General features: G+C 58.9%; 58 protein-coding genes and 2 pseudogenes (1 of these 60 only partly in view). 41 read left to right on the top strand and 19 right to left on the bottom strand.

The annotated features are described in order from the left end of the window. The first annotated feature begins 16 nt into the window (after positions 1–16). The 3 genes from IE038_RS12715 to IE038_RS12705 all read left to right on the top strand — a co-directional run bounded on the left by IE038_RS12715 (position 17) and on the right by IE038_RS12705 (position 3,069). Entirely contained in the window at positions 17–616 is a 600-nt protein-coding gene (locus IE038_RS12715; RefSeq protein WP_163936634.1) for a short chain dehydrogenase, read from the top strand. 70 nt (positions 617–686) lie between these two features. Then, positions 687–1,352 carry a COG3650 family protein gene (locus IE038_RS12710; protein WP_163936631.1) on the top strand — a complete coding sequence of 222 codons (666 nt, stop codon included), beginning with the start codon at positions 687–689 and terminating at the stop codon, positions 1,350–1,352. A gap of 103 nt (positions 1,353–1,455) precedes the next feature. After that, positions 1,456–3,069 carry an NAD(P)/FAD-dependent oxidoreductase gene (locus IE038_RS12705; RefSeq protein WP_163936628.1) on the top strand — a complete coding sequence of 538 codons (1,614 nt, stop codon included), beginning with the start codon at positions 1,456–1,458 and terminating at the stop codon, positions 3,067–3,069. Positions 3,070–3,167: 98 nt separating this feature from the next. Here the strand turns inward: IE038_RS12705 and IE038_RS12700 are convergent, their stop codons facing one another. Next, positions 3,168–4,262 carry a PLP-dependent cysteine synthase family protein gene (locus IE038_RS12700; RefSeq protein ID WP_189395722.1) on the bottom strand — a complete coding sequence of 365 codons (1,095 nt, stop codon included), beginning with the start codon at positions 4,260–4,262 and terminating at the stop codon, positions 3,168–3,170. Between the two features lie 225 nt (positions 4,263–4,487). Between IE038_RS12700 and nhaA the strand changes: the two genes are divergently transcribed. After that, positions 4,488–5,669, top strand: coding sequence for a Na+/H+ antiporter NhaA (gene nhaA, locus IE038_RS12695; RefSeq protein WP_163936625.1), 1,182 nt, complete (start codon positions 4,488–4,490; stop codon positions 5,667–5,669). Positions 5,670–5,739: 70 nt separating this feature from the next. Here nhaA and IE038_RS12690 read toward each other — a convergent pair whose 3' ends face one another. After that, positions 5,740–6,204, bottom strand: a complete 465-nt coding sequence (locus tag IE038_RS12690) for an outer membrane lipoprotein (RefSeq protein WP_163936622.1) — start codon at positions 6,202–6,204, stop codon at positions 5,740–5,742. 152 nt (positions 6,205–6,356) lie between these two features. Here IE038_RS12690 and IE038_RS12685 point away from each other — a divergent pair, with 152 nt between their 5' ends. Then, a complete protein-coding gene (locus IE038_RS12685; protein ID WP_163936619.1) occupies positions 6,357–6,593 on the top strand; it encodes a hypothetical protein in 237 nt (78 codons plus the stop codon). Here IE038_RS12685 and pdxH read toward each other — a convergent pair. The 5 genes from pdxH to dinG all read right to left on the bottom strand — a co-directional run bounded on the left by pdxH (position 6,590) and on the right by dinG (position 14,059). Next, the gene (gene pdxH / locus IE038_RS12680) at positions 6,590–7,237 is read right to left on the bottom strand and encodes a pyridoxamine 5'-phosphate oxidase (protein WP_163936616.1); all 648 of its coding nucleotides are present in this window, start codon (positions 7,235–7,237) and stop codon (positions 6,590–6,592) included. The genes IE038_RS12685 and pdxH overlap by 4 nt on opposite strands. 18 nt (positions 7,238–7,255) lie before the next feature. Then, the gene (locus IE038_RS12675; RefSeq protein ID WP_189395721.1) at positions 7,256–8,239 is read right to left on the bottom strand and encodes an OmpA family protein; all 984 of its coding nucleotides are present in this window, start codon (positions 8,237–8,239) and stop codon (positions 7,256–7,258) included. Positions 8,240–8,338: 99 nt separating this feature from the next. Next, the gene (locus IE038_RS12670) at positions 8,339–9,484 is read right to left on the bottom strand and encodes a serine hydrolase domain-containing protein (protein ID WP_189395720.1); all 1,146 of its coding nucleotides are present in this window, start codon (positions 9,482–9,484) and stop codon (positions 8,339–8,341) included. Positions 9,485–9,634: 150 nt separating this feature from the next. Next, the gene (locus IE038_RS12665; protein ID WP_189395719.1) at positions 9,635–11,833 is read right to left on the bottom strand and encodes a beta-galactosidase; all 2,199 of its coding nucleotides are present in this window, start codon (positions 11,831–11,833) and stop codon (positions 9,635–9,637) included. An 81-nt stretch (positions 11,834–11,914) separates the two neighbouring features. Then, a complete protein-coding gene (gene dinG / locus IE038_RS12660; RefSeq protein ID WP_163936613.1) occupies positions 11,915–14,059 on the bottom strand; it encodes an ATP-dependent DNA helicase DinG in 2,145 nt (714 codons plus the stop codon). Between the two features lie 97 nt (positions 14,060–14,156). Between dinG and IE038_RS12655 the strand changes: the two genes are divergently transcribed. Continuing rightward, positions 14,157–14,621: a CopD family protein gene (locus IE038_RS12655; RefSeq protein ID WP_163936610.1), complete on the top strand. Its 465-nt coding sequence runs from the start codon at positions 14,157–14,159 to the stop codon at positions 14,619–14,621. Between the two features lie 77 nt (positions 14,622–14,698). Here IE038_RS12655 and IE038_RS12650 read toward each other — a convergent pair whose 3' ends face one another. The 3 genes from IE038_RS12650 to IE038_RS12640 all read right to left on the bottom strand — a co-directional run bounded on the left by IE038_RS12650 (position 14,699) and on the right by IE038_RS12640 (position 16,608). After that, positions 14,699–15,457: a collagen-like protein gene (locus IE038_RS12650; RefSeq protein WP_189395718.1), complete on the bottom strand. Its 759-nt coding sequence runs from the start codon at positions 15,455–15,457 to the stop codon at positions 14,699–14,701. Continuing rightward, positions 15,450–15,725, bottom strand: coding sequence for a DUF1145 domain-containing protein (locus IE038_RS12645; protein WP_163936607.1), 276 nt, complete (start codon positions 15,723–15,725; stop codon positions 15,450–15,452). Before IE038_RS12645 ends, IE038_RS12650 begins: the two co-directional genes overlap by 8 nt. Before the next feature lie 196 nt (positions 15,726–15,921). Further along, on the bottom strand, positions 15,922–16,608 hold the full coding sequence (locus tag IE038_RS12640; RefSeq protein ID WP_163936604.1) for a PA1041 family peptidoglycan-binding anchor lipoprotein: 687 nt from the start codon (positions 16,606–16,608) through the stop codon (positions 15,922–15,924). Positions 16,609–16,734: 126 nt separating this feature from the next. Here IE038_RS12640 and IE038_RS12635 point away from each other — a divergent pair, with 126 nt between their 5' ends. The 11 genes from IE038_RS12635 (at position 16,735) to IE038_RS12585 (ending at position 26,318) form a co-directional block, all read left to right on the top strand. Continuing rightward, positions 16,735–17,229, top strand: a complete 495-nt coding sequence (locus IE038_RS12635) for a DUF6231 family protein (RefSeq protein ID WP_163936602.1) — start codon at positions 16,735–16,737, stop codon at positions 17,227–17,229. A 4-nt stretch (positions 17,230–17,233) separates the two neighbouring features. Further along, the gene (locus IE038_RS12630) at positions 17,234–17,710 is read left to right on the top strand and encodes a YchJ family protein (RefSeq protein ID WP_163936599.1); all 477 of its coding nucleotides are present in this window, start codon (positions 17,234–17,236) and stop codon (positions 17,708–17,710) included. Between the two features lie 4 nt (positions 17,711–17,714). Continuing rightward, complete coding sequence (locus IE038_RS12625; protein ID WP_163936596.1) at positions 17,715–18,188, top strand: LEA/WHy family protein; 474 nt, start codon at positions 17,715–17,717, stop codon at positions 18,186–18,188. A gap of 5 nt (positions 18,189–18,193) precedes the next feature. Beyond that, on the top strand, positions 18,194–18,397 hold the full coding sequence (locus IE038_RS12620; RefSeq protein ID WP_083199829.1) for an SEC-C metal-binding domain-containing protein: 204 nt from the start codon (positions 18,194–18,196) through the stop codon (positions 18,395–18,397). Between the two features lie 126 nt (positions 18,398–18,523). Then, a complete protein-coding gene (locus IE038_RS12615) occupies positions 18,524–19,168 on the top strand; it encodes a glutathione binding-like protein (RefSeq protein ID WP_163936593.1) in 645 nt (214 codons plus the stop codon). Positions 19,169–19,281: 113 nt separating this feature from the next. Next, positions 19,282–21,723 carry a penicillin acylase family protein gene (locus tag IE038_RS12610; RefSeq protein WP_163936590.1) on the top strand — a complete coding sequence of 814 codons (2,442 nt, stop codon included), beginning with the start codon at positions 19,282–19,284 and terminating at the stop codon, positions 21,721–21,723. Between the two features lie 386 nt (positions 21,724–22,109). Further along, complete coding sequence (locus tag IE038_RS12605) at positions 22,110–22,892, top strand: transporter substrate-binding domain-containing protein (protein ID WP_163936587.1); 783 nt, start codon at positions 22,110–22,112, stop codon at positions 22,890–22,892. Between the two features lie 92 nt (positions 22,893–22,984). Then, positions 22,985–23,713: an ABC transporter permease gene (locus tag IE038_RS12600; protein ID WP_189395717.1), complete on the top strand. Its 729-nt coding sequence runs from the start codon at positions 22,985–22,987 to the stop codon at positions 23,711–23,713. Next, the gene (locus IE038_RS12595; RefSeq protein WP_163936583.1) at positions 23,710–24,420 is read left to right on the top strand and encodes an ABC transporter permease; all 711 of its coding nucleotides are present in this window, start codon (positions 23,710–23,712) and stop codon (positions 24,418–24,420) included. The genes IE038_RS12600 and IE038_RS12595 overlap by 4 nt, the downstream gene beginning before the upstream one ends. An 8-nt stretch (positions 24,421–24,428) precedes the next feature. Continuing rightward, positions 24,429–25,544: a succinylglutamate desuccinylase/aspartoacylase family protein gene (locus tag IE038_RS12590; RefSeq protein ID WP_163936581.1), complete on the top strand. Its 1,116-nt coding sequence runs from the start codon at positions 24,429–24,431 to the stop codon at positions 25,542–25,544. A 9-nt stretch (positions 25,545–25,553) separates the two neighbouring features. Continuing rightward, positions 25,554–26,318: an ABC transporter ATP-binding protein gene (locus IE038_RS12585; protein WP_163936578.1), complete on the top strand. Its 765-nt coding sequence runs from the start codon at positions 25,554–25,556 to the stop codon at positions 26,316–26,318. 20 nt (positions 26,319–26,338) lie between these two features. On the opposite strand, the gene IE038_RS12580 is transcribed toward IE038_RS12585, so the two are convergent. Then, positions 26,339–26,566: a hypothetical protein gene (locus tag IE038_RS12580; protein WP_163936575.1), complete on the bottom strand. Its 228-nt coding sequence runs from the start codon at positions 26,564–26,566 to the stop codon at positions 26,339–26,341. Positions 26,567–26,659: 93 nt separating this feature from the next. After that, complete coding sequence (gene dcd / locus IE038_RS12575) at positions 26,660–27,226, bottom strand: dCTP deaminase (RefSeq protein ID WP_065760448.1); 567 nt, start codon at positions 27,224–27,226, stop codon at positions 26,660–26,662. 351 nt (positions 27,227–27,577) lie between these two features. Here dcd and IE038_RS12570 point away from each other — a divergent pair, with 351 nt between their 5' ends. Continuing rightward, positions 27,578–27,787 (top strand): cold-shock protein, encoded by a 210-nt coding sequence (locus IE038_RS12570; protein WP_009396490.1) that lies wholly within the window; start codon positions 27,578–27,580, stop codon positions 27,785–27,787. A gap of 122 nt (positions 27,788–27,909) precedes the next feature. On the opposite strand, the gene apbC is transcribed toward IE038_RS12570, so the two are convergent. Next, positions 27,910–29,004 (bottom strand): iron-sulfur cluster carrier protein ApbC, encoded by a 1,095-nt coding sequence (gene apbC / locus IE038_RS12565; RefSeq protein ID WP_163936572.1) that lies wholly within the window; start codon positions 29,002–29,004, stop codon positions 27,910–27,912. Positions 29,005–29,156: 152 nt separating this feature from the next. Here apbC and metG point away from each other — a divergent pair, with 152 nt between their 5' ends. The 8 genes and pseudogenes from metG to IE038_RS12525 all read left to right on the top strand — a co-directional run bounded on the left by metG (position 29,157) and on the right by IE038_RS12525 (position 35,747). Next, entirely contained in the window at positions 29,157–31,196 is a 2,040-nt protein-coding gene (gene metG, locus IE038_RS12560) for a methionine--tRNA ligase (protein ID WP_163936569.1), read from the top strand. Between the two features lie 93 nt (positions 31,197–31,289). Beyond that, the gene (locus tag IE038_RS12555) at positions 31,290–31,874 is read left to right on the top strand and encodes an Rnf-Nqr domain containing protein (RefSeq protein ID WP_163936566.1); all 585 of its coding nucleotides are present in this window, start codon (positions 31,290–31,292) and stop codon (positions 31,872–31,874) included. After that, positions 31,871–32,695 (top strand): annotated as a pseudogene (rsxB, locus tag IE038_RS12550) (electron transport complex subunit RsxB); the annotation flags it as partial. The gene IE038_RS12555 and the pseudogene rsxB, both read left to right, overlap by 4 nt. A 10-nt stretch (positions 32,696–32,705) precedes the next feature. Next, a complete protein-coding gene (locus tag IE038_RS12545; RefSeq protein ID WP_163936559.1) occupies positions 32,706–33,692 on the top strand; it encodes an RnfABCDGE type electron transport complex subunit D in 987 nt (328 codons plus the stop codon). Then, positions 33,689–34,306 (top strand): RnfABCDGE type electron transport complex subunit G, encoded by a 618-nt coding sequence (locus tag IE038_RS12540; protein WP_163936556.1) that lies wholly within the window; start codon positions 33,689–33,691, stop codon positions 34,304–34,306. The genes IE038_RS12545 and IE038_RS12540 overlap by 4 nt, the downstream gene beginning before the upstream one ends. Continuing rightward, positions 34,299–34,817 carry an Rnf-Nqr domain containing protein gene (locus IE038_RS12535; protein WP_163936553.1) on the top strand — a complete coding sequence of 173 codons (519 nt, stop codon included), beginning with the start codon at positions 34,299–34,301 and terminating at the stop codon, positions 34,815–34,817. Before IE038_RS12540 ends, IE038_RS12535 begins: the two co-directional genes overlap by 8 nt. A gap of 3 nt (positions 34,818–34,820) precedes the next feature. Then, entirely contained in the window at positions 34,821–35,459 is a 639-nt protein-coding gene (gene nth / locus IE038_RS12530) for an endonuclease III (protein WP_189395716.1), read from the top strand. A 105-nt stretch (positions 35,460–35,564) separates the two neighbouring features. After that, positions 35,565–35,747 carry a PA3496 family putative envelope integrity protein gene (locus IE038_RS12525; RefSeq protein WP_189395715.1) on the top strand — a complete coding sequence of 61 codons (183 nt, stop codon included), beginning with the start codon at positions 35,565–35,567 and terminating at the stop codon, positions 35,745–35,747. Between the two features lie 81 nt (positions 35,748–35,828). Here the strand turns inward: IE038_RS12525 and IE038_RS12520 are convergent, their stop codons facing one another. Next, on the bottom strand, positions 35,829–36,455 hold the full coding sequence (locus tag IE038_RS12520) for a response regulator transcription factor (RefSeq protein WP_189395714.1): 627 nt from the start codon (positions 36,453–36,455) through the stop codon (positions 35,829–35,831). Positions 36,456–36,906: 451 nt separating this feature from the next. Between IE038_RS12520 and IE038_RS12515 the strand changes: the two are divergent. Then, positions 36,907–37,182: pseudogene (locus tag IE038_RS12515) on the top strand (hypothetical protein); the annotation flags it as partial. Between the two features lie 471 nt (positions 37,183–37,653). Here the strand turns inward: IE038_RS12515 and IE038_RS12510 are convergent. Next, positions 37,654–38,871: an argininosuccinate synthase gene (locus IE038_RS12510; RefSeq protein WP_163939766.1), complete on the bottom strand. Its 1,218-nt coding sequence runs from the start codon at positions 38,869–38,871 to the stop codon at positions 37,654–37,656. A gap of 129 nt (positions 38,872–39,000) precedes the next feature. Beyond that, entirely contained in the window at positions 39,001–39,987 is a 987-nt protein-coding gene (locus IE038_RS12505) for a flagellar protein MotY (RefSeq protein ID WP_189395713.1), read from the bottom strand. A gap of 131 nt (positions 39,988–40,118) precedes the next feature. Between IE038_RS12505 and pyrC the strand changes: the two genes are divergently transcribed. Then, entirely contained in the window at positions 40,119–41,165 is a 1,047-nt protein-coding gene (gene pyrC / locus IE038_RS12500) for a dihydroorotase (RefSeq protein ID WP_189395712.1), read from the top strand. After that, on the top strand, positions 41,162–41,833 hold the full coding sequence (rnt, locus tag IE038_RS12495) for a ribonuclease T (protein WP_189395711.1): 672 nt from the start codon (positions 41,162–41,164) through the stop codon (positions 41,831–41,833). Before pyrC ends, rnt begins: the two co-directional genes overlap by 4 nt. A 59-nt stretch (positions 41,834–41,892) precedes the next feature. Here rnt and IE038_RS12490 read toward each other — a convergent pair whose 3' ends face one another. After that, positions 41,893–42,495: a peroxiredoxin gene (locus IE038_RS12490; protein ID WP_189395710.1), complete on the bottom strand. Its 603-nt coding sequence runs from the start codon at positions 42,493–42,495 to the stop codon at positions 41,893–41,895. Positions 42,496–42,730: 235 nt separating this feature from the next. On the opposite strand from IE038_RS12490, the gene IE038_RS12485 reads away from it, so the two are divergent. After that, on the top strand, positions 42,731–42,949 hold the full coding sequence (locus IE038_RS12485; RefSeq protein ID WP_163939892.1) for a bacterioferritin-associated ferredoxin: 219 nt from the start codon (positions 42,731–42,733) through the stop codon (positions 42,947–42,949). 206 nt (positions 42,950–43,155) lie between these two features. After that, complete coding sequence (gene bfr, locus IE038_RS12480) at positions 43,156–43,626, top strand: bacterioferritin (protein WP_163939891.1); 471 nt, start codon at positions 43,156–43,158, stop codon at positions 43,624–43,626. Positions 43,627–43,690: 64 nt separating this feature from the next. Here bfr and grxD read toward each other — a convergent pair whose 3' ends face one another. Beyond that, positions 43,691–44,026: a Grx4 family monothiol glutaredoxin gene (grxD, locus tag IE038_RS12475; RefSeq protein ID WP_189395709.1), complete on the bottom strand. Its 336-nt coding sequence runs from the start codon at positions 44,024–44,026 to the stop codon at positions 43,691–43,693. A 487-nt stretch (positions 44,027–44,513) separates the two neighbouring features. Between grxD and argF the strand changes: the two genes are divergently transcribed. Together argF and IE038_RS12465 are read left to right on the top strand one after the other, a co-directional pair. Beyond that, positions 44,514–45,434: an ornithine carbamoyltransferase gene (gene argF / locus IE038_RS12470; protein ID WP_163934849.1), complete on the top strand. Its 921-nt coding sequence runs from the start codon at positions 44,514–44,516 to the stop codon at positions 45,432–45,434. Next, positions 45,431–46,540, top strand: coding sequence for an ABC transporter ATP-binding protein (locus IE038_RS12465; RefSeq protein ID WP_163934847.1), 1,110 nt, complete (start codon positions 45,431–45,433; stop codon positions 46,538–46,540). Before argF ends, IE038_RS12465 begins: the two co-directional genes overlap by 4 nt. A 94-nt stretch (positions 46,541–46,634) precedes the next feature. Here the strand turns inward: IE038_RS12465 and ybaK are convergent, their stop codons facing one another. Next, positions 46,635–47,105: a Cys-tRNA(Pro) deacylase gene (gene ybaK / locus IE038_RS12460; RefSeq protein ID WP_163934843.1), complete on the bottom strand. Its 471-nt coding sequence runs from the start codon at positions 47,103–47,105 to the stop codon at positions 46,635–46,637. Positions 47,106–47,419: 314 nt separating this feature from the next. Between ybaK and IE038_RS12455 the strand changes: the two genes are divergently transcribed. The 8 genes from IE038_RS12455 to IE038_RS12420 form a co-directional block, all read left to right on the top strand. Further along, positions 47,420–48,271, top strand: coding sequence for an MIP/aquaporin family protein (locus tag IE038_RS12455; RefSeq protein WP_163934841.1), 852 nt, complete (start codon positions 47,420–47,422; stop codon positions 48,269–48,271). A gap of 66 nt (positions 48,272–48,337) precedes the next feature. Then, positions 48,338–49,840, top strand: a complete 1,503-nt coding sequence (glpK, locus tag IE038_RS12450; RefSeq protein ID WP_163934838.1) for a glycerol kinase GlpK — start codon at positions 48,338–48,340, stop codon at positions 49,838–49,840. Between the two features lie 168 nt (positions 49,841–50,008). Beyond that, on the top strand, positions 50,009–50,764 hold the full coding sequence (locus IE038_RS12445; RefSeq protein ID WP_163934836.1) for a DeoR/GlpR family transcriptional regulator: 756 nt from the start codon (positions 50,009–50,011) through the stop codon (positions 50,762–50,764). A gap of 170 nt (positions 50,765–50,934) precedes the next feature. After that, positions 50,935–52,473: a glycerol-3-phosphate dehydrogenase gene (gene glpD / locus IE038_RS12440; RefSeq protein WP_229775658.1), complete on the top strand. Its 1,539-nt coding sequence runs from the start codon at positions 50,935–50,937 to the stop codon at positions 52,471–52,473. Between the two features lie 687 nt (positions 52,474–53,160). Continuing rightward, on the top strand, positions 53,161–54,075 hold the full coding sequence (locus IE038_RS12435; RefSeq protein ID WP_189395707.1) for a glutamate/aspartate ABC transporter substrate-binding protein: 915 nt from the start codon (positions 53,161–53,163) through the stop codon (positions 54,073–54,075). A gap of 96 nt (positions 54,076–54,171) precedes the next feature. After that, positions 54,172–54,918 carry an amino acid ABC transporter permease gene (locus IE038_RS12430; RefSeq protein ID WP_163934833.1) on the top strand — a complete coding sequence of 249 codons (747 nt, stop codon included), beginning with the start codon at positions 54,172–54,174 and terminating at the stop codon, positions 54,916–54,918. After that, positions 54,915–55,583 (top strand): amino acid ABC transporter permease, encoded by a 669-nt coding sequence (locus IE038_RS12425; RefSeq protein WP_163934830.1) that lies wholly within the window; start codon positions 54,915–54,917, stop codon positions 55,581–55,583. Before IE038_RS12430 ends, IE038_RS12425 begins: the two co-directional genes overlap by 4 nt. Further along, a protein-coding gene (locus IE038_RS12420) for an amino acid ABC transporter ATP-binding protein (protein WP_189395706.1) crosses the window boundary here: on the top strand, positions 55,580–55,985 show its 5' portion. It continues 329 nt past the right edge of the window; 406 of the gene's 735 nt are visible here — the first part of the coding sequence; the start codon lies at positions 55,580–55,582; the stop codon falls past the right edge of the window. The genes IE038_RS12425 and IE038_RS12420 overlap by 4 nt, the downstream gene beginning before the upstream one ends.

Raw genomic sequence — 55,985 nt, 5'->3', positions numbered from 1 at the left:
CCCCAAGGAGCGTCCGATGAAAATTCTATTGATCGGTGCCAACGGCACCATTGGTTCGGCAGTAGCAAAAGAACTGGAGCAACGCCATGAGGTACTGCGGATTGGCCGCAGCAGTGGTGACTATCAGGTGGATATCAGCAGCAGTGCGTCTATTCGGTCATTGTTCGAGCAGACCGGTCGTTTCGATGCCCTGGTCTGCGCGGCCGGCAACGTGACCTTCGCCGCACTGGAAGATATGACCGAGGCGCACTTCAGCCTGGGCCTGAACGACAAGCTCATGGGCCAGGTCAATCTGCTGTTGATCGGCCGCGAGTTCATCAATGATGGCGGCTCATTCACCTTCACCACCGGCATCACCAGTCACGACCCAATCCGCACCGGCAGCTCGGCAAGCCTGGTCAACGGTGCCATAGACGCCTTCGTCAAGGCCGCGGCTATCGAGCTGCCACGCGGCCTTCGGGTCAACTCGGTCAGCCCGAACGTACTGGTCGAGGCGATGCCTGCGTACGCCCCCTACTTCCGCGGGTTTAAACCGGTGCCCGGTGCAGAAGTGGCCCTGGCTTATGCCAAGAGCGTAGAAGGCCTGCAAACCGGTCAGACCTACCACGTTGGCTAAACCCTTGAGATTGAGCGCCAGCCTGAGTAACGTGGCGACACTTTTCCGGTAGAGACCTGGAGCTCTTTCGATGCGTGTCGCCCCTTCCCTGTTGTTAGCCGCCCTGCTGCCGTTGTTCGCCGGTTGCCAGATGTTTGCCGAGAAGACCTCGGTCTCTACGGCGGGGATGACCCGTCTGCAGGGTGAGCTCAAGGCCGAGGGCGGCAAACTGCTGTTCCAACCCTGTGAGGAACACCGCCGCTTTGTGATTCAGGACAGCGGCAACACCAGCCTGTTGCAGGAGGCCGCTACCCTGGCCAGCAAGCCCGGCGTACTGTTCGCCGACGTGCGCGGTACGCTCAGTACCAGCAACGGCAACGATGGCCAGTTCAACGTACACCAGCTGTACCGGGTCGAGCGCTCCAACAGCGCCTGCAGTGATCCCAACTTCAAGCGCCTGACCTTGCGTGCCAGCGGCCATGAACCGGACTGGAGCGTAAAGGTCAGTGGCAAAGGCATGGTGCTTGATCGCCCTCAGGAAGCATCCCTGGCGCTGCCTTACCTGGAAGAGCAACTGCCCGATGGTCGCTTCAACCTGAGTAGCGAAGCCAATGGTCAACGCGTTGAGCTGTGGGTTGCACCACAACGTTGCGTCGATAGCGCGACAGGCGCTGTACAGCACCTGAGCGCAGAACTGCGTATCAACGGCAAGACGTTGCGTGGCTGTGGTTACTACGGCGGTTCACGCAACGACTGACCATCGGCGCGTTTATCCTGCCTGAAGCACTGATGAAAGGCTTATACTTGGCGGTTTGTGCAAAGCTGCCGGCCCTTCCATGGCCGGGATACTGGACCCTGTCATGCTACGAATCACTGAACTGAAGTTGCCGCTGGACCATACTGACGAAGCCCTGCGCGAAGCCATTGTGCAACGCCTGGGCATCAGCGATGACCAGTTGCTGGACTTCACCCTGTTCAAGCGCAGCTACGATGCGCGCAAGAAGAACACCGAGCTGTTGTTCATCTACACCATCGACCTGAACGTGCGTGACGAAGCCGCGCTGCTGCACACGTTCGCCGATGACCGCAATATCGGCCCCGCCCCGGATGTCAGCTACAAGCCGGTAGGCCAAGCCCCTGAAGGCCTGACCGAACGCCCGATCGTAGTGGGCTTCGGCCCCTGCGGGATTTTTGCTGGCCTGCTGCTGGCCCAGATGGGCTTCAAGCCGATTATCCTCGAACGCGGCAAGGAAGTACGCCAGCGCACCAAGGATACCTGGGGCCTGTGGCGTAAAAGCGTGCTCAACCCTGAGTCCAACGTGCAGTTTGGCGAGGGCGGTGCCGGGACCTTCTCCGACGGCAAGCTCTACAGCCAGATCAAGGACCCGCATCACCACGGCCGCAAAGTGCTGAACGAGTTCATCAAGGCCGGCGCACCAGAAGAGATCCTTTACGTCAGCAAGCCGCACATCGGTACGTTCCGCCTGACCGGCATGGTCGAAAACATGCGTCATGAAATTCAGGCGCTCGGTGGCGAGGTTCGTTTCGAGCAGAAGGTCACCGACCTGCTGATCGAAAACGATCAACTGCAGGGTGTGGTACTGGAAAACGGCGAACAGTTGCATTCCCGGCATGTGGTTCTGGCCCTCGGCCACAGTGCCCGCGACACCTTCCGTATGCTGCACGCCCGTGGTGTGTTCATGGAGGCCAAGCCGTTTTCGATCGGCTTCCGTATCGAGCACCCACAATCGCTGATCGACAAGGCTCGATTGGGCAAATACGCCGGTCACCCGAAGCTCGGGGCAGCCGATTACAAACTGGTTCACCACGCCAAGAATGGCCGTTCGGTCTACAGCTTCTGCATGTGCCCAGGTGGCACCGTCGTGGCAGCGACCAGCGAGCCGGGCCGCGTGGTCACCAACGGCATGAGCCAGTACTCGCGCAATGAGCGCAATGCCAACTCCGGCATTGTCGTGGGTATCACCCCCGAACAGGACTACCCAGGTGGCCCGCTGGCCGGTATTGAGCTGCAGGAACGCCTGGAAGCGCACGCCTATGTACTGGGTGGCAGCAACTACCAGGCACCCGCACAACTGGTCGGTGACTTTGTCGCCGGTCGCCCTTCTACCGCGCTGGGCAGCGTCGAGCCGTCCTACAAGCCAGGTGTAAGCCTGGGCGACCTGGCGCCAAGCCTGCCGGACTTCGCCATCGAGGCGATCCGCGAAGCCCTGCCTGCCTTCGACCGTCAAATCAAAGGCTACAACCTGCACGATGCCGTGCTCACCGGGATCGAGACGCGTACGTCCTCGCCGCTGCGGATCACCCGTGGTGCGGACCTGCAGAGCCTGAACATCAAAGGCCTGTACCCGGCCGGTGAAGGCGCCGGTTATGCGGGCGGGATTCTCTCTGCCGGCGTCGACGGTATTCGTATCGCCGAAGCCGTAGCGCGGCAGATGCTGGGCCTCAACGACTGATCCGATCTGTCGGCGCCTGCACGCAGCGTGTAGGTGCCGATATTGCCTGGGTGCCGTCAGCGCTGTACGCGGCACCCAGGTTTCCAGCCGTTCGGGCTCTACAGACCCGCATGCAACACGCTTTCCGGTAGTGCCTCTGCACGCTCTGCGCAGGCAGCCACGGCCGCAATCAAACTGTCAAGCTGATACCCCTGCCCGCTCAACCAGTCCTGATCGTAATACGTGGTGGCATAGCGCTCACCGCTGTCACACAGAATGGCAACGATCGATCCAGACTCCCCGGCAGCCTTCATATGCTGCGCCGCCGCCAACGCACCGATCAGGTTGGTCCCGCTGGAACCGCCGACATGTCGGCCAAGACGTTGCGCCAGGTAATGCATGGCCGCCAGCGACAGGGCATCCGGCACCTTGACCATGGCGTCAATCACCTGCGGCAGAAACGATGCTTCAACCCGTGGCCGACCTATGCCTTCGATGCGCGAACCGCACTCCAATCGCAACGCGCGATCACCGCTGCAGTAACTATCAAAGAACACCGAACGCTCGGCATCGGCACACAGCACCCGGGTGGCATGCTGGCGGTAGCGCACATACCGCCCTAGCGTCGCGGTGGTACCGCCGGTTCCCGGGCTGGAAATCAGCCAGGCAGGCTCTGCATACCGCTCAAAACGCATCTGGGTAAAGATCGACTCGGCAATGTTGTTGTTCGCCCGCCAGTCAGTGGCACGCTCCGCATAGGTGAACTGGTCCATGAAATGTCCGCCGCTTTCCCTGGCCAGGCGCTCAGACTCCGCATAGATCTGCGTGGGGTCCTGCACCAGATGGCTCTTGCCACCGTAAAAGGCGATCTGGGCGATCTTTTCCTGGGAGGTACTGGCAGGCATTACAGCAATGAACGGCAGCCCCAGGAGCCGGGCAAAATAGGCTTCAGAAATCGCCGTGGACCCACTGGATGCCTCGATAACCGGCGCATCGGGGCGTAGCCAGCCATTGCACAGGGCATACAAGAACAACGAGCGGGCCAATCGGTGCTTGAGGCTGCCGGTCGGATGGCTGGATTCGTCCTTGAAATACAGCTCAACGCCTGGAAATCCCGGCAGTGGCAAAGGAATCAAATGAGTATCAGCACTACGCTGAAAGTCTGCTTCAATGACTCGAATGGCTTCACGCGCCCACTGACGTTGGTTGCTCATACTGGATTCTCATGGGTTGTGGTCAATGACCCCAATGGGTCATAAGGAAAATTCCTACAGGACAGACAGATACGGCTGCACTCAAATTTCCGACCCGACTGCTAGGCTGGCCGTCCTAATGCTGAGCAACAGCTTATAACAAAAAAGAATATAATTTTTGTTCTAATGCCTAAGCTCACAGGTTAGGGTGACCCCCTTTTTCGAATTTCAGGATGGAGAGCGACCTTGCCTCTGCGTAGCACTTTCACTCGTTTCTTTCAGTTGGAAGCTGCCAGCGGTCTATTGCTGATTGCTGCAGCCGCCCTGGCACTTATCGTCAACAACTCACCCCTGTCCTTTCTCTACAATGGACTGCTGGAGGTTCCTGTCGTTGTCCAGATCGGCGCGCTGAAAATCGCCAAGCCGCTGCTATTGTGGATCAACGATGGGCTGATGGCGCTGTTCTTCCTGCTCATTGGCCTTGAGGTCAAGCGCGAGCTGGTTGATGGACACCTGTCCAAACCTTCGCAGGTGGTACTGCCCGGCGCAGCTGCGATTGGCGGCATGGTTGTACCCGCGTTGATCTACTGGTTCCTGAACAAGGATAACCCGGCTGCCGTGGCAGGCTGGGCTATCCCTACCGCGACCGACATCGCCTTCGCCCTGGGTGTGCTCGCGCTGCTCGGCAAACGGGTACCGGTATCGCTCAAGCTGTTCCTGATGACCCTCGCGATCATCGATGACCTCGGCGCGATCATCGTTATCGCCCTGTTCTACTCCGGTGAATTGTCGAGCCTGTCGCTGATGCTGGCGGGCGCCTGCCTGCTGACGCTGATCGCGATGAACCGGCTGGGTGTCATCAAGCTTGGGCCCTACATGATCGTTGGCCTGATCCTCTGGGTCTGCGTACTCAAGAGTGGTGTACATGCCACGCTGGCAGGCGTAACGCTGGCACTGTGTATCCCACTGCGTACGAAGAATGCCGAACCGTCTCCCCTGCTGAACCTGGAACATGCCCTGCATCCATGGGTCGCATTCGGTATCCTGCCGCTGTTTGCCTTCGCCAACGCAGGCGTTTCGCTAGCTGGCGTCACAGTAGAAAGCTTCACCCATCACGTGCCTATGGGCATCGCCATCGGCTTGCTGCTGGGCAAGACCGTTGGTGTATTCGGCCTGACCTGGATCGCAGTGAAAACCGGCCTGGCGGCCTTGCCGACTGGCGCCAACTGGGGGCAGGTTCTGGGCGTGGCGATTCTGTGCGGGATAGGCTTCACCATGAGCCTGTTCGTCGGCTCACTGGCGTTTGAACCCGGTAGCAGCGAATTTGCGGGGATGGACCGGATGGGTATCCTGACCGGCTCGATACTCGCTGCACTGATCGGCTATGCGATCACTGCAATGGCCAGCCGCAAGACCATCACTGCCTGAAGCGCGCAGGTAACAAAAAACCCCGATCGGCCAAGCCGCGTCGGGGTTTTATTTTGTAAACGCCAAGGTATCAGCGGGTCACTCGACTCGTGCCGTTGACGGTCATGATACGTACACGATCACCCACACGGAAAATCTCGTTTTCCTGAACCTGTTGCACATAGGCGCGCATGCTGCCGTCATCCTCACGCACGGTGATTTCCACACCCTGCGTACGCGTAATACCCTCTTCAGCTGCAGAACCGAGCAGGCCGCCGGCAACTGCGCCAATCACAGCGGCAACCACGCTACCACGGCCACCTCCAACACCACTGCCAGCTACGCCACCAACGATGGCACCAGCGCCGCCACCGATAGGGGTCTTGGTGCCTTCGATTTTCACCGGACGCAGGGACTCAATGGTACCCATGCGCACGGTCTGCACACGCCGAGCCTCATCACGGGAGTAGGAGTCACCGGTCAGGCTGGACGCACAACCACCCAGAAGCATCGACAGGGCGGTCACGGACGCTACCAGCAGAACAGATTTACGCATAGGATCATCTCCAAAAGACAGGTTTCCATTAAACTCCGCGCGTTGACAGCTGTCACGACAGCGGCAGTATAAAATTGCTTTCATACAGCTTCCGTGCAGGCGGTACATCGACGCGGCCTGTGAAAAACTGTTTTTACTGCGCAAGGATAGACATGGATTACTTCATCATCGCGGCCACTACCGTCGCGGGCTTGTACTTCCACTGGTGGCTCTACGTCCGCATCAAGCGCTGGTCGGACCGCGACCTGGCCCTCTCCTTGGCAGGCAGCGATCCATTGAAGCGTGAATACATGCTACAGCGGTTGGACAGTGCCAAAGCCCAGAAGGTCAAACGCCGGGACCTGGCAGCCTGGCTGGAACGCGAAGCTGCCGGATATCAGGCGGGTTAAGGCGCCAGACGCTCACGCACCCAGTTGCCATTCACCAAACGGTAGTTGAGGCGATCATGCAAACGGCTTGGACGTCCCTGCCAAAACTCAATGCGATCAGGCAGCAAACGGTAGCCCCCCCAATGCTCAGGGCAATGCGGCTGGCTGTCGCTGAAACGCTGCTCGGTATCCTTGAGCAGCGCTTCGAGCTCTGCACGGTCTGCAATCACCTGGCTCTGCGGTGAGGCCCAGGCCCCCAGGCGACTGCCCAGAGGGCGAACCTGGTAGTACGCATCAGACTCCTGTGGCGACACCTTGACCACCTTGCCTTCAATCCGTACCTGACGTTCCAGGGCAGGCCAAAAGAAGGTCATGGCACCATAGGGGTTGTACAGCAACTGCATGCCCTTGGCGCTGTCATAGTTGGTGAAGAAGGTGAAGCCCTGCTCATCCAGCCCCTTGAGCAACAACACACGGCAATGTGGACGGCCATCTGCATCGACCGTCGCCAAGGTCATGGCGTTGGCCTCTACAGGAGGCTGTTCGGTTTTAACCGCTTCAGCGAACCATTGGTGGAACAGAACGAAAGGCTCGCTCGGTGCCTGAGCTTCGGCCAATCCATCACGGGTGTAGTCGCGGCGCATATCCGCCAGGGTCTGGGTCATAGCAGCGTTCCTTGACGATCAGTTGGACTTCGCAGTGCCGGCGGCAGCAACATCCTTCGCCGCCGGTGCTTTCTTGGTCACAGGCTTGGTTGCGGCCTTGGTGACTGCAGCTTTCTTCTTCGCTGCGGTGTTCTTCGCCGCGACGGTTTTCTTCGCCGCAACAGCTTTCTTGGCCGGGGTCTTGCTGGATGGCTTGGCGGCGGCCTTGGCCGGTGCCTTGGCATCTTGTACCGCAACCAGCTCAGCCGGGCTTGGCGCTGGTTGATTGTACTTGCTGAGCAATGCCAGCATGGTGTCTTGTGGGGTCAACAGCATTTCCACCCGGCGATTCAGTGAACGGCCTTTCTGGTTGTCATTGGCCGCACGCGGCATCACCGAACCCATGCCACGCAGCATCAACCGATCACGTTGCAGGCCGCTGAGACGGAAAATCGCCGCCACCGCCTGTGCACGCTCCTGGCTCAGTTTCTGGTTAGCCACCGTGGCACCGCCAGTATCACCATGCCCCACTACCAAAACAGCTGTTTTCGGATCGGCCTCAATGACCTTGGCCACCTTGGTAATCGGTCCTAGCGTGACCGGCAGCAGCATTGCCGGACGGTCGGGGTTGAACGAACTATCAACCGGCGCGGTGATGACCAACGCATTGTCGCGACGTTCCAGCTCGAATTTGCTGTCCTTGATCGCCTCACGCAAGCGCGGCTCATAGTTGTCGAGCCATGCTTGAGCCACCTTCGGGTCAGGCATCTTCGACACTTTAGGTGCATCTACCTTCTTGCTATCGCCAAATGGCCACCACCAGTGGCTCTCACTTTCAGACTTGGCGTCGGCCTTGGCCACTTTCTCATCGATCGCTTTTTTCACATCTTGATCAGCAGCCTTTTCGCTACCACCAAATGACCACCACGCAGGATCGTTTTTCGCCGAAGCGTTCTGCGGGTGCTGAGCGCAACCGGTTACGGCAAGGCATAGGGCAAGCGCGAGCGTTTTATGAGAGTACATCAACGATACACCGTAAAAAGGATTAAGAATCGGCCGATACAACGGGCCGTTGGAAAGCAGAATAAGCAATGGGTTCCAGCAGTTGGTCGACATCACCAGTCATAGGCAGGTCGCGAGCACCTGTACAAGTTTCTGGGCACGCGGGTCCATCAACACATAGGGGCCCAGGGTGTTGGTGACGAAGCCAAAGGCAACATCGTATTCAGGGTCGGCAAAGCCAACCGAACCACCCGCGCCCGGGTGTCCGAACGCCCTGCGTCCGAGGCCAAAGGTAGCATTGGGTACGTCTGGTTGATCCAGCATCACACCCAGGCCGAACCGGGTCTGCGTCAGCAAGGTCAGGTCCTGGCCGATGCTGTGCTCACGGATCAACTCATCCAGCAGCTCAGCCTCAAGCAGACTGCCCTCCAGCAAACCGGTATAGAAACCGGCCAGGCTTCTGGCATTGCCATGACCATTGGCCGCTGGCTGCTGCATACGGCGCCACTCTGGCTTGTTGGTGCTGGTGAGCACCGAAGGCGGGTTGGTAAATGCTCGCGTCGATAATGCCTGGGGCTCGCGCATGGTCACGTGCAGCAGGCGCTGGGCCGCTTCATCCCCCATCACGCCTTTGCCACGGGCGACGTGAGCAACGCGGTAAAATTCTTCATCGGCCAAGCCGATGTGAAAATCCAGACCCAGTGGCCGTGCGGTACGTGCAATGATCGAGGTACCCGGCTCCCGACCATCAACGCGGCGAATCAACTCGCCAACCAACCAGCCGAACGTAATCGCGGCATAGCCATGGGCAGTCCCAGGCGTCCACCAGGGGGCTTCGGCGGCTAGCGTATCGACCATTGTCTGCCAGTTGTACAACGCTTCGGCAGACAGCAACTCGCGGATGGCAGGCAGCCCGGCTTGATGACAAAGCAACTGGCGCAGGGTGATGGCTTCTTTACCTGCTGCAGCGAACTCAGGCCAGTAGCGCGCCACTGGCGCGTCGAGCTGCAACTTGCCCTCACCGACCAGTTGCAGTGCAGTCACGGCGGTAAAGGCCTTGGTGCAGGAGAACACGTTGGCGATGGTGTCGCTGTGCCAGGCTTGCTCACCGTTCTTGTCAGCGCTACCGGCCCATAGGTCGACCACCGTCTCCCCGCCGACCTGAATACACAGTGCTGCGCCACGCTCCTGAGGATCGTCGAACAAGCCGGCAAAGGCTTCGCGTACTGCTTCGAACTGAAGTTCGTAATGACCCTGAATCTGCACCCGCCGACTCCCTGCACAACCCGTGTTCTAAATGGCGTGCATTGTTCCAGCCTGACGCCGATTTGGGAACAGATAGCTGGCGAATGGTTGCGTGAGACAATGCCGCTCAGATCGGCTCCTGCAGCAACCGCAGGAGCCGAGCATTGAAGCCTACTTGGCGAGTTGTTCCTGAACCTGCAGGTTGGCCTTGCGTACGGCACCGATAAAACCCTGGAACGGTACATCGGTAATGCCGACCAGACCAAAGTGACCATTCTCACCGTCGAGCAAACGTCCGCTGGCCGGCTGGTCCATGTATTGGAACCAGTGCGCGCCAACAATCATGGGCTCGGCCAATGCTGCCTTGAGGAAGTTCGCATAGGCAGGACCGCGGTCTTCTTCCCGTGCGACCTCCATCGGTCCGGGCCAAAACGGCCCACGGTCCCGTGAGCCGAACTGGAACTCGGACACCAGTACCGGCTTGTCCAGCGCCTTGAGCTGAGTGAAGTCGTAGCCATCTTGAGGCTTGGGCGTGTAGAAATTGAAACTGACCACGTCACAGTATTCAGCACAGGCCGCGACCGCCTCTGGGCTGCTCACGGCATAACGCCCACCCAACAGCAGATGATTGGGTGCATGCCAGTTCAACGCATCGTCGATCGTCTTGAAATAGGTTTGCGCAAATACCTTCTGGAAGTACTGGTAGTCCGCTTCTATCTCGGGGTGTTCCGGATTAGGCAGAGGCGCCTCGAACCCTGGGTCTTCCATGAGTTCCCAAGCTGTCAGCTGGATACCCCAGGCCTTTGAGAGGCCTTCCTGGTTGCGATACTTGTCACGAAGCTGCTTGAGAAATGCGCGCTTGGCGGCTACGTCCGTAGTTTGGCGCAACGTACCGAACGCCAAGGCATAGCGGGCCTTCGGATCGTCGCCTGGTGCAGCCCAGGCCAGTTCGTTATCCGCGAAGTAACCGATCAACCAGGGATCATCCCGGTGATCACGCGCCGCGATGGCCACTGCGCGCTCGGTAGCCATCGCAAAACGCGGATCAAACGGGTCGGGCATGGCTCCCCACCAGTCCATCCCGGTGCTGATACTGCTGTAATCGCCCACGATGGACAGCGGCAACGTGTAAGGCACACGGTTCGCCTGCCCCAGCACGGGGTCGCTCCAATTACCCAGGGTGTTGAAACCCCAGGCCTGTAAACGGTCGAGGGTATGGGACTGCCAGCGCTTGGCATCGACACTTACAGCAGGGCACTTACTGGCGTCGGCGCAGGGCTGGCCATAGCTGCGCTCAAGGTTCGCGGCATAAAAATCGAACCAGCGCCCTTGATCGAACGCGCGACCACGTGAAGAACCGTTACCGTCGTGATTGTTCCCCTCACCATAGAAGGATGCCAGCCGCTCTTGGCCTTGCGGCAGGTTCAAAAACATCGACTCACGCCCCTCGACATAGGTACGACCACCCTCTGCTGCCACGGTGTTGACGCCTAACGAGTAGAACGGATGACCTTCAGGCGTGACCAGGTACCAACGGCCGTCGCGCTTCTCGGTACGAAAGAAGCCCTTGGCGTCAAAGGACAGCCCACCTTTCCAGCCACCATACGTATCCAGCGGCAACTTGGCACGCTCAGCCAGCCACGCCTTGAGCTGCTGCTGCTCCTTGGCCGCTGCGCTACGCAGTTGCTCGTCACTGGTCACCTTTTCAGGCCAGCGACCACGACTGAACTGGCCATAGCCATCGATGATGCCGGTGTAAGCGGCCTTTTGCAGTTGATCATCATCCTGTATGCCGAAACGCTCGACGAACAGGCTTTGAGCGACATTGGGCTTGGTCATCGACAAGGTCACCGATACCACCTGCGAGAGGTCCAGTTCGCCCGCGCTGCTGGTCAATAACACGCGTTGCCCTTCATGCACCCATGGCATCGGCGGGCCGGCACGCATGCCCTGGCTCAGCGGTGAACTGGCCTTGAGCGGCACCCATACGGTCTGTGCAGGTCCGGCCGGTACGTCAACGCGACTGGTGAGGGTCTTGCCATCGCTGCTCTGGATCGTGACATCCAGCGTCAGCGCCCAGTCCATTGCGCTTTGCAGGCGCAAGGTCATGGCACTCGCGCTTGACCAGTCCCAGGCGCCCGTCTGCGGGCTTAGACGCAGGCTCGGCCGCTGCACCGGGTTAAACACCACACGTCGAAGCACCTCGCCTTCGGCCGTTTGCTCCGCGTTGTACTGCGGCAGGCTGGCATCCTCAGTCGCAACCTGGACCACGGCGGTCGGACGAACGAAGTTGAACAGCGTCTGTTGTCCGGCCAGCAGCGGCTGGGCGAACAACAGGGCGAATACAGCAGGCAGGGTGCGGCGAAGCATAAGGCTGGAGCTCTCCTTGATGGCCCGGACGGGCCTTGATCTCACTGATAGACAACGCCCAGACACATTAAGCTCCGGGCGTCAGGAAATTTCCCGGCGAAACGGTGGCAATGCATTGAGAATAGCCTTGCCATAGCGTTGGGTGACCACGCGACGGTCAAGCAGGGTAATAGTGCCGCGGTCCTCCTCGGTACGCAGCAGACGACCGCAGGCCTGAATCAGGCGCAAGGACGCATCCGGGACGGCAATTTCCATGAACGGATTACCGCCACGCGCCTCGATCCATTCTGCCAACGCAGCTTCAACCGGGTCATCCGGTACGGCGAAGGGAATCTTGGCGATGACCACGTGCTCGCAATAAGCCCCCGGCAGGTCGACACCTTCGGCAAAGCTGGCCAGGCCAAACAGCACACTGGAGTCACCATCATCGACGCGCGCCTTGTGCTTGTTCAAGGTCTCCTGCTTGGACAGGTTGCCCTGGATAAACACCTGTTTGCGCCAGTCGCGGTCCAGGCCGTCGAAGACGTCCTGCATCTGTTTACGCGACGAAAACAGTACCAACGAACCACGCGAACCTTCGACCAATGCTGGCAGATCGCGAATGATCGCGGCGGTATGAGCAGCGGCATCGCGTGGGTCAGCGCGCAAATCGGGCACGCGCAGCACGCCCGCATCGACATGATGGAACGGGCTGGGCACTACCGCAGTCACCGCAGCCTTGGGTAAACCTGCACGCATTCGGAAACGGTCGAACTTACCCAGGGCGGTCAGGGTGGCGGAGGTAACCAGTGCGCCATGGGCCACGCTCCAGAGGTTGCGCCGGAGCATTTCGGCGGCAAGGATCGGGCTGGCGTTAACCTCGATATCAAACAATGCACCGCTTTCGGCCAACGTCAGCCACCGCGCCATCGGCGGGCTGTCCTCGGGGTCTTCGGCGGTAAAGGCGGTCCACAGTTCCCAGTTGCCCTGAGCGCGCATCAACAAGCTGCCGAACAGCGGGTACCACTCTTCAGCCTGATGGCTGGCGATGCCAATGTTCACCTCACCATCCATGCCCTCCTTGAGCAACTCGGTCAGGCGGGTGAACAGGTCGTTCAAGCGCGAAAAGCCTTTCTTCAGCTCGATACCCATTTCCCGCATGTGCTCAGGCACCACACCTGCCACAAAACGGTGACGGGGGCGCTCACGGCCCTCCATGTCTTCACCGGCGCGGAAATCGGCCAGTTGCTCGCAGGCAGTGAACATGAACTGTTGCTGCGTCTTGATCTCTCGCGCCAGCTCCGGCACCTGTTCGATCAACTTGCCGAGGTCGCCCGGCAGCGGATGCTGGGCCAACAGTTTGGTGAGGTTCTTGGCCGTTTGCTCCAGCCAATCGGCGGTGGAGCGCAAGCGCGTATAGTGTGCGAAATGGCCAATGGCCTTGTCCGGCAGGTGGTGACCTTCGTCGAAGACATAAATGGTGTCACGCGGATCAGGCAACACCGCACCACCACCCAACGCCAGATCGGCCAGGACCATGTCGTGGTTGGTGACGATGACATCGACCTTGCCCATGCCTTCACGGGCCTTGTAGAAGGTACATTGCTGGAAGTTCGGGCAATGTCGACCGGTGCATTGGCTGTGGTCGGTGGTCAACCGTGCCCAGTCCTGATCTTCCAGGGCCTGAGGCCAACTGTCGCGGTCACCGTCCCACCTATTGCCGGCAAGTTTCTCGATCATGCTGGTGAAGAGCTTCTGGCTGGCTTCGTCCACCTCGATCTTGAAGCCTTCTTCCTCGAACAACTGGGCCGTCGCCGACTGTGCATGGCCTTCCTGCAACAGCAGATCAAGTTTGGACAGGCACAGGTAACGCCCGCGCCCCTTGGCCAGGGCGAAGCTGAAGTTCAGGCCACTGTTACGCATCAGGTCCGGCAGGTCCTTGAATACGATTTGCTCCTGCAGGGCAACCGTGGCGGTGGCAATCACCAGACGCTTGCCGGCAGCCTTGGCCGCTGGAATCGAGGCGAGGCTATAGGCCACGGTTTTACCCGTACCAGTGCCGGCCTCGACCGCTACCACTGCCGGGTCGCCGCTGCGTCGCCCTTCATCGTCGCAATCGATGTCGCCCAATACCTTGGCGACTTCTGCAATCATCAGACGCTGACCGTAGCGCGGCTTGAGGCTCTTGGCTTCGAGAAAACGCGAGTAGGCGCCCTGAATTTGGGATTTGAGTTCGTTGCTGATCATGGTGTCGGGGCGCCCGAAGGGCTGGATATATTTTCAGTGTTTCGATTGGGCCGCTATCATAACCCGCTATTGCCCTTTGCGCTGAACGGAGTTCCCGATGACCGCCTTTGCTATCCCCTACAGCCTGCATGTTCTGGCCGCCCTGGTCTGGGTCGGCGGCATGTTCTTCGCCTGGCTGGTACTGCGGCCGGCCGCCGTTGCAGCCCTGGATGGCCCTGCTCGCTTGCGCCTCTGGGTAGAAGTGTTTCAGCGTTTTTTCGTATGGGTCTGGGTTGCCGTGGCCGTGCTGGTGATTAGTGGCATGGGTATGCTGCACCTGCGCTTTGCCGGTTTTGAAGCAGCGCCACGTTATGTGCAGGTGATGATTGGCGGGTTTATCGCCATGTTGGCGCTGTTTATTCGTATCCAGACGTTACTGCTGCCCGCACTGCGCAAGGCCGTACAGGCTGAGGACTGGTCGGCAGGTGCCGGTGTGCTGGGGCGGATTCGCCGACTGGTAGGCGTAAACCTGCTGCTGGGCCTAGCCGTAGTCGCAGTGGCCTCTTCACGCCTGCTGGCGTGATCTCTCAAGGCTGATCGGCAGGCGGCGAACGCACCAGCGATTCAGACGCTGCGTACTTGCCGCCCCTGCCGAGTTTGTTACAAGCGCTTCAGTGTCAACGCGCCTGCGGCGCCAGCCAGACCAGGCTGGCCTGGTACACCAGGTTTACCGGTAGCGCCCCCCTGGGTACGGTAGACAAAGCACCCTTTGCTCGCCCCGCCTTTTCCCGGTTTACCGGCAGCCCCTGCCAGGCCCGGTGCGCCACCATCCACCCGCACCTTGATCTGAGCCTCGGGGTAGCTGGCTGGCAATGCCAACAGCACACGCCCGCCTGATGCGCCGTCATGGCCATCACCACCATTCTGGCCGTTCGCCCCAGGCTCAGCCTGCCCCCAGGTGCAGCCACCGGCCTTGCCATTGGCGCCATCAAGCCCGACATACCCCGGCGCACCAGCACCACCGCGAGCGTCGATCGATAATTGCGCCGCCTGCAAGCGATGCAGATGCAACTCCAGGTCACGTCCCGGCATGGCGGCTTTTTCGAATGTCCCGGGGGCACCGTGGGCAAGGATCTGACTGCCATCCGCCAACTCGGCAGCGCCAGCTTCAATGCGTAGCGCCTGCTCAGCCGGTACAACGGCAATCCGCGCTTCTCGGCCCAAACGCAACGCGCCAACATTCAGTTCGGTCAAACTGGCCGGCAACAGCAAGGTCCCGTAGTCCGCCACATCCAGGCGCTCCAGCTGAACCACACTGCTTTTGTTGGGCAGACGCAGTACCGAATGAGCCCCGACACTCAGGCTCTCTGCCATTGCCAATGGGCTGACCAATGTCAGCAACACCATTAATTTACGCATGACCTGCCTCCTGGCGCGGTGCCGGTATTGATTGGATGTGGAAAATACCGACAAGCAGGATCTGCAGACGGTCGAACCAACGGTGGCTGCGCTCACGCAGAAGACGGTTGAACATCAGCACTTCCAGCACATGCAATGCCAACACTGTCGCCCCGGCGGCGTTGATCAACAGATGGAAGGGCTTTTCCGCAGGACTCAGCAGATTCAACACCACCACCCACCAGAACACCACCGTCAAGGCCTTACCCAGGCCCCAGAACACCTTCATACGCGCCCGCCCCTCTCTACCTGTTCTTTTTATTGGCAATACCAAGACCTCAATCCCTCGGTATCGCCTGCAACAGTAACGCCGCCTCCCGACTTGCGCCAGAGGGTAGCGCCATCGGAAATGAGCCTGTATTCGCGCTGACACAGCGACAACGACAGGTCCACGGCACTTCCCGAACCGTGGACCTGAGAGAGGCTTAGCGCTCGATCCGGATTTCCACCCGGCGATTCATGCTGCGGCCATCTTCCGTTTTGTTATCCGCCACTGGCTGGCTTTCACCGGCGCCCTGCACAGATACAAAACTACTGCGCGGCACACCACGCTCAACCAGGTAATCGGTCACGGAATGGGCACGGCGCTCGGACAGTTTCTGGTTGTAGGCATCGCTGCCGACACTGTCGGTATGCCCGGTCACGCTCAGCCTGGCACCCGGAGCCTCGCTTTTCAGACGACTGGCAACCTTGTCCAGGTGCATTTTGTCAGCGGCGGTAAGCTTGGCTGAGTTGAACATGAAGCGAACATCCCGGATAACGATCACCTCTTCCTTGACCACTACCGGCTGCTGAACTACCGGCGCAGGTGGGCATCCGTTAGCATCAACCTGAACGCCGCGTGGTGTACCCGGGCACTTGTCGCGGCTATCCGGTACACCGTCATGGTCTTCATCACCGTCACCATGGGACCAGCAGTAACCGGCTGCCAGGCCGCCACCGAGCAACGCGCCCCAGCCTGCCCAGCTGGAACTCTCGATCGCACCCAACGCCGCGCCACCGACGCCCCCGACGGCTGCACACTTAGGCCAGTCGGTTTTTTGCAAACCTGCACAACCAGTCAACACGCTGGTTAGCAGAACCAGAGGTAATGCTGTGCGTACTATGCTCATTTGATGCGTCTCCTCGGGGAATCGGTGCAAAACCGATGCTCAATTGAGTAAAGACCGCACACCCCAACTCCGCCAGCAATAAGCCATGACTCAGTGTAGTCTTGGATTATTGATTGAGGACCTCTAATGACCGAGAGCTTTTCCAAACGTACACCCCAGCAGGCCCTGGCGGCGCTGCTGGAACGCCAGGCACCGCAACGTTTACTCGTCGTGGGGAGCCGTTTCCCCGCCCTGGACGCTTTCGCGCAAGCCCACCCACACGCCGACATTCAGGTCGCCAAGCCCGGACCACTGCCGCTTGAGCTGGCCTCGCAACGCTTTGATCTCGCGCTGCTGGTCGATTGCCTGGAGCATTTGCCCAGGCGTCAGGGCCTGGAACTCCTGGGGGGCATCCGCAACCTCAACGCCAGTCGGGTTGCAGTATTGGCCGATCTGCCAGCATGCGACTGGAAAGACACCGACTTCTTCGCCCTGGCCCTCCAGGCCAGTGAACGATTCCAACGCGACGAGCAAGTGTTGAGCCTGTTCACCTATGATCTACGAGAATACAAGCAGGTTCCGGACTGGCTGAACGCCAAGTTCTGGGCCAACCCACAGAATTTCGGAAAGTACTGGTGGTAAAGCAATGAGTGTCACGGTTTGTCCCTGTGGCAGCGGCAACCTGCTGGATGCCTGCTGCGGCCACTATCACGCAGGCTCGCCGGCCCCTGATGCGCAGACGTTGATGCGTTCGCGCTACAGCGCCTATGTATTGGGGTTGATCGATTACCTGGTAGCAACCACCCTGCCCGCTCAACAAGCAGGCCTGGACCGCAATGCTATTGCCGAGTGGAGTACACAAAGCACCTGGCTGGGGCTGGACGTTGAGTCTGCGGAGGTCTTTGGCGGGCAACCAGAACATGCCTTCGTAACCTTCACTGCGCGCTGGCATGACAGTGCCGGTGAACACGCCCATCGCGAGCGCTCGGCGTTTGTACAGAACAAGGGGACCTGGTACTTCATCGACCCGACAGTGGGGTTGAAAGCCGGGCGTAACGACCCTTGCCCCTGCGCCAGTGGGCAGAAGTTCAAGAAGTGCTGTGCCAGCTATCTAGGAAGCTAGCCTGATGCCTATTCGAACCAGCCTGATGCTGATAAGCCTTCTTCTATTGAGTGGCTGTGCGAGCTGGTTCGGTAGCCCCTACCAAGACCCCGAGGTTCATCTGGTCAAGGTCGAGACGATCAAGGCCCGCCTGCTGCAACAAGAATTCATGCTGCATTTCCGCATCGACAACCCCAACGATTCCCGCCTGCTGGTCAGGGCACTGCGCTACAAGGTGCAGTTGAATGACCTCACGCTGGCTGAAGGCGAGTCTGATCAATGGGTCAATGTGGCAGCTCACAGTCACAAGACGTTCAAGGTGCCAATAAGGACCAACCTCTGGGAACACCTCAAGGACGTCGTAAAACTGCTGAAGCATCCCGACCGACCTATCCATTACCGACTGGATGGCGACCTGAGCAGCGGTTTTTTCTGGCCACGCAGCCTGCACTTATCACGCAGTGGTGAGATAATTCCCGGCGATTTTATTCCGGAGTAACCGCAATGACCCAGCAACCTCATGTTCATGGCCCCGATTGCAACCACGATCATGACCATCACCACGATCACGACCATGGTCATGTCCATGGCCCGCACTGCAACCATGCACCGCAAGAACCTGTTCGCAATGCACTGAAGGACGTTGGCCGTAACGACCCATGCCCGTGCGGCAGCAACAAAAAATTCAAGAAGTGCCACGGGGCCTGAGGCCAGCCGTATAGATCCGCGCTACATCGAGGTCGCACCTTGTGATATCCATAAGGCGACCGCTGCGCCCACGCGCAGTGTGGAGGCAGCGATACTGTCGCTGCCGAACCCTCGACGGAGCGTGCCATGATCGACCTGTATTACTGGACCACCCCCAACGGCCACAAAATCACCCTGTTTCTTGAAGAAACCGGGCTGCCCTACCGTATTCACCCGATCAATATCGGCAAAGGCGAACAGTTCGCTGCCGACTTCCTGAAAATCGCCCCGAACAACCGTATCCCGGCGATCGTCGACAATGATCCGGCCGACCATCAGGCGCCACTGTCGCTGTTCGAGTCCGGCGCCATCCTGCTCTACCTTGCCGAGAAAACCGGGCATTTCCTGCCCAAGGATCTGCGTGGACGTCAGGAGGCCTTGCAGTGGCTGTTCTGGCAAATGGGCGGTTTGGGCCCAATGGCCGGCCAGAATCACCACTTCAGCCGGTTCGCTCCAGAGAAAATCCCCTATGCAATCAAACGCTATGTAGATGAGACCGCACGCCTTTACGGCGTCCTGAACAAACGCCTGGCCGACCGTCCGTTCGTCGCCGGAACCGAATACACCATCGCCGACATGGCCATCTATCCGTGGATCGTCTCCCATCAGTGGCAGAGCCAGAACCTCGATGACTTCCCGGCACTCAAGGACTGGTTCGAGCGTATCAAGGCGCGTCCCGCCACTCAGCGTGCCTATGCCTTGGTCGAAAAGATCAACCCACCGCAGCCCTGAGGTGCAGGCAAGGGGGCCCGCGATTGAAATAAAGGCGGCCCCCCGCTTGCATGGTGTGATTGTGCTCACTAACGTAGCGCCTTTCCGCCGCCATACCCTGCAGGAGCCTTGCCATGGCCTCGCCAGCCTTACCCCCTTTTCTTCCCCGATTCGGCGTTGCCGCAGCGATACTCGGGCTGCTCAGCCTCGGCGGCTGCCAAATGGGCGGCTACCACGACAGCGTACCGCCGACCACGGGTGTACAGCCTCTCAAGGGCCTGGCGCAGAACGTTTCGGTGCGGCGCAATGCCATGGGCATGCCGCTGATCGAGAGCAGCACCTTCCATGACGCACTCTTCGCCCTGGGCTACGTGCAGGCCGGCGACCGGATCGGTCAGATGGTTGACATGCGCTTGCTGGCTCAGGGGCGCCTTGCAGAAATGGCCGGTCCAGACGCATTGGAAGTTGACCGCCTGATGCGTGCCGTCAATTTGAAGAAGAGTGCCAACCAGCTCTACGCCGACGCATCACCACGCCTCAAACGCTTCTTTGAGGTGTACGCGCGCGGGGTCAACGCCTACCTGTTCCGCTACCGCGACAAGTTGCCAGCCCCGTTGGCACAGAGCGGCTACCGTCCGGAGTACTGGAAGCCGGAAGATTCGGCGCTGATTTTCTGCCTCTACAACTTCAGCCAATCGGTGAACCTGCAAGAAGAACTCGCGGCCCTGGTGCTGGCGCAGAAAGTCGGCAACGACAAGCTGGCGTGGCTGCTGCCGAACTATCCGGATGAACCACTTCCACACGCAGAAGCCGACAAACTCAGCGGGCTGAACCTGAGCACCCAACTGCCTAACCTGCCTGCACTCAACGCCTTGAGCCAACAGTTGGCTGCGTTCAACCTGCTTGGCGCCCCCGGTTCCAGCAACTGGGCCATTGCCGCCCCGCATAGTCGCAGTGGCAAGAGCCTGCTGGCCAGTGATAGCCAAGGTGCATGGGCCATGAGCCCAGTGCAAATCCGCGCACCGAAGTACCAGGCCGCCGGCTTCACCCTTGCAGGACTCCCACTGGTACTCTCTGGGTTCAACGGCAAGCTGGCCTGGAGCACCAGTGCGGTCATGGGCGATAACCAGGACCTGTTCCTGGAAAAAATCCGCAGAGAAGGGGGCCGCCTGCTCTATCAGGCGGACGGAAAATGGCAACCTGCCATGGCCCGCAACGAAACCTTCTTTATCAAGGGCCAGCGTCCTGTTCGCGAAACCCTGTATGACACGCGTCATGGCGGGCTGCTCAGCCCAGCCCAGAACGCTGGCCTCGCCCTTGCCCTGCAAATGCCGGAACTGAAAGGCGACAAAAGCCTGGATGCGTTCTTCGACCTGTCGCGCAAGGCCAATGTCGAAGGCGCCTTTGAAGCCAGCCGCGAGATGGGTGCTCCTGCACTGAACCTGGTGTTTGCCGACGCCAACAATATCGGCTGGCAGGTCACCGGCCATTTCCCCAACCGCCGTGATGGCCAGGGGCTGCTGCCTTCGCCCGGCTGGGAAAGTCGTTACGACTGGGACGGTTATGCCGACCCGATGCTCCACCCCTATGACCAGGACCCGCCTCAGGGCTGGCTGGGCAATGCCAACCAGCGCAGCGTACCGCGCGGTTACGGCATGCAACTGTCCAACACCTGGTACTACCCCGAGCGCGCTGAGCGCCTGGCGCAAATGGCAGCCAACGGCAAACATGACAGCCGTAGCCTGATAACCATGCAGAACGACCAGACCACCTTGTTCGCGGCGAAGCTCAAAAGCATGTTCCAGGCACCAGGCATGGCCCAGCCATTGAAACAGGCCATCGACGCCCTGCCTCAGGATCAACGCGCCAAGGCCCGTGAAGCATACGACCGCTTGATGGCCTTTGATGGCCGACTGAGCGCTACGTCGGCAGACGCAGCGCTGTACCAATTGTTCCTGCAGGAAAGTGCCCGACTGACCTTCCTCGATGAATTGGGCCCGGAAACCGGTGCCGCCTGGCAAGCCTTTGTCAGCAACGCCCGGCTTTCCTACTCGGCACAGGCCGATCATTTGCTCGGACGTGATGACAGCCCATTCTGGGATGACCACAACACTGCACAGAAAGAGGACAAACCGACGATTCTCGCCCGTAGCCTGGTAGCGGCAATCAACCTCGGTGAACGCCAAATGGGTGGCGACCACCGTACCTGGCAATGGGGCACGTTGCATCAGTACCGCTGGCCGGTCGCCAGCTTCCATGGCCTGGGCGATACGCTCAACCGTAGCTCGCAGGCCGTGGGCGGAGACCACACCACGCTGAACAGCTCAGCCTATGCCTGGGGCCAGGACTTCAATGCTCGCCTGATGCCGTCCATGCGCATGGTGGTGGATTTTGGCTTGCCAGAACCCCTGCAAGGGATCAGTAGCAGCGGGCAGTCGGGTAACCCTGTCAGCAGCCACTTTGCCGACGGACTGGATGCCTGGTTCAAAGGCCGCTACGTCAGCTTCCCGATGCAGACACAAAACTTCGAGCGCGCCTATGGCAGCAAACGTCTGACCTTGGTGCCGGGTCGATAACCTCGTAACAGCCTTGCGCCCATGCCTCAGTCATGGGCGCATCCGACCCATCCGCTACTGCGAAACCGGGGCCAGCCAGGCCCCAGCCTTGCCTCTGATACCCACCCAAAGAACGTCACGGGTTGGCCTACTCCGGGAAAGCGGCCGACGCACGCTATTGAGGCCTGAAGGCAACCGCCTCGCGCCTTCGGTGCGTCGGACACGCGCGCCTTTGTTCGTCTCTTGAGCGCCCAAGGCGCGACCATCGCCTTATGGCCGGCCAAATTCGGCGACTGCTCATGCCATGCGCAATTATGGTGCGATATTTGCTATCACATTGATGTCTCACTTCGGCCGGTAACGGTCGTGACACATTCAAAGCACTCATCGGACGCAAGGACAACACAATGAAAAAAGCATGGCTGACGCTTTCCGCACTTGCATTGTGCCTGACCGCCAACGCCGCTATGGCCAAGGACTACAAGGAGCTGCGCTTCGGCGTCGACCCTTCCTACGCACCATTTGAATCCAAGGCCGCTGATGGCAGCCTGGTGGGTTTCGATATTGACCTGGGCAATGCGATTTGCGCGGAACTAAAAGTCAAATGCAAGTGGGTTGAAAGTGACTTCGACGGCATGATTCCAGGCCTCAAGGCCAACAAGTTCGACGGTGTGATTTCGTCAATGACGGTCACTCCCGCCAGGCAAAAGGCCATCGACTTCTCTGATGAACTGTTCTCTGGCCCAACCTCGCTGGTCTTCAAAAAAGGCGCAGGCCTGAGCACCGACCCGGCCTCTCTGGCCGGCAAGACAGTCGGCTATGAACAAGGCACCATTCAGGAAGCCTATGCCAAAGCGGTACTGGACAAGGCCGGGGTCAAGACCCAGGCCTATCAGAACCAGGATCAGGTTTACGCCGACTTGATCTCTGGGCGACTCGACGCCTCGATCCAGGACATGTTGCAGGCTGAACTCGGTTTCCTGAAGACGCCACAGGGCAGCGGCTACGAAGTCAGCAAGCCAGTCGACAGCGAACTGCTCCCAGCCAAGACAGCGATTGGTATCCGCAAAGGTAACAGCGAACTGCAAACCCTGCTGAACAAGGGTATCAAAGCGTTACACGATGATGGCACCTACGAAAAACTGCAGAAAAAGCACTTTGGCGATCTGAACCTGTACAGCGGCAAGTAACCCCTGGAAGCCGACCTTGCCAGGATCACTCGCCAGGTCGGCTTCTACTGTTCCCCGCACAATTGCATTAATCACTGCCATAGGGTCACGTCATGTTTGAAGACCTGCTGCAGCATCTGGGGCTCTCGGCATTCAGCTTGAAGGGTTTCGGCCCACTGCTGTTGAAGGGCACCTGGATGACCATCAATCTGTCGCTGATGTCGTTGTTGGTCAGCGTCGGCCTGGGCCTGCTCGGCGCCAGCGCCAAACTCTCTTCCGTACGCGTGCTACGCATTACCGCTCAGGTCTACACCACGCTGATTCGCGGGATACCCGACCTGGTGCTGATGCTGCTGATTTTCTATAGCCTGCAGACCTGGCTGACCAGCCTGACCGAAGCGCTGGGATGGGACTACATCGAGATCGATCCATTCGCTGCAGGGGTCATTACCCTGGGCTTCATCTATGGTGCCTACTTCACCGAAACCTTTCGCGGCGCGATTCTGGCGGTTCCTCGTGGCCAGGTCGAAGCGGCGACAGCCTATGGCCTCAAACGCTTCCAACGCTTTCGCTTTGTGGTCTTCCCGCAAATGATGCGTTATGCCCTGCCGGGTATCGGCAACAACTGGATGGTGATGCTCAAGGCCACTGCACTGGTGTCGATCATCGGCCTGGCCGACCTGGTCAAAGCTGCTCAGGATGCCGGCAAGAGCAGCTATCAACTGTTTTACTTCCTGGTACTGGCGGCCTTGATCTACCTGATGATCACCAGTGCCTCGAACGTTGCCTTGCGCTGGCTTGAACGGCGCTACAACGCAGGCACTCGGGAGGCACTACGATGATCGAACTACTGCAAGAATACTGGCGGGCCTTCCTCTACACCGACGGCACCCATATCACCGGGCTGGCGATGACCATGTGGCTGCTTTCGGCCTCACTGCTGATTGGCTTTCTCGTTTCCATCCCCTTGTCGATCGCACGGGTTTCGCGATCCGTCTGGATCCGCATGCCGGTGCAGTTCTACACCTACCTGTTTCGTGGCACCCCGTTGTATATCCAACTGCTCATTTGCTACACCGGCATCTACAGCATCGCAGCCGTGCGCGCACAGCCGCTGCTCGACAGTTTCTTCCGCGATGCGATGAACTGCACCATCCTGGCGTTTGCCCTGAACACCTGCGCCTACACCACGGAAATTTTCGCCGGGGCCATTCGCAGCATGGCGCATGGCGAGGTAGAAGCGGCCAAAGCCTATGGCCTGCGCGGCTGGAAACTCTATGCTTACATCATCATGCCGTCGGCCCTTAGGCGCTCGCTGCCGTTCTACAGCAATGAGGTGATCCTGATGCTGCACTCGACCACCGTGGCGTTTACCGCCACGATCCCGGACATCCTCAAGGTCGCCCGCGACGCCAACTCGGCCACTTTTCTGACGTTTCAGTCGTTCGGTATCGCCGCACTGATCTACCTGAGCGTGACCTTCGCCCTGGTAGGCCTGTTCCGCCTGGCCGAACGACGTTGGCTGGCCTTTCTAGGCCCTGCTCACTAGGACTGTTCATGCACCACGAAATCCACGAAATCCTGGCCCCGGTACCTGGTATCGCCCGGCACATCCACAGCTTCCATTTCGGCCCCAAAGGCGCCGGTAAAATCTATATCCAGGCTTCACTGCATGCCGACGAACTGCCCGGCATGCTGGTCGCCTGGCACTTGAAGCAGCGTTTGAGCACACTTGAAGCCCAAGGGCACCTGCGCCAGCACATCGTTCTGGTACCGATTGCCAACCCGGTAGGCCTCGAACAGGTGCTGATGGACGTTCCGCTGGGCCGCTACGAGCTGCAAAGCGGGGAAAACTTCAATCGAAACTTCATCGACCTGAGCGATTCGATCGGCGATCAGATCGAAGCCAGTCTGACGCAGGATGCACAGCATAACGTCGAACTGATCCGTCAAAGCCTGCGCCGGACACTGGAAGCACACTCGGCCCTGACACCCCTGCAGTCGCAGCGCCTGACCCTCCAGCGCCTCGCCTGCGATGCCGACATGGTCCTCGACTTGCACTGCGACTTCGAGGCGGTCGAACACCTGTACACCACGCCAGAAGCCTGGCCGAAGGTCGAACCGCTGTCGCGCTACCTCGGTGCCCAGGCCAGCCTGCTGGCAACCGACTCCGGCGGCCAATCCTTCGACGAATGCTTCACCCTCGTCTGGTGGCAACTGCAACAGCGCTTCGGCAAGCATTACCCCATACCCCAAGGCAGCTTTTCGGTCACGGTAGAACTGCGGGGGCAGGGCGATGTCAGCCACCCAATGGCCCAACGCGACTGTGAAGCGATCCTGCACTATCTGGTGCATGCTGGCGCCATCGAAGGCGAAGCGGCTCCACTGCCAGCACTGCCCTACCCGGCTACGCCGCTGGCAGGCGTAGAGCCGGTAGCAACACCCTTGGGGGGGTTACTGGTGTTCCACGCCAAACCGGGACAGTACCTGCAGGCAGGCGATCTGATTGCCGAGGTCATCGACCCGCTAAACGATCGCGTGACCCCAGTGTGCAACACTCAACCCGGTCTGCTCTATGCGCGTTCGTTACGGCGCATGGCGACAGCCGGCATGGTCATTGCCCATGTGGCGGGTCGTGAGGCCTACCGCAGCGGCTATCTGTTATCGCCTTGAGAGCCGCGCATGTACAAACTGACGATCGAAGACCTGCACAAAAGCTATGGCAAACATCATGTACTGAAGGGGGTTTCGCTAAAGGCCAACGCGGGCGATGTCATCTGCCTGATCGGTGCCAGCGGCTCGGGCAAGAGTACCTTCCTGCGCTGCATCAACTTTCTTGAGCAACCTGATGATGGTCGCATGACCCTGGACGGTAAAGCCGTCGAGATGCGTCACGACCGCCACGGCATGCACGTCGCCGACCCCGATGAACTGCAACGAATCCGCACCCGACTGGCCATGGTGTTCCAACACTTCAACCTGTGGAGCCATATGACCGTGCTGGAAAATGTCAGCATGGCGCCGAGACGAGTACTTGGGGTGAGTAAGCATGAGGCCGAAGAACGGGCCCGAAAATACCTGAACAAAGTCGGCCTGGCCCCACAGCTGGCTGAACAGTACCCGGCGTTTCTCTCCGGTGGCCAGCAGCAACGCGTCGCCATAGCCCGCGCACTGGCCATGGAGCCAGAGGTGATGCTGTTCGACGAACCGACCTCCGCACTGGACCCGGAACTGGTAGGCGAGGTACTCAGGGTTATCCAGGGGCTGGCCGAGGAAGGCCGCACCATGATCATGGTCACCCATGAGATGGCCTTTGCCCGACAAGTCTCAAGCCAGGTGCTGTTCCTGCACCAAGGGTTGGTCGAAGAGCAGGGATCGCCGTCTGAGGTGCTCGGCGCCCCCAGAAGCGAGCGCCTGCGCCAGTTTCTCAGTGGCAACCTGAAGTGATGCGCCAGGCGTAACGACGGTCAGGCCACAGGCACCGGTGGCGGCTCGTCTGGCAAGGCCGGCTCGCCCGGCTCCATCGGCTGTGGAGTGCCCGGTTCAGGGGTATTCGGGGTGTCAGGATCCGGCTGACCGGGTATCCCGCCTGCGCTGACAGGGTGTGGGTACGCGAGCAGCGACCATGCCAGCACACCGACCTGGTTGGGCTGCAGTACCGCCAGTTTGGCGCTGAGGGTCGGGTCGATTTTCATCAGTCACTCCCAATCAGGGCCGGTACGCGCATTGCGCACCGACTGCCTTCATTGGAGTACAGCACACGCGAAGAATTCCTTCGATTCGTCGCCTCAGGCGCGCGGCAAGGTCACGCCGCGTTGGCCCTGGTACTTGCCACCACGGTCCTTGTACGACACTTCACACTCTTCGTCGGACTCCAGGAACAGCATCTGTGCCACACCCTCGTTGGCGTAGATCTTGGCCGGCAACGTCGTGGTATTGGAGAACTCCAGGGTAACGTGGCCCTCCCATTCCGGCTCCAGCGGCGTCACGTTGACGATGATGCCGCAGCGGGCATAAGTGCTTTTGCCCAGGCAGATGGTCAGCACGTTGCGAGGAATACGGAAGTACTCGACGGTTCGCGCCAGTGCGAAGGAGTTCGGCGGAATAATGCAAACGTCGCTCTTGATGTCGACAAAGCTGCCGGCATCGAAGTTTTTCGGATCGACAGTCGCAGAGTTGATGTTGGTGAACACCTTGAACTCGTCGGCACAACGCACGTCGTAGCCGTAGCTGGAGACGCCAAAGGAGATCAGCCGGTCGGCACCCTCACCACGCATCTGGCGCTCGACGAAAGGCTCGATCATGCCGTGCTCTTGCGCCATGCGGCGAATCCACTTGTCCGATTTGATGCTCATGGCGGTGTCCTGAAAATAGCGAGGTGAAAAAATCTGATGCGCATCTTACCGGGCCGGGCGCCGGGTTCAAAGTTCCGTGCGGCAGTGGCCGTCAGATAGCGGCCGGACGGCACCTGGACAGGCACAGCATGCACCGTCAGTCATGCATTTTCGCGAAAGCTCAACAAGACCATTGGCACGTTCTGGAAAAAGGGTTAAGGTGACGCCACTGTGCTGCACAATGTCACTGAGAATCTCTACCTGATGCAAGATTTCGATCAACACATCTTCATGAATTTTCCTGCTCTTTGCACTCAGTCTCGGCCAGGGCGTTTCCTGAACCGTAGTTAACTTTGTCCAAGGAGACATCCAATGTCCAATCGCCAAACCGGTACCGTTAAGTGGTTCAACGATGAAAAAGGCTTCGGCTTCATCACTCCACAATCCGGTGACGACCTGTTCGTACACTTCAAAGCCATCAAGGCTGACGGCTTCAAGAGCCTGAAAGAAGGCCAACAGGTCTCTTTCGTCGCTACCCGCGGCCAGAAAGGCATGCAGGCTGAAGAAGTAGAAGTTATCTAACTTCCGCTTTTTAGCTTGAAAGAACCCCGCCCTTAACAGGCGGGGTTTTTTTATTCCCGCGATTTCATTAGCGGTGAAGCAGCCAGCGGTGCCGGCGATCATATCGCCGGCACCTGGAGAGGTCAGTCTTCGCTGACAGTAATGCTCGGCATTGCCGGGCTTGCAGCTTCCTGCAGCACGATCCGTGCCCCCACCTGACGGGCCAGTTCCTGGTAAACCATGGCGATCTGGCTTTCCGGCTCGGCGATGGCTGTCGGCTTGCCGCTATCCGCCTGTTCGCGAATCAGCATCGACAGCGGCAACGACGCCAACAACTCGACCCCGTACTGTGTCGCCAGCTTCTCACCGCCACCCTCACCGAACAGGTGCTCGGCATGGCCACAATTCGAGCAGATGTGCACCGCCATGTTCTCGACCACGCCCAGCACCGGAATGTTGACCTTACGGAACATTTCCACACCTTTTCTGGCATCCAGCAGGGCCAGATCCTGAGGCGTAGTCACAATGACAGAACCTGCCACCGGCACCTTCTGAGCCAGGGTCAACTGGATATCACCCGTGCCCGGCGGCATGTCGATCACCAGGTAATCCAGGTTGTCCCATGCAGTCTGTGTAACCAGTTGCAGCAGTGCGCCGGACACCATAGGGCCGCGCCAGACCATCGGGGTGTTGTCGTCGGTCAGGAACGCCATGGACATCACCTCGACACCGTGGGCCTGAAGCGGCACAAACCACTTCTGATCCTTGACCTTCGGTCGGGTACCTTCAGCGATGCCGAACATCACACCTTGGCTCGGACCATAGATATCGGCATCCAGAATACCCACGCGGGCACCCTCGCGGGCCAGGGCCAAGGCCAGGTTGGCCGCCGTTGTGGACTTGCCGACACCGCCCTTGCCGGATGCAACGGCAATGATGTTCTTGACGTTGGCCAACCCCGGAATCTGCGCCTGAGCCTTGTGCGCGGCAATCACGCAATCGATCTCGACGGTGGCCGCAGCAACGCCATCCATCCCTTCGATAGCGGTCTGCAGCACCTGCGCCCACCCTTTCTTGAACAGCCCGGCGGCATAGCCCAGTTGCAGCTTCACGCTGACGCGCTCACCCTGGATGTCGATAGCCTGGACACAGCCAGCGCTGACCGGATCCTGGTTCAGGTAAGGGTCGGTGTATTGACGAAGGACGGATTCGACGGCTGCGCGAGTGACGGCACTCATGGAGACTCCCGATAAAAGACTGAGTAAAACAGGTGACTATGCTAACCCGTGAAACACGCCCAGATACGTCCACGGGGTGAAATATATTTCCCGGCGTTTTATAGTGGCCGATCTCCGTTTCATCTCTTGTAGCCGAAAGTAGCCGAGCCCCCATGTCCGAGCCACGCCAGATTCTAGTCACCAGCGCCCTCCCCTATGCCAACGGTTCCATTCACCTTGGCCACATGCTCGAATACATCCAGACCGACATGTGGGTGCGTTTCCAGAAGCTTCGCGGCAACCAGTGCATCTATGTCTGCGCTGACGATGCCCACGGTTCGGCAATCATGCTGCGTGCCGAAAAAGAAGGTATTACCCCGGAACAGCTGATTGCCGGCGTGCAAGCGGAACACAGCAGCGATTTTGCCGATTTCCTGGTGGACTTCGACAACTTCCACTCGACCCACGCCGAAGAAAACCGGGCGCTGTCGAGCCATATCTACCTGAAGCTGCGTGACGCCGGGCACATCGCAACCCGCTCGATCACCCAGTATTTCGACCCGGACAAGAAAATGTTCCTGGCCGACCGCTTCATCAAGGGCACCTGCCCGAAATGCGCGGCAGAAGACCAGTACGGTGACAACTGCGAGAAATGCGGCGCCACCTACGCGCCAACCGAACTGAAAAACCCCAAGTCGGCAATCTCCGGCGCTACCCCGGTCCTGAAGGACTCCCAGCACTTTTTCTTCAAGCTACCTGACTTCCAGGCCATGCTGCAGAGCTGGACCCGCAGCGGCACCCTGCAGGACGCCGTGGCCAACAAGATCGCCGAATGGCTCGATGCTGGCTTGCAGGAATGGGACATCTCCCGCGATGCGCCGTATTTCGGCTTCGAGATCCCGGATGAGCCCGGCAAGTACTTCTACGTCTGGCTGGATGCACCGATTGGCTACATGGCCAGCTTCAAGAACCTCTGCGACCGCCGCCCGGAGCTGGACTTCGACGCGTTCTGGAACAAGGACTCGAAAGCCGAGCTGTACCATTTCATCGGCAAGGACATCGTCAACTTCCACGCCCTGTTCTGGCCCGCCATGCTCGAAGGCGCCGGCTACCGCAAGCCTACTGGCATCAACGTTCACGGCTACCTGACGGTCAATGGTCAGAAAATGTCCAAATCGCGCGGCACCTTCATCAAGGCCCGCACCTACCTGGACCATCTGTCCCCGGAGTACCTGCGCTACTACTACGCCGCCAAACTCAGCCGTGGCGTGGACGACCTCGACCTGAACCTGGAAGACTTCGTGCAGAAGGTCAACTCTGACCTGGTTGGCAAGGTCGTCAACATCGCCAGCCGTTGCGCCGGTTTCATCCACAAGGGCAACGATGGGGTCATGGTCGATGGCGATGCCGCACCTGAACTGACCGAAGCCTTCCTGGCTGCTGCGCCCGGCATTGCCGAAGCCTATGAAAACCGTGACTTCGCCCGGGCCATGCGCGAAATCATGGCCCTGGCCGACCGCGCGAACGCCTGGATTGCCGACAAGGCACCTTGGTCCCTGGCCAAGCAGGAAGGTAAACAGGACGAAGTCCAGGCGATCTGCGCCCAAGGCGTCAACCTGTTCCGCCAACTGGTGATTTTCCTCAAACCGGTACTGCCAGTGCTGGCCGCCGATGCCGAAGCATTCCTGAACGTCGCCCCGCTGACCTGGGCCGACCATCAGACCCGCCTCGTCAACCACAAGCTGAACCCGTTCAAGGCGCTTATGAGCCGTATCGACCCGGTCAAGGTCGAGGCCATGACTGCCGCCAGCAAAGAAGACCTGGAAGCAACCCAGACCAGCGTAGCGGCCGGCAACGGCGAGCTGGCCAAGGATCCGCTGTCGCCAGAGATCGACTTCGACACCTTTGCGGCCGTTGACCTGCGGGTTGCCCTGATCCTCAAGGCTGAAGCAGTCGAAGGTGCCGACAAACTCCTGCGCCTGACCCTGGACATCGGTGACGAGCAACGCAACGTGTTCTCCGGCATCAAGTCGGCCTACCCGGACCCTGCCAAGCTGGAAGGTCGGCTGACCATGATGATCGCCAACCTCAAGCCGCGCAAAATGCGCTTCGGCATTTCCGAGGGCATGGTGATGGCTGCCGGCCCAGGCGGTGAAGAGATCTACCTGTTGAGCCCCGACAGCGGTGCAAAACCAGGTCAACGCATCAAATAAGCGACATCCGCCCCGGTCATCTCGGACCGGGGCGTTCTCTTCCCTCCGTCCTTGCCGGATAATGGCTGACAGCCCTGATTTTTCGGCCCCCCAATGACAGATCTGATCTTTACGCTCATCGGCGCTGCGTTGATCAACAACATCATCCTGCACCAGGGGTTGGCCCTCGACCCTGCTCTTCACATTGATAGGGACGCGACCCGACACAAGGTGCATGCACTGGGACTGACAACCGGCATGCTGATGCTGAGCAGCACCGTGATCGGTCAAGTCCTCTACCGCTACCTGTTGCTACCACTGCAACTGGACTACCTGCGCTTGTTCATCTTCCTGCCATCGTGCATCGTGCTGATCGCGCCACTGCTTACCCTGATCGGTCGCTGGCAGCCCGCACTGCCTCAGGAAGGCTTGAAGCCTCTTTTGCTTGGCAATGCCGGCGTGCTGGGGCTGAGCATCATTGCCAGCAACACCGAACTCGGCCTGGCACAGGTCATGGCCCTGAGTCTGGGCAGCGGCCTGGGCTTCTGGCTGGTACTGATGCTGCTTGATGACCTTCGACAGCGCACCCTCGACAATGACGCCATACCCGAGTCCTTTCGCGGCCTGCCACTGGAGCTGATTGGCGCCGGTATCATGGCCATGGCCTTTCTCGGCCTCAACGGATTGTTTACATCATGAGTCTGATTCAACGCATCGACGCCCTCCTGCCACAGACCCAATGCGGCAAATGCGGCCACGGCGGGTGCCGCCCTTACGCAGAAGGCCTGGCCAAGGGCGAGGCCATTAACAAGTGCCCACCGGGCGGCGACGAAACGATCGCCGCCTTGGCCCAACTGCTCGACGTGCCGACACTGGCACTGGACCCCGAGCGCGGCAGCGCCCCCGCTCAGATCGCCTTCATTCGGGAAGCGGAATGCATCGGCTGTACCAAGTGCATCCAGGCCTGCCCGGTGGATGCCATCGTCGGTGCTGCAAAGCTGATGCACACCGTCATCAGCACTGAATGCACCGGTTGCGACCTGTGTGTTGCGCCCTGCCCGGTCGACTGCATCGACTTGCTGCCCCTGTCGGCGGACAGCACGATAATCCCCATCGTCGGCGGGCTGGCAACGAATGCCGAACAGCGGACCGCACGTACGGCCAAACGCGATCACTCCAGACAGCGTTACGAGCAACGCAACGCCCGCCTGCAGCGTGAGGAGGCTCGCAAGCAAGCCGAACGCCTTGCCCGTAGCCAACGCTCAGTGGTCACTACCGCGAGCAGCACTGCGACCGACGACCCAATCAAGGCAGCCATTGAGCGCGTCAAAGCGCAAAAGATCGCCGCTGCCGATGCGGCATTGAAGCAGGCGAAGATCGCCGCCGCCATGAGTCGCGCCCAATTGAACAAGGCCCGCACAGCCTTCGGCGAAACCCCGAACGAAGCTCAACATGCCCAACTGCTGGAGCTGGAGCGCGAATCTCAAGCTGCACAAGCGCACCTTGAATCGCTCCAGGCCGTGAGCGAGCATGGCCGCGGTTGACGTCAACGAACGCCTGCGCACCGCCATGGGGCTGGTGCTGCTGGCCTGCGCCCCTGGGCTTCTGGCACTGCTCTGGCTGCATGGCTGGGGCATGTTGCTCAACCTACTGCTGACCAGTGTTGGCGCCCTGGCAACCGAAGCCGCCTTGCTCATGCTGATGCGCCGCCCTGTGCGGGCAGCGCTAAGCGACGGCAGCGCTCTGGTAACCGCGACGCTGCTGGCCATCGCACTACCTGCCTATGCACCTGGGTGGTTGCCACTGATCGCCGCCAGCTGCGCCGTTGCGATAGGCAAACATGCGTATGGTGGCGTAGGGAAAAACCCGTTCAATCCGGCGATGCTTGGTTATGCCGTAGTCTTGCTGTCATTCCCGGTCGCGATGACCCAGTGGCCTGCTCCACAACCGCTGGATCTTGGCACCAGCCTGCACCTGGTGTTCGGGATCACCAGCAGCACACAACCGGATGCCTGGGTACAGGCCACCGTACTGGATGGCTTGCGCAACAACAGAAGCCTGACCATCGATGAGCTGTTCGCCCAGCACCCTGGGTTCGGTTTTTTCGGCGGTAAAGGCACCGAGTGGGCCAGCCTTGGATTCTTGCTGGGCGGCTTGTTCCTGCTACAGCGCAAGGTATTCAGCTGGCACGCGCCCGCAGGGCTGCTGGGTAGCCTGTTCATCATCAGTGTGTTCTGCTGGAACGGTTCGGGCTCCGACTCCCACGGCTCGCCACTGCTGCACCTGCTGTCCGGCTCAACCCTGTTCGCGGCATTTTTCATTGTCACAGAACCCGTATCCGGCCCCAGGAGCCCCATGGCCCGCTTGATGTTTGGCGTGGGTGTCGGAACATTGATCTACCTGATCAGAACCTGGGGCAGCTACCCCGACGGCACTGCATTCGCGGTGCTGCTGATGAACCTTGCGGTGCCAGCCCTTGAGCGCTGGGCCGCCCGCAGAGAGCGGGAGGCAACATGAACCGCATAAGCCTGCGTAGCTGCATGGTGTTAGGCGCTCTTGCACTACTGGCTTTAGCCTTCAGCATGACCTGGCATCACTACGCTGCGGCACCGATCCGTGCCGCACAGGAACAGCTCAAAGCACAGACATGGCTAAGCGTGCTTCCTGCCGAGCGCTATGACAACAACCCGCTGCAACACCCCATTCGCCTGAACGATACCCAATTGGCACATAGCACACTACGCGCAGGCTACCGCGCCCTGCTTGGTGGGCAACCGAGTGCCGTGGTGCTGCACAGCCGTACACAGGGCTACGGCGGTGCACTGGAACTATTGATTGCCATAGACCCCAGCGGCAGGTTGATAGGGCTGAAGGTACTGCAACAACAGGAAACCCCGGGGCTTGGCGCGCAGCTTGTAGAACCCGGCAACACCTGGCTGCAACACTTCATCGGCCATGCACTCACGACTACGCCCGATGCCGCGTGGGCACTGAAACGGGATAATGGCCAGTTCGACCAACTGGCTGGCGCAAGTGTGACCTCTCGCGCCGTGATCCAGGCGCTACATGACGCCCTGCGCTACTTCGATGAGCATGCCGAAGACTTGCTCGGAGGGACCGTCCATGAATAGACACTGGCTTGCCGGACTTAGCCTGGCACCACTGCTGGGCGCCACGCAAACGCTACTGCAGGCCACTTCGATAGCCGTGCTCAGCCTGCTGGCGATACTGTTGCATCGCCTTGGCATGACACCCCTGAGGCGACTTCTGACGGGTATAGGTGCAGACGTCGCCAGCATGCTTTTGGCGGCAACCATCGTCACCTGCCTGGAACTGACCCTACGCGCCCACACCTTGGTGCTTTACCAAAGCCTGGGCCTTTATACCGCACTGATCGCGCTGCAGTGCGTGATGTTCGACCATGCGCAGGGACACACCAAAGGCTGGCGCGCCCCACTGAGCCTGTTGCTCGGGTTCACTGCGCTCTGCATCAGCCTGGGCGTGGCACGTGAGCTGATGGGGAGCGGTATGCGCCTGGCCCATCTGACCCCAGGGGCCCTGTTCCTTCTTGGCCTGTTGCTCGCCCTGTACAATAGGATCTGGCGCCAACGTGCACCCTCTCGCCGTCAAGGAACTCCCTGATCCATGAATGCTACAAAACGCCTGGAAATATTTCGCAGGCTGCATGAAGACAATCCAGAACCGAAGACCGAGCTTGCCTACACGTCGCCGTTCGAGCTGCTGATTGCGGTCATTCTTTCCGCACAAGCGACCGATGTCGGGGTCAACAAGGCCACTGCACGCCTGTTCCCGGTGGCCAATACGCCAGAAGCAATATACGCATTAGGTGTGGAAGGGCTGTCGGAGTACATCAAGACCATCGGCCTGTACAACAGTAAAGCGAAGAACGTCATCGAAACCTGTCGATTACTGGTGGAGCAGCACGGCAGTCAGGTCCCGGAAACCCGCGAGGCCCTTGAAGCTCTGCCTGGGGTGGGCCGCAAGACTGCCAACGTGGTCCTCAATACTGCCTTCAGACAGCCTGCAATGGCAGTCGACACCCATATTTTTCGCGTCAGCAACCGCACAGGAATCGCACCCGGCAAGAACGTCCTGGAGGTTGAAAAGGGTCTATTGAAGTTTGTACCCAAGGCCTACCTGCTGGATGCTCACCACTGGTTGATCCTGCACGGTCGCTATGTGTGCCAGGCACGCAAGCCGCGTTGTGGCAGTTGTCGGATCGAAGACCTGTGTGATTACAAGCACAAGACTTCGGACGATTGAGCAAATAGCGAAAAGGTTGTTCAGGCGATTGAAAAAATCTTTTTTACCCGACCTGAGAATCTGGTTATAAGGTGCGCCAATGGCCCTCTTGCCGTGGAGTGACTTATGAGCACCGATAAAGAAGAGCTGGATCTGGACGACGACTTTGCTGCCACTGAAGACTCACCCGCCGCTGATGTACCGGCGGAGACAGCAAAGACCAATCTGAGTAAACGCCGCACCATTGACAACCTGCTGGAAGAGCGTCGCTTGCAGAAACAGCTGGCAGACTATGACTTCGATCTTTAACTAATTGCCGCCCAATCAACAGGGCGGCAATTAGTGTGTTACCAAAAGCGTCCTTGGCGGGAAGCTAGAGTGAAGTGCGTTTCATACAAGATCGTTACGCTGTGCGAGCTCAATCAGGTCGACCAGGGAGCGCGCATTGAGTTTCAGCAGCAAACGCGTCTTGTAGGTACTGACCGTCTTGTTGCTGAGGAACATGCTGTCGGCAATTTCCTTGTTGCTCCTGCCGCGAGCCAATTGCTGCAGCACCATCATCTCCCGACCTGAAAGGCGCTCGACCATCTCCGCCTCACTCGCCCCTCCCAGGTTGGAACGAACCGAATGCAATGCCTGATTGGGAAAGTAGCTGTAACCAGAAAGCACAGCCTTGATTGCACTGAGGAGTTCGGTCAGGTCCTGTTGCTTGCAAACATAACCGGCAGCCCCCGCTTGCATGCAACGCATTGAAAAATGCCCAGGCGCTTGAGACGTCAGTACCAGAACCTTCAACGCCTCTCCGGCCGAGGCTAGCCGGGTAATGACCTCCAACCCGTCGAGCTTGGGGATTCCGATATCCAGAATAACAATGTCGGGAAGATATTCCCGGGCAAGTTGCAGTGCATCTACACCATTATCCGTCTCCGCAATGACTTCATAGCCATGCCGCTCCATCAGCATGCGTACAGCCAAGCGAATGACTGGATGATCATCCACGATCAGCACTTTATTCATGGGCAAATCCAAATTTTTGCTGTTCGGTTCTTAAGCTCGCACAATATCCCATCCCTCTGGAATATTGCATTCCGCCCCCGTCAAGCACTTACACTCAAAGACACGGCCTACAAAATCATAGGATTATTCCTACAAATTTTATTAATGCCAAACCCAGGAAACAGCAGCGCCTGCCAAAATAAAAGCAAGTAAAATCCGCCGTAAAACAACACTATCATCATTCAAAGTCGCAACCTATGAAGCGACGCCACAATCGTTGAAGGAAATTTCCCATACTGCCTTTAGATTAATAGAAACGCGCAGTACTCTTTAAAAATCAACCCGTACAGCAGCATTACACGGCACCCGAAACAACACATAATTACCCACTTAAACCTACAATCCGAGCGATCCTCCTGACCATGGCGGCCCCTTACGTATCGCCGCCAAAACGAGCAGAAGGTACTGAATCATGAGCAACGCCGAACCCAAAAGTCCGTTGACCATCATCGCTATCTTCGCCGGAATCATTGAGGCCTCTGCGCTGGCCTCCCTGCCATTTCTCGGTGAAGACAGCCAAGAAATTTACACCTGGTTTCTTGTAGGGTTCCCCCCCTTCCTGACACTACTTTTCTTTCTTACATTAAACTTCAACACGCGATCGCTCTATATTCCCGACAACGGCGAAACACCCACCGAATATTCACAGGAAACAGCAACACCAAACGGTTTAGCACACGAAAAATCCAGAGATGAAGAACCCTTAACAAACTATCCATCCACTAAAGCTGAATACTCAACGACGAGCACGGAGAAACGAGAGCGTGATCGCGATGATCTCAATAGTGCGCTACATGAAAAGCTCAATGAGCTGAGCGAAAAGCTTGCACGATTAGAATTCACAATAAACATGCCGAACAGTTCGGGACTACCGGATAACACGCCCCCCTCCAGCATTTTTCTATCCGGCAGCGGCGCACATCAATTCGTTGAACACCACGTACTGAGTGCACTGAAGCAGTCACTGCTCTCACCCAGCAACGGCAGTGGAGAATCGTTGGTCTTTTACAATATCGATGTTGGTGTTCAAACGACGATCACCAATAAACCCATGCCCCACACATCAAATAAGACACGACCATGCACAGACGCACAACGATGAAAACGATGAATAAAAAAACCCGGCCAAAGCCGGGTTTTTTTCAAACGAGGAGAACGCTTAAACCAGCGAGCGTCCCTTGTTTGCAGCAATGCGCATGCGCAAGGCGTTCAACTTGATGAAGCCCGCCGCGTCGGCCTGGTTGTAAGCACCGCCATCCTCTTCAAAGGTTGCGATGTTGGCATCGAACAGCGAGTCATCAGACTTGCGCCCGGTCACGATCACGTTGCCTTTGTACAGCTTCAGGCGTACGACGCCGTTCACGTTAACCTGCGAAGCGTCGATCATCTGCTGCAGCATCAGACGCTCTGGGCTCCACCAGTAACCGGTGTAGATCAGGCTGGCGTACTTCGGCATCAGCTCGTCTTTCAGGTGAGCGACTTCACGGTCGAGGGTGATCGACTCGATGGCGCGGTGGGCACGCAGCATGATGGTGCCGCCTGGGGTTTCGTAGCAACCGCGGGACTTCATGCCGACATAGCGGTTCTCGACGATGTCCAGACGACCGATGCCGTTCTCACCACCGATGCGGTTGAGGGTTGCCAGTACGGTGGCTGGCGTCATTTCCACACCATCGATGGCAACGATGTCACCGTTACGGTACGTCAGCTCGATGTAGGTCGGGACGTCCGGCGCGTTTTCCGGCGACTTGGTCCAACGCCACATGTCTTCTTCGTGCTCGGTCCAGGTATCCTCCAGCACGCCACCCTCGTAGGAGATGTGCAGCAGGTTGGCGTCCATCGAGTACGGCGACTTCTTCTTGCCATGACGCTCGATTGGAATAGCGTGCTTCTCGGCATAGTCCATCAGCTTTTCACGCGAGAGCAGGTCCCACTCACGCCATGGCGCAATCACCTTCACACCTGGCTTGAGCGCGTAGGCACCCAGCTCGAAACGCACCTGGTCGTTGCCCTTGCCGGTCGCGCCATGGGAAATGGCATCGGCGCCGGTTTCGTTGGCGATTTCGATCAGACGCTTGGCAATCAGCGGACGCGCAATGGAAGTACCCAGCAGGTACTCGCCTTCGTAAACAGTGTTGGCGCGGAACATCGGGAACACGAAGTCACGGACAAACTCTTCGCGCAGGTCGTCGATGTAGATCTCTTTGACACCCATGGCCTGAGCTTTGGCGCGGGCCGGTTCGACCTCCTCGCCCTGCCCCAGGTCAGCGGTGAAAGTCACCACTTCACAGTTATAGGTATCTTGCAGCCACTTGAGAATTACCGAGGTATCAAGGCCGCCGGAATACGCCAGTACGACCTTTTTTACGTCCGCCATGCCATCACTCCACGGGGTTGTACGGAAAACCGATGATTCTACCGGTCTTACTGCAACATTTACAGTGGGGCGACAGCTTGTGACGACAAAGCGACAGGAACGGTCGAGGGCGCGACGGATGGTCGCCCCTCAGGACTTGACGGCCGGCTTGGTAACGGAGGGGGTGGCTGCCGGAGCCGGAGCCTGAGCCGGCGCTGTCGAAGCCGCGTCAGGCGCCTTGCCGAGTGGTTTGTCACTGGCAGTTTCTACCGGTTTTTCAACGGGCGTCACCCGGTCCAGTTGAATGTTCACCCGGCGATTGCGCGAACGGTTCGCTGGGCTGTTGTTCGGTGCCAGTGGGTACCGCTCACCATGGAACCGCAGGGTGATCTGCTCTTCCGCCACTCCGTGACGTTTAAGGTACTCCATGACCGCCAGCGCACGACGACGGGACAGGTCACGGTTGGTCAGGCGATTGCCGCTGTTGTCCGAATGCCCATCAAGCTCAATATGATTGACGGTCGGGTCGGCCTTGAGAAAGTCCAGGATGATATCCAGTCGCGCTTGGGCGCTGGAATCCAGGTCGATCCCACCGCCCGGAAAGTCGACGCGGGTCTGGCGCACCTGATCATAGTTCATCGGCAACAACTTGGCCGCACAGACCTGATAGTCAGCATAGGCCTGGTTGAACTTGACCGGCAACACGCGCACGTCCATCGAACGCCCCGCTTCCCCTGCATAATTGCGGACCACGGTGCTGCGACCATCCAGCAGGCCATTGATCAGGCGGCTGGCCTGGCCCTGCGAGCTATTGAACAACACGCCGTTACGGGCCATGCGAACAGTGCCCAGGTTGATATCCCCACGCCCTGGCTGCCATGGCGCGGCAGCGGCAAGCAGGGTTGCCGAACCCGCGCCCAGGACATTGCTGTTCGAGCGCAACTGGAAGGTCGGCTGCTCACCCGCACGACGAACGAACTCACCAGAGCCAAAATTGGCAATCGGCTGGATCAATCGGCACTCGAACTGATCACCCTCGACCTTCCACTCGACGCTCTCCAGACGAGTCTGGAACGTCAGGGCCATGGCAGGCAGGCAGGTAAACATGCTGAGCAAGGCTAGATAATGCTGGCGCACGGGCGGCTCCACAAATTTTTCACGGCATACCTGCAAGGTATCGGTAGGCCGCCGCAAAACTTGATAGCGAGTGCTCGGACCCGGCTTTTCCGGTAGCATTCACCTTGAGTTCGACCCGCCTGGAATCCCCAATGTCCGACCGCCTGACCCTTCTGCGTCCTGACGACTGGCATATCCATCTTCGTGATGGTGCCGTCCTGCCCCACACTGTTGGCGATGTGGCGCGCACCTTTGCCCGCGCGATCATCATGCCAAACCTGGTACCACCCGTGCGCAACGCCGCCGAAGCGGGGGCCTATCGCGAACGTATCCTCGCGGCCCGTCCGGCTGGTAGCCGCTTCGAGCCGTTGATGGTCCTGTACCTCACCGACCGCACCCAACCCGAGGAAATCCGCACGGCCAAGGCCAGCGGTTTCGTCCACGCCGCCAAGCTCTATCCGGCGGGCGCGACCACTAACTCGGACTCGGGCGTCACCAGCATCGACAATATCTTCCCGGTGCTCGAGGCCATGGCTGAAGTCGGCATGCCGCTACTGGTCCACGGTGAAGTAACACGTAGCGAGGTCGATGTCTTCGACCGCGAGAAGCAGTTCATCGACGAACACATGCGCCGCGTGGTCGAGCGCTTCCCAACGCTTAAAGTGGTCTTTGAGCACATTACAACGGCCGATGCGGTGCAGTTCGTGACTGAAGCGCCGGCCAATGTCGGTGCAACCATTACCGCCCAGCACCTGCTGTACAACCGCAACCACATGCTGGTCGGCGGCATTCGCCCACACTACTACTGCCTGCCGATCCTCAAGCGCAATACGCACCAGGTTGCCCTGCTTGATGCCGCCACCAGTGGCAGCAGCAAGTTCTTCCTGGGCACCGACTCGGCACCGCATGCACGTCACGCCAAGGAAGCGGCCTGCGGTTGCGCCGGCTGCTACACCGCCTATGCCGCTATCGAGCTGTATGCCGAAGCCTTCGAACAGCGCAACGCGCTGGACAAACTCGAAGGTTTCGCCAGCCTGCATGGTCCTGCGTTCTATGGCCTGCCGACCAATACCGACACTATTACCCTGGTCCGCGAAAGCTGGACCGCCCCGGATAGCCTGCCATTCGGCGAGCACACCGTGGTACCGCTGCGCGCCGGTGAACAACTGCGCTGGCGCCTGCTGGAGAAAAATGCGTGAGTGATGATCACTTCGACCTCGACCAGGAAGGTCATAGCGGCGGCCCGCGTCACCCCATGGCCGAACGCTTTCGTGGTTACCTGCCGGTAGTAATTGATGTCGAGACGGGCGGTTTCAACTGCGCAACCGATGCCCTGCTGGAAATTGCCGCCGTGACCATCGGCATGGATGAGAAAGGATTCCTGTTCCCGGAGCACACCTATTTCTTCCGTGTAGAGCCGTTTGAAGGCGCCAACATTGAACAGGCTGCCTTGGAGTTCACCGGCATCAAACTGGACCATCCGCTACGCATGGCCGTTAGCGAGGAAGCAGCGCTAACCGATATTTTCCGCGGTGTACGCAAGGCCCTGAAGGCCAATGGCTGCAAACGGGCAATCCTGGTCGGCCACAACAGCAGTTTCGACCTGGGTTTCCTTAATGCTGCCGTAACCCGGAACGACATGAAGCGCAACCCGTTTCATCCGTTCTCCAGCTTCGACACTGCCACCCTGGCGGGCTTGGCGTATGGTCAAACCGTACTGGCCAGGGCGTGTCAAAGTGCCGACATCGACTTTGACGGGCGCGAAGCACACTCTGCCCGCTACGACACCGAAAAAACCGCCGAGCTGTTCTGCGGCATCGTCAACCGCTGGAAACAAATGGGCGGCTGGCAGGACTTCGACGACTGACGTCGACATCCACGCATAAAAAAACCGGCCACATGGGCCGGTTTTTTTATGCGTGGCGCTTACAGCTTGCCAGCATTCTCGCTCAGGTAAGCAGCAACGCCTTCTGGCGAAGCGGTCATGCCCTTGTCACCTTTTTTCCAGTTGGCAGGGCAGACTTCGCCGTGCTCTTCGTGGAATTGCAAGGCATCAACCAGACGCAGCAGCTCGTCCATGTTACGACCCAGCGGCAGGTCGTTGACGATCTGCGAACGAACGACACCGTTGGTGTCGATCAGGAACGCGCCACGGAACGCTACACCGCCCTCGGACTCAACGTCATAGGCCTTGCAGATTTCGTGGGTGATGTCAGCAGCCAGGGTGTATTTGACCGGGCCGATACCGCCGTTGTTGACCGGGGTGTTACGCCAGGCGTTGTGAGTGAAATGCGAGTCGATCGAGACGCCGATGACTTCGACGTTACGCGCCTGGAATTCAGGAATGCGGTGATCCAGAGCAATCAGCTCGGACGGGCAGACGAAAGTGAAGTCCAGTGGGTAGAAGAACACCAGGCCGTACTTGCCCTTGATGGCCGAAGCCAGGTTGAAGCTGTCGACGATCTCGCCATTGCCGAGTACGGCTGGAACCGTGAAATCCGGGGCTTTTTTGCCTACGAGCACGCTCATTCGATATCTCCTGATGTGGTGGAATGGTATGCACAGCAGGGCACGTGGCCCACCTGGCATCGCATGGACTGACCATCATACACCGCCCAACGTGTACCGCCGAATTTAAGGACAGCCACACAACAGTGTGCCGTCCGTCGTGGCATGCAGGGTCACCCGACAAAGTGCTTTGACAAGCATTCTCATTAACATTAAGATCCCTCGCATTGAGCCTTTAGCCGCGATGGTCTCCTCTATGTATGTGTGTCTTTGTGTTGGTGTTACCGACGGACAGATCCGCGATGCAATCTACGATGGCTGCTGCAGCTACCGTGATGTACGTGATGCCACCAACGTGGGCACTCAGTGCGGTAAATGCGCCTGCCTGGCCAAGCAAGTCGTTCGCGAGACCTTGACCGAGCTGCAAGTCAGCCAGGCAGCACTGCCTTATCCGGTCGAATTTACTGCAGCATAATTCAGAGTAATTCAGAACTTTCCAAGAACCGGACCCTGTGTCCGGTTTTTTATGCCTGTAATTCAAGCGGTTAGGGTTAAAACGCGGAACAAAAACATTCTTATTACTATTAATTTTTATTTATTATTCAACCACTTAGGTTTGACAGCAAAAGTTGTCCGGCTCAAACTCCAAGCGATTGGCACACTATAGGGCAGGACCCCATCATGAAAGGCGACGTTAGCGTCATCCAGCATCTCAACAAGATCCTCGGAAACGAGCTGGTCGCAATCAACCAATACTTCCTGCATGCCCGCATGTATGAAGACTGGGGCCTGGATAAGCTCGGCAAGCATGAGTACAAAGAATCCATCGATGAGATGAAACACGCTGACAAACTGATCAAGCGGATTCTGTTTCTCGAAGGCATCCCTAACGTGCAGGACCTCGGCAAACTGTTCATTGGTGAGCACACCAAGGAAATGCTTCAGTGCGACCTGAAAATCGAGCACACAGGTCTGGCCGATCTCAAGGCCGCGATTGCCCACTGCGAAACGGTTGGCGACTTCGGTAGCCGCGAATTGCTGGAAGACATCCTCGAAGCCGAGGAAGAACACATCGACTGGCTGGAAACTCAACTGAGCCTGATCGACAAGGTCGGCCTGGAAAATTACCTGCAGTCGCAGATGGGCGAATAAGCCCATCTTTCTGACAGCCAACAAAAAGCCCCGCAATGCGGGGCTTTTTGTTGGCTGACAAGAATCAGGCCTCGGCAGCCTTGGCCTTGGCAGCGGCGTCCTTGATCAGAGCCTGCAGTTCACCATTGGCGAACATCTCGGTCATGATGTCGCTGCCGCCGACCAGCTCACCGGCCACCCACAGTTGTGGGAAGGTTGGCCAGTTGGCGTACTTCGGCAGATTGGCACGAATTTCAGGGTTTTGCAGGATGTCCACGTAAGCGAACTTCTCGCCGCAACCCATTACCGCTTGCGCCGCTTTGGCGGAGAAGCCGCACTGCGGAGCATTGGGCGAGCCTTTCATGTAAAGCAGAATGGTGTTGTTAGCAATCTGCTCTTTGATTGTTTCGATGATATCCATGGAGCACCTCGGCTGAACTTTCCGACGCGGTTGTCGGCACGGTGACGCATTGTATCGGAAAGCCGAGCGCGACGCTCGGCCTTGCCGACATCCCGCAACGCCCCCCCGTCACGGCGCACATTTGACCACCGTCACAGCGGCCTGGTGCAATTCCCTTCTTGATTGAGCTGACACCGTGCACCTGATGCGTGGATGACCGGGCACCCGATGCAGCGAAGCACTCACCCGAGTGAGCAGAGTTTGCCAAGCCGCTGGCAGGCAGTGTAAAACCTTGCGGTGCATACAAAAAATCTGCGCCCCAATGGGCTATGAAACATTTGGCAGTGCCGATGTTGCAGCCCCTCTTGGTAAGACGCGACATTTAATTATAGTATTGCGTCTCCCCCTAATTTCGTCGCCACGTGCGGCTTTCGCCGCAGGTCTCACCCGTTTTTCCAAAAAACCGGTTTTTGATGATCTGCGGTCTGTTGCAAAAAGGTAGTCAATGATGAACGCAAGGCACTTTCTCTCCCTGATGGACTGCACCCCCGACGAACTGCTCGGTGTGCTCCGTCGTGGCACCGAGCTGAAGGACCTGCGTAACCGAGGCGTGTTGTTCGAGCCCCTGAAGAACCGCGTACTGGGGATGATCTTCGAGAAATCCTCTACCCGTACACGGCTGTCATTCGAAGCAGGCATGATCCAGCTTGGCGGTCAGGCGATCTTCCTTTCGCCACGCGATACCCAACTGGGTCGTGGCGAACCGATCAGCGACTGCGCCATTGTCATGTCGCGCATGCTCGATGCCGTGATGATCCGTACCTTCGCCCACAGCACCCTCACCGAATTCGCTGCCAATTCGCGGGTGCCGGTGATCAACGGCCTGTCCGATGACCTGCACCCTTGCCAACTGCTGGCCGACATGCAGACATTCCTCGAGCATCGCGGTTCGATCCAGGGCAAGACCGTGGCCTGGATCGGCGACGGCAACAACATGTGCAACAGCTATATAGAAGCCGCCATCCAGTTCGACTTCCAATTGCGCATCGCCTGCCCGGAAGACTACGAACCGAACCCTCAATTCGTCGCCCAGGCCGGAGACCGCGTCACGATCGTCCGTGATCCGAAAGACGCGGTGCGGGGTGCCCACCTGGTGAGCACCGATGTCTGGACTTCCATGGGCCAGGAGGAGGAAACTGCACGACGTCTGGCGACATTCGCGCCTTACCAGGTAACGCGCGAGCTGCTCGACCTCGCTGCCCCCGATGTGCTGTTCATGCACTGCCTGCCCGCCCATCGTGGCGAGGAGATCAGCATGGACCTTCTCGACGACCCTCGTTCGGTCGCCTGGGACCAGGCGGAAAACCGTCTGCACGCACAGAAGGCGCTTCTTGAATTTCTTGTTGAACCGGCTTACCACCACGCATGAGTCAACCTTTACTGCTCAACCTTCGCAACCTGGCCTGTGGGTACCAAGGCCAGCGCGTTGTCCAGAACCTCAACCTGCACCTGAACGCCGGCGATATCGGTTGTTTGCTCGGTTCCTCCGGGTGCGGGAAAACCACCACGCTACGCGCCATCGCTGGCTTTGAGCCCGTACATGAGGGCGAGATCCAGCTGGCCGGCGAGGTCATCTCCAAAGCAGGCTTCACCCTCGCGCCAGAGAAGCGCCGAATCGGCATGGTATTCCAGGACTATGCACTGTTTCCGCACCTCACCGTGGCGCAGAACATCGCATTCGGCATTGGCAAGCACCCACAGCAGCAACAGGTCATCGAGGAAATGCTTGAGCTGGTCAAGCTCGGTGGCCTGGGCCAGCGTTACCCTCATGAACTTTCTGGTGGCCAGCAACAACGGGTTGCCCTGGCCCGCGCCTTGGCCCCGGAACCACAGCTGCTGCTGCTTGATGAGCCGTTCTCGAACCTTGATGTCGAGTTGCGTCGACGCCTCAGCCATGAAGTACGCGACATTCTCAAGAGCCGCGGCACCAGCGCCATCCTGGTCACCCACGATCAGGAAGAAGCCTTTGCGGTCAGCGACCATGTCGGCGTATTCAAGGAAGGACGGCTGGAACAGTGGGATACACCTTACAATCTGTACCATGAACCCCTGACCCCTTTCGTGGCCAGCTTCATTGGTCAGGGCTACTTCATTCGTGGTCAACTGACCAGCCCGGAGTCGGTGCAAACCGAACTCGGCGAGTTATCTGGCAATCGCGCCTACACCATGGCACTTGGCAGTTCGGTGGATGTACTGCTGCGACCAGACGATATCGTCTACGCACCCGACAGCGCCCTCAAGGCACGCATCGTCGGCAAGAGCTTCCTCGGCGCGTCCACGCTGTATCGCCTGCAACTGGCCACAGGCAGCCAGCTTGAAGCGATTTTCCCCAGCCACATCGACCATTTGCCCGGCAGCGAAGTCGGTATCGTGGTTGCTGCCGACCACCTGGTGCTGTTTCCGGCACCCGGCAGCGTTGCCGCACAGCTCCAGCCTGGCGACAGCGGCGTGCGTCGCTACAGCCCGGCCGCTTGATCGCCAGGGGCGGGCTTGCCCGCCCCGCAGGCCGATACCAGCATTGCTGCACGGCTGACCCGGCCAACATTATCGATACACAAGCCTGCAGGTATCAATCGCGGGCGATCTCGGCAAAGCTGGCCTGCGTATGGGTCGCCAATACACCAGCCGCCAACTCCACTTCCAGGCCACGGCGCCCCGCACTGACAAAGATCGTCGGCAGCGGCTGTGCCGACTGATCAATGAACGTGCGCAAGCGCTTCTTCTGCCCCAGCGGGCTGATGCCCCCTAAAAGATAACCCGTGGCACGCTGAGCGGCTGCGGGGTCGGCCATCTCGCATTTCTTCACACCGGCAGCATGGGCCAAGGCCTTAAGGTCGAGAGAGCCTGCCACCGGAACCACCGCCACCAGTAACTCGCCCTTCTCGCTGCTGGCCAATAGCGTCTTGAACACCCGAGCTGGCTCCAGCCCCAACTTCTCAGCAGCCTCCAAACCATAGGAGGCCGCCTTGGGGTCATGTTCGTAGCTGTGTACCCGATGTTCGGCACGAACCTTTTTCAATAGATCGAGAGCGGGGGTCATGCGGACTCCTGTCAGGCCGTAAAGACAAATTTCGTCGGCTACTTTAGGACAAAACCTACAGAGCAGCTACACAAGGGGCTACATCCCGCCCAAGCACAGCCATTGCGCCCCCCAACAACAACACGCAAACCAATAGTCAGATTGTGAATGACCGTTCACTTTCGACCTTTGACATAAGCGTTTCTTGTCTATATTTTTTCGATTTTGAATATAACCCACTCTCCTCAAAGCCCCTTCCAACAGAAATTGGGGAATTTCTGTTGGAGCATGTCGAGCGCCAAGGCGCCCCACAACAACAAGAACCGAGGTAACAAATGTCCACTGCCCAGCCACAACCGACACTATCCAGCCAATGCATGGCCGAGTTTTTAGGAACGGCCTTGTTCATTTTTTTTGGCACGGGATGCGTTGCTGCGCTCAAGGTGGCCGGTGCCAGCTTCGGGCTGTGGGAAATCAGCATCATCTGGGGCATCGGCGTGAGCATGGCGATCTACCTGACTGCCGGCATTTCCGGTGCTCACCTCAACCCTGCGGTCAGCATTGCCCTGTGCCTGTTCGCAGGCTTTGAAAAACACAAACTGGCGTTCTACATCATCGCCCAAGTCGCCGGAGCCTTCTGCGGCGCCGCGCTGGTGTATACGCTCTACAGCAATCTGTTCTTCGATTACGAACAAACCCATCAGATGCTGCGCGGCACCCAAAGCAGCATCGAGCTGGCCGCAGTGTTCTCCACCTACCCTCACCCGGCGCTTTCTACGGGCCAGGCCTTCCTGGTAGAAGTGATCATTACCGCCATACTGATGGCGGTCATCATGGCGCTCACAGATGACAACAATGGCTTGCCGCGTGGCGCCTTGGCACCTGTGCTGATCGGCCTGCTAATCGCCGTGATCGGCAGCGCCATGGGCCCACTGACCGGTTTTGCGATGAACCCCGCACGCGATTTCGGGCCTAAACTGATGACCTACCTCACAGGCTGGGGACCGATCGCCTTTACTGGCGGCCGAGAGGTGCCCTATTTCCTGATTCCGCTGTTTGCCCCGATCATAGGGGCAAGCCTTGGTGCCGCCCTGTATCGCGGCGTGTTCGCCCGCAACCTGCCCTCTGCAGCGAACATGACCGCCCAGACTGACGACAACCCTCAGGGCAAGACCCAGGCATCCTGATGCCGGAACGGCGGGCCAACACCCGCCCTGCCCTGACTCCACCTTATTTAGTGCAAGGCCAACGACATGACAGACATCCATAACAAGAACTACATCATTGCCCTGGACCAGGGCACGACCAGTTCGCGGGCCATCATTTTCGACCGGGATGCCAACGTGGTTGGCACCTCGCAGCGCGAGTTCGCACAGCACTACCCACAGGCCGGCTGGGTCGAACACGACCCCATGGAGATCTTCGCCACCCAGAGCGCCACCATGGTCGAAGCGCTGGCCCAAGCGGGTCTCAGCCATGATCAGGTCGCGGCCATCGGCATCACCAACCAGCGTGAAACCACCGTGGTCTGGGACAAGGAAACCGGCAGGCCAATCTACAACGCCATCGTCTGGCAATGCCGACGCAGCACCGAAATTTGCGAACAGCTCAAGCGCGACGGCCTGCAGGATTACATTCGTGAAACCACCGGCCTGGTGACGGACCCCTACTTTTCCGGGACCAAGCTCAAATGGATCCTCGACAACGTCCAGGGTGCCCGCGAGCGCGCTGAAAAAGGCGACCTGTTGTTCGGCACAATCGATACCTGGCTGATCTGGAAATTCTCTGGCGGCAAGGTTCACGTCACCGACTACACCAATGCCTCGCGCACCATGCTCTTCAACATCCACACCCTGGCGTGGGATGAGAAGATGCTGCAGGTACTGGGCATTCCCCGCCAGATGCTGCCTGAAGTACGCGCCTCCTCCGAGGTATACGGGCACACCAAAAGCGGCATTGCCATCGCGGGTATCGCTGGCGACCAACAGGCCGCCCTGTTCGGCCAGATGTGCGTGGATGCTGGGCAAGCGAAAAACACCTATGGCACTGGCTGCTTCCTGCTGATGAACACCGGAACGAAGGCCGTCACGTCGTCTCACGGCCTGCTCACCACCATTGCCTGTGGCCCTCGTGGCGAAGTGGCCTACGCCCTGGAAGGCGCCGTATTCAACGGTGGTTCCACCGTTCAGTGGCTGCGTGACGAGCTGAAGATCATCAATGACGCCCATGACACCGAGTACTTCGCCAGCAAGGTCAAGGACAGCAACGGTGTCTACCTGGTACCGGCCTTCACCGGGCTTGGCGCCCCGTACTGGGATCCGTATGCCCGGGGCGCACTCTTCGGCCTGACCCGCGGGGTCAAGGTTGACCACATCATCCGAGCGGCGTTGGAATCAATTGCCTACCAGACCCGGGACGTACTCGACGCCATGCAACAGGATTGTGGCGAACGCCTGAGCGCCCTTCGCGTCGACGGTGGCGCAGTAGCCAACAACTTCCTGATGCAGTTCCAGGCCGATATCCTCGGCACCTGCGTAGAACGCCCACAAATGCGCGAAACCACCGCCCTTGGCGCGGCTTACCTGGCGGGCCTGGCGTGCGGCTTCTGGAGCAGCCTGGACGAACTGCGCGGTAAAGCGATCATCGAACGCGAGTTCGCCCCGCTGCTGGATGAAACGCAGAAAGAGAAACTGTATGCCGGTTGGCTGAAAGCCGTCGACCGCACCCGTGACTGGGAGCCCCACGACGAGAACTGAAACCGCCCAGGTGCCCCCTTTTAGCTGCAGCGAAAAACAATGGGTGCCGGCGTTGCCAGCACCCCTGCCGCAGGCCGATGTAAGGCGTTGTGCCATCCTGCGGGCTGGTCGTAGGAGATTTCCTCCGGCATCATGGGGAAATTTGCCCGGCCGCCCAAAGGACAGCCCATGAACCTGCCTCCTCGTCAGCAGCAAATCCTCGAACTGGTCCGCGAACGCGGCTATGTCAGCATCGAGGAAATGGCCCAGCTGTTCGTCGTGACCCCGCAAACCATTCGGCGGGACATCAATCAACTGGCCGAAGTCAACCTGCTGCGCCGTTACCACGGCGGTGCCGCCTACGACTCCAGCATCGAAAACACCGCCTACGCAATGCGCGCCGATCAGATGCGCGACGAAAAACAGCGCATCGCCGAAGCCGTTGCAGCGCAAATTCCCGACCATGCATCGCTATTCATCAACATTGGCACCACCACCGAATCCATCGCCCGCGCACTGCTCAATCACAACCACCTGAAGATCATCACCAACAACCTTCACGTGGCCTCGATTCTCAGCGCAAAGGACGATTTCGAAGTCCTGCTGGCGGGTGGTAACGTGCGCCGCGATGGCGGTGTAGTCGGTCAGGCCTGTGTCGACTTCATCAACCAGTTCAAGGTCGACTTCGCCCTGGTCGGCATCAGCGGCATTGATGAGGACGGCAGCCTGCTGGACTTCGACTATCAGGAAGTACGTGTCTCCCAGGCCATCATCGCCAATGCCCGACAGGTCATCCTCGCCGCCGACTCCAGCAAATTCGGGCGTAACGCCATGGTACGCCTGGGATCAATCAGCCTGGTGGATTGCCTGGTCACCGATCAGCAGCCCGTCGCCGCACTGACGCAGTTGCTCAACCAACAGAAAATCCGCCTGGAAGTCGTCTAAACCCTCCCCTCGCGGCTGCCGCCAGCGACAGCCGCCCGCATGTTCGTTATTTTTCATTTAACCCTATAGATCAGCATTTTCTATCAAATCCGGCTGGCGGCAGTTATCTCATTGCGCTAATATTTTCGAAAATGAACATCAATGTTCACATTCAAATTCAGGAGCCGTCCGTGTCCCTCTCCCGCCAAGCGCCCGCCACCCTCGATGAAACCTATGACATCGCCGTGATCGGCGGCGGCATCAATGGCGTGGGGATTGCCGCAGATGCGGCAGGACGCGGGCTGTCCGTATTGCTTTGCGAAAAGGACGACCTGGCCAGCCACACCTCGTCTGCCAGCAGCAAGTTGATCCACGGCGGCCTGCGCTACCTGGAGCACTATGAGTTTCGTCTGGTACGCGAAGCACTGGCCGAACGGGAAGTACTGCTGGCCAAGGCTCCACACATCGTCAAGCCGATGCGCTTTGTCCTGCCTCACCGCCCGCACTTGCGGCCAGCCTGGATGATCCGCGCCGGCCTGTTCCTCTACGATCACCTGGGTAAACGCAAACAACTCGGTGCGTCACGTAGCCTGCGTTTTGGCCCGGGTAACCCACTAAAGCCGGAGATCACCCGTGGTTTCGAGTATGCCGACTGCGCCGTGGACGACGCTCGCCTCGTGGTACTCAACGCCATGGCAGCCAGGGAAAACGGCGCGCATATCCTGACCCACACCCGTTGCCTTGGCGCCCAACGAGTCGACGACCTGTGGCATGTGCACATCGAGCGTGCCGACGGCACCCAACAGACGATCCGAGCCAAGGCGTTGGTCAATGCTGCTGGACCTTGGGTAGCAACATTCATCAAGGATGACCTGAAGCTCGACACCCCCTACGGTATTCGCCTGATCCAGGGCAGCCACTTGATCGTGCCAAAGCTGTATGAAGGAGAGCATGCCTACATCCTGCAGAATGAAGACCAACGCATTGTGTTCGCCATTCCGTACCTGGAGCGCTTCACCCTGATTGGCACCACAGACCGCGAATACAATGGCGATCCAGACAACGTGGTCATCACCGAGGCCGAAACCGACTACATGCTCAAGGTGGTCAATGAGCACTTCAGCCATCCACTAAGCCGTGCTGACATCGTAAGCAGTTACTCCGGTGTTCGTCCGCTGTGCAACGACGAGTCGGACAATCCATCAGCCATCACGCGTGATTACACCCTGTCCCTTTCAAGCGAGGCCGAACAAGCCCCTCTGCTGTCGGTGTTTGGCGGAAAACTGACCACTTATCGCAAGCTCGCCGAGTCGGCCATGCGCGAACTGGCGCCGTTTTTCCCGCAAATGAAAGGAAGCTGGACCGCCACTGCTCCCCTGCCTGGCGGCGAGAACATGAGCACGCCGAAGGCGCTGGCCGAGAACATCCAGGCCCGATACGAGTGGCTGCCAAGCGCCATCGCTCAACGCTGGGCTCTGACCTATGGCAGCCGCGTCTGGCGCCTGCTCGAAGGCGTCCAGAGCCCCGAAGACCTGGGCGAAGCCATTGGTGGAGGATTGTTTGCCCGCGAGGTGGATTACCTGTGCAGCGAAGAGTGGGCAATCAACGCCGAGGATATTCTCTGGCGACGTACCAAGCTTGGGCTGTTCACCAGCCCCGCCGAACAGGAAAAACTACAACAGTACCTGCACCGCGTCGCACTAAGCCGCAGCAAGTCCGAAGCGGCCTGAGCTGTGTGAATCGCGGGTGACAGCACATGAAAATCCGACACCGGAGGCCGGGTGTCGGATTTCCGAGTCGTACCGCTCACGCTCGAGTGCCGAGCCAAACAGCACTATGCCTCAGCGGGGCTTTTCGCCCAGGCCAGGGGAACGCAAGCTGTTGCGTTCCCCTGACTCAGCTCAAGCCTTGCGCCAGCCGTGTTCGGTGTCTTCGTCGTCATCATCACCGCCTTTGCTGGCTTCAACGAAATACTGCTTCATTGCTGTGCTCATGATGTATTCCTTATAGGTTGTCTGGCTCCGTTGCCAGCAAGGCCATACTGCTTTCACGACCGTCCCGGGCGCAGCAGGCAATATTTCCGGCCCCCTGCTGCTTGCTGAATCAAGCGCGCTTCACGACCCCGCCCTTCCTGGAAATCAAAATCCGCACACGTACGTTTGTCAGCCCAAAAGCGTTCGGCTATCCGAACGCGCCATAGGTCGATATTCGGCAAGCCGTACGGATAACCCGCATCAACAATCACAAGAACAGATTAATACCCAATAAAATCATGACCTTATAATTGAAGCAGGGGCTTGGCACGACTCATGCTCTACACTCAGTAACCGAATGCGCAAACCGCTTGATTGCAGTGTTCGCTGAACGAATGAGCCCAGCAAAGGCTCCATAAAAAAAACAATGTCGAGGAAATTTTGATGCGTATCGTTCCCCATCTGTTGGGCGCCGCTATCGCGGCCGCGTTGATCAGCACGCCAGTATTCGCTGCCGAGCTGACCGGCACGCTCAAGAAAATCAAGGAATCAGGCACCGTTACCCTGGGGCACCGCGACGCCTCCATTCCGTTCTCCTACATCGCCGACGCATCGGGCAAACCGGTCGGTTATGCACACGACATCCAGCTGGCCATCGTCGAGGCCCTGAAGAAGGACCTGGACGCACCAAACCTGCAGGTCAAATACAACCTGGTGACCTCGCAAACCCGTATTCCGCTGGTGCAGAACGGCACCGTCGACGTCGAATGCGGCTCGACCACCAACAACGTCGAGCGCCAGCAACAAGTCGACTTCTCGGTCGGCATCTTCGAGATCGGCACCCGTCTGCTGACGAAAAAGGGCTCCGCATACAAGGACTTCCCGGACCTGGCCGGCAAGAACGTGGTCACCACCGCCGGCACCACCTCTGAGCGCATCCTCAAGGCGATGAACGCCGACAAGCAGATGAAGATGAACGTCATCTCGGCCAAGGACCACGGTGAGTCCTTCCAGATGCTCGAGTCCGGTCGTGCCGTTGCCTTCATGATGGATGACGCCCTGCTCGCGGGTGAAATGGCCAAGGCCAAGAAGCCAACCGACTGGGAAGTGACCGGCACTCCGCAATCCTATGAAATCTATGGCTGCATGGTGCGCAAGGGCGACGCGCCCTTCAAGAAAGCCGTCGATGACGCGATCGTTGCACTCTACAAATCAGGCGAGATCAACAAGATCTACGAGAAGTGGTTCCAGCAGCCAATTCCGCCAAAAGGCCTGAACCTGAACTTCCCGATGAGCGACGAGCTCAAGGCGCTGATTGCCAACCCCACCGACAAAGCTGCAGACGAAAAGAAGTCCTGATCCCAGGCAGTGACTAACCTTTCATCCGAGGGCGCCCTGTGCGCACTCGGATGCTTGAAGGTGCCCGTGAAACAACTGATCGGAGGGGAGACCCCGATGAATTACAACTGGGACTGGGGCGTTTTTTTCAAGTCCACCGGCGTGGGCAGCGAGACCTATCTCGACTGGTTCATCTCCGGGCTAGGCTGGACCGTCGGCATTGCCGCGGTCGCCTGGATCATCGCGCTGTTGCTGGGTTCGGTACTCGGCGTCATGCGCACCGTCCCGAACCGTCTGGTATCGGGTATTGCCACGGCCTACGTGGAACTTTTTCGTAACGTACCGCTGCTGGTGCAGCTGTTCATCTGGTATTTCCTGATACCGGACATGCTGCCCGAAGGGCTGCAGGAGTGGTACAAGCAAGACCTCAATCCGACCACCTCGGCCTTCATCAGTGTGGTGATCTGCCTGGGTCTGTTTACAGCTGCACGGGTCTGCGAGCAGGTCCGTACCGGTATCCAGGCGCTGCCTCGTGGCCAGGAATCGGCCGCTCGAGCCATGGGGTTCAGCCTGCCACAAATCTATTGGAACGTGCTGCTGCCACAGGCTTACCGGATCATCATTCCACCACTCACCTCGGAATTCCTGAACGTGTTCAAGAACTCCTCGGTGGCCTCGCTGATCGGCCTGATGGAGCTGCTGGCACAAACCAAGCAGACCGCCGAGTTCTCGGCGAACCTGTTTGAAGCGTTCACCCTGGCCACCCTGATCTACTTCACGCTGAACATGAGCCTGATGCTGCTCATGCGTCTGGTCGAGAAGAAAGTCGCCGTGCCCGGCCTGATCTCCGTGGGAGGTAAATGATGGACTTCAGTGGAATCATTCCCGCCCTTCCGGGCCTGTGGAACGGCATGCTGATGACCCTGCAACTGATGGTGCTCGGTGTCATTGGCGGCATTGCCTTGGGTACCGTGCTGGCACTGATGCGGTTGTCCTCCAACAAGCTGCTGGCCAATCTCGCGGGCGCCTACGTCAACTACTTCCGCTCCATCCCGCTGCTGCTGGTGATCACCTGGTTCTACCTGGCGGTACCGTTCGTGCTGCGCTGGATCACGGGCGAAGACACTCCGGTAGGCGCCTTCACCTCGTGCCTGATCGCCTTCATGATGTTCGAGGCGGCGTACTTCTGTGAGATCGTCCGTGCCGGTGTGCAGTCGATTGCCAAGGGCCAGATGGGCGCTGCTCAAGCCCTGGGCATGACCTACGGCCAGACCATGCGCCTGATCATCCTGCCCCAGGCCTTCCGCAAGATGACCCCCCTGCTGCTGCAGCAAAGCATTATCCTGTTTCAGGACACCTCGCTGGTCTACACCGTCGGCCTGGTTGACTTCCTCAACTCCGCACGCGCCAGCGGCGACATTATCGGGCAATCCAATGAATTCCTGATTTTCGCCGGTGCCGTGTACTTCGCTATCAGCTTCTCCGCCTCCTTCCTGGTCAAGCGTCTGCAGAAAAGGTTAACCGTATGATCTCTATCAAGAACGTCAACAAGTGGTACGGCGACTTCCAGGTACTGACCGACTGCAGCACCGAAGTCAAAAAGGGCGAAGTGGTCGTAGTCTGCGGTCCGTCGGGGTCGGGTAAATCGACCCTGATCAAGTGCGTGAACGCGCTTGAGCCGTTCCAGAAAGGCGACATCATCGTCGATGGCACCTCGATTGCCGACCCGAAGACCAACCTGCCAAAACTGCGTTCGCGGGTAGGCATGGTGTTCCAGCATTTCGAGCTGTTTCCACACCTGACCATCACCGAGAACCTGACCATTGCCCAGCGCAAGGTCCTGGGCCGCAGCGAAGCCGAAGCAACCAAGAAAGGCCTCGCCCTGCTAGACCGCGTGGGCCTCGGCGCCCATGCGAAAAAGCACCCGGGGC

The sequence above is a fragment of the Pseudomonas laurentiana genome (assembly GCF_014648275.1).
In the GTDB taxonomy this organism is placed as follows: domain Bacteria; phylum Pseudomonadota; class Gammaproteobacteria; order Pseudomonadales; family Pseudomonadaceae; genus Aquipseudomonas; species Aquipseudomonas laurentiana.
The sequence above is the reverse complement of the archived record's forward strand: the minus strand, read 5'-3'. Positions and strand labels throughout refer to the sequence as shown.

Bases quoted from the DNA above. Each gene is read 5' to 3' on its own strand.
- IE038_RS12465 (WP_163934847.1), top strand. From the start codon at position 45,431: ATGAGTCAACCTTTACTGCTCAACCTTCGCAACCTGGCCTGTGGGTAC.
- IE038_RS12685 (WP_163936619.1), top strand. From the start codon at position 6,357: ATGGATTACTTCATCATCGCGGCCACTACCGTCGCGGGCTTGTACTTC.
- pyrC (WP_189395712.1), top strand. From the start codon at position 40,119: ATGTCCGACCGCCTGACCCTTCTGCGTCCTGACGACTGGCATATCCAT.
- IE038_RS12625 (WP_163936596.1), top strand. From the start codon at position 17,715: ATGCCTATTCGAACCAGCCTGATGCTGATAAGCCTTCTTCTATTGAGT.
- IE038_RS12590 (WP_163936581.1), top strand. From the start codon at position 24,429: ATGCACCACGAAATCCACGAAATCCTGGCCCCGGTACCTGGTATCGCC.
- IE038_RS12650 (WP_189395718.1), bottom strand. From the start codon at position 15,457: ATGCGTAAATTAATGGTGTTGCTGACATTGGTCAGCCCATTGGCAATG.
- glpK (WP_163934838.1), top strand. From the start codon at position 48,338: ATGACAGACATCCATAACAAGAACTACATCATTGCCCTGGACCAGGGC.
- IE038_RS12585 (WP_163936578.1), top strand. From the start codon at position 25,554: ATGTACAAACTGACGATCGAAGACCTGCACAAAAGCTATGGCAAACAT.
- bfr (WP_163939891.1), top strand. From the start codon at position 43,156: ATGAAAGGCGACGTTAGCGTCATCCAGCATCTCAACAAGATCCTCGGA.
- IE038_RS12715 (WP_163936634.1), top strand. From the start codon at position 17: ATGAAAATTCTATTGATCGGTGCCAACGGCACCATTGGTTCGGCAGTA.
- dinG (WP_163936613.1), bottom strand. From the start codon at position 14,059: ATGATCAGCAACGAACTCAAATCCCAAATTCAGGGCGCCTACTCGCGT.
- IE038_RS12525 (WP_189395715.1), top strand. From the start codon at position 35,565: ATGAGCACCGATAAAGAAGAGCTGGATCTGGACGACGACTTTGCTGCC.
- IE038_RS12545 (WP_163936559.1), top strand. From the start codon at position 32,706: ATGGCCGCGGTTGACGTCAACGAACGCCTGCGCACCGCCATGGGGCTG.
- IE038_RS12485 (WP_163939892.1), top strand. From the start codon at position 42,731: ATGTATGTGTGTCTTTGTGTTGGTGTTACCGACGGACAGATCCGCGAT.
- IE038_RS12535 (WP_163936553.1), top strand. From the start codon at position 34,299: ATGAATAGACACTGGCTTGCCGGACTTAGCCTGGCACCACTGCTGGGC.
- IE038_RS12540 (WP_163936556.1), top strand. From the start codon at position 33,689: ATGAACCGCATAAGCCTGCGTAGCTGCATGGTGTTAGGCGCTCTTGCA.
- IE038_RS12430 (WP_163934833.1), top strand. From the start codon at position 54,172: ATGAATTACAACTGGGACTGGGGCGTTTTTTTCAAGTCCACCGGCGTG.
- IE038_RS12655 (WP_163936610.1), top strand. From the start codon at position 14,157: ATGACCGCCTTTGCTATCCCCTACAGCCTGCATGTTCTGGCCGCCCTG.
- IE038_RS12635 (WP_163936602.1), top strand. From the start codon at position 16,735: ATGACCGAGAGCTTTTCCAAACGTACACCCCAGCAGGCCCTGGCGGCG.
- pdxH (WP_163936616.1), bottom strand. From the start codon at position 7,237: ATGACCCAGACCCTGGCGGATATGCGCCGCGACTACACCCGTGATGGA.
- IE038_RS12595 (WP_163936583.1), top strand. From the start codon at position 23,710: ATGATCGAACTACTGCAAGAATACTGGCGGGCCTTCCTCTACACCGAC.
- argF (WP_163934849.1), top strand. From the start codon at position 44,514: ATGAACGCAAGGCACTTTCTCTCCCTGATGGACTGCACCCCCGACGAA.
- IE038_RS12665 (WP_189395719.1), bottom strand. From the start codon at position 11,833: ATGCTTCGCCGCACCCTGCCTGCTGTATTCGCCCTGTTGTTCGCCCAG.
- dcd (WP_065760448.1), bottom strand. From the start codon at position 27,226: ATGAGCATCAAATCGGACAAGTGGATTCGCCGCATGGCGCAAGAGCAC.
- IE038_RS12620 (WP_083199829.1), top strand. From the start codon at position 18,194: ATGACCCAGCAACCTCATGTTCATGGCCCCGATTGCAACCACGATCAT.
- IE038_RS12445 (WP_163934836.1), top strand. From the start codon at position 50,009: ATGAACCTGCCTCCTCGTCAGCAGCAAATCCTCGAACTGGTCCGCGAA.
- IE038_RS12645 (WP_163936607.1), bottom strand. From the start codon at position 15,725: ATGAAGGTGTTCTGGGGCCTGGGTAAGGCCTTGACGGTGGTGTTCTGG.
- IE038_RS12615 (WP_163936593.1), top strand. From the start codon at position 18,524: ATGATCGACCTGTATTACTGGACCACCCCCAACGGCCACAAAATCACC.
- IE038_RS12555 (WP_163936566.1), top strand. From the start codon at position 31,290: ATGACAGATCTGATCTTTACGCTCATCGGCGCTGCGTTGATCAACAAC.
- ybaK (WP_163934843.1), bottom strand. From the start codon at position 47,105: ATGACCCCCGCTCTCGATCTATTGAAAAAGGTTCGTGCCGAACATCGG.
- apbC (WP_163936572.1), bottom strand. From the start codon at position 29,004: ATGAGTGCCGTCACTCGCGCAGCCGTCGAATCCGTCCTTCGTCAATAC.
- IE038_RS12610 (WP_163936590.1), top strand. From the start codon at position 19,282: ATGGCCTCGCCAGCCTTACCCCCTTTTCTTCCCCGATTCGGCGTTGCC.
- nth (WP_189395716.1), top strand. From the start codon at position 34,821: ATGAATGCTACAAAACGCCTGGAAATATTTCGCAGGCTGCATGAAGAC.
- IE038_RS12675 (WP_189395721.1), bottom strand. From the start codon at position 8,239: ATGTACTCTCATAAAACGCTCGCGCTTGCCCTATGCCTTGCCGTAACC.
- IE038_RS12570 (WP_009396490.1), top strand. From the start codon at position 27,578: ATGTCCAATCGCCAAACCGGTACCGTTAAGTGGTTCAACGATGAAAAA.
- IE038_RS12580 (WP_163936575.1), bottom strand. From the start codon at position 26,566: ATGAAAATCGACCCGACCCTCAGCGCCAAACTGGCGGTACTGCAGCCC.
- IE038_RS12490 (WP_189395710.1), bottom strand. From the start codon at position 42,495: ATGAGCGTGCTCGTAGGCAAAAAAGCCCCGGATTTCACGGTTCCAGCC.
- IE038_RS12630 (WP_163936599.1), top strand. From the start codon at position 17,234: ATGAGTGTCACGGTTTGTCCCTGTGGCAGCGGCAACCTGCTGGATGCC.
- IE038_RS12435 (WP_189395707.1), top strand. From the start codon at position 53,161: ATGCGTATCGTTCCCCATCTGTTGGGCGCCGCTATCGCGGCCGCGTTG.
- IE038_RS12710 (WP_163936631.1), top strand. From the start codon at position 687: ATGCGTGTCGCCCCTTCCCTGTTGTTAGCCGCCCTGCTGCCGTTGTTC.
- IE038_RS12690 (WP_163936622.1), bottom strand. From the start codon at position 6,204: ATGCGTAAATCTGTTCTGCTGGTAGCGTCCGTGACCGCCCTGTCGATG.
- IE038_RS12700 (WP_189395722.1), bottom strand. From the start codon at position 4,262: ATGAGCAACCAACGTCAGTGGGCGCGTGAAGCCATTCGAGTCATTGAA.
- IE038_RS12605 (WP_163936587.1), top strand. From the start codon at position 22,110: ATGAAAAAAGCATGGCTGACGCTTTCCGCACTTGCATTGTGCCTGACC.
- IE038_RS12455 (WP_163934841.1), top strand. From the start codon at position 47,420: ATGTCCACTGCCCAGCCACAACCGACACTATCCAGCCAATGCATGGCC.
- grxD (WP_189395709.1), bottom strand. From the start codon at position 44,026: ATGGATATCATCGAAACAATCAAAGAGCAGATTGCTAACAACACCATT.
- IE038_RS12425 (WP_163934830.1), top strand. From the start codon at position 54,915: ATGATGGACTTCAGTGGAATCATTCCCGCCCTTCCGGGCCTGTGGAAC.
- IE038_RS12520 (WP_189395714.1), bottom strand. From the start codon at position 36,455: ATGAATAAAGTGCTGATCGTGGATGATCATCCAGTCATTCGCTTGGCT.
- metG (WP_163936569.1), top strand. From the start codon at position 29,157: ATGTCCGAGCCACGCCAGATTCTAGTCACCAGCGCCCTCCCCTATGCC.
- IE038_RS12640 (WP_163936604.1), bottom strand. From the start codon at position 16,608: ATGAGCATAGTACGCACAGCATTACCTCTGGTTCTGCTAACCAGCGTG.
- IE038_RS12510 (WP_163939766.1), bottom strand. From the start codon at position 38,871: ATGGCGGACGTAAAAAAGGTCGTACTGGCGTATTCCGGCGGCCTTGAT.
- IE038_RS12600 (WP_189395717.1), top strand. From the start codon at position 22,985: ATGTTTGAAGACCTGCTGCAGCATCTGGGGCTCTCGGCATTCAGCTTG.
- IE038_RS12705 (WP_163936628.1), top strand. From the start codon at position 1,456: ATGCTACGAATCACTGAACTGAAGTTGCCGCTGGACCATACTGACGAA.